The organism is Janthinobacterium sp. ROICE36 (assembly GCF_002869965.1).
Lineage (GTDB): Bacteria > Pseudomonadota > Gammaproteobacteria > Burkholderiales > Burkholderiaceae_D > Janthinobacterium.
The window spans coordinates 1-40,824 of record NZ_PEBS01000052.1 but is presented as its reverse complement, the minus strand read 5'-3'; the positions used below and the strand labels follow the sequence as shown (position 1 = coordinate 40,824).

Here is a 40,824-nt window from a genome sequence, read left to right as displayed (position 1 = left end):
CGCAAAACTTCTGCGTTATTCGCTCCTGCCTCGACACGCTACGGAAACAAGGCCATGGCATGCTCGCCGTCTTGCAACGCGCCTTCGCTGGAAACCCGATTCAGCCAGCCCCCGGCTGAACAGTTACAAAATTACTTCGCCGTCGCCGCCGTCAGCTGCACCAGCTTGCGCTCGACAAACGCCTGCAGCTGGGGCGACAGGGTTTGCAAGCCCTTGGCCCGTTCGAAGGCCTGACGCGCCTGGGCCGGGTGGTTGTCGGCTTGCAAGGCTATCCCCAGGCCCATCCACCAGACGCTGTTGTCGGGCGCCGTCTGCAGGGCCGACTGATAATATTGCGACGCTTCGCGATAGCGCTGCTCGCGTTGCAACACGCCCGCCAGGAAGGCATGGTATTCGCCGTTGTCGCTGGCGTACGGCAGGCTGCGCAAGAGCGTATCGAGGGCGGCCGTGCCGCCATTCGTCTTGTCCAGCTGCAAACGGGCCAGCATCATCGCCTGCGCCGGCTGTTTCGGGTCCAGCGCCAGGCTCAGCTGCAACTGGCGTGCCGCCTCGTCGGGGCGCTGCGCTTCGAGCAACAGGCGCACCAGGGTTTCGCGCGCGCCCTGGTGGCGCGGGTCCAGCTGCAGGGTCTGCTGCAAGGCCAGCATGGCGTCGGAGACGCGGCCATCCTGCAACTGGGCCAGCGCGCGCCGGTATTCATTCTCCACACGCTGCTGCGCAGTAACTTGTTTTCCGTCAAGGATGCGCTCACTGGCGGCGGGCGCGGCCGTCTTCACGACGGGTACGGCGGCAAGCCTGGCCGGTTTTTCCGTGATGCGGCGCAATTCGGCGGGCCAAGCCCTGGCGGGCGCGGGGGCGGCTTCCTCGGTCTGGAACACGGGCTCGGGGGCCGCCGCAGCGGGCATCACTGGCGCGGCTGCCACAACAGGCGCAGGGGCCGGGGTTGCGGCCAAAGCCGGCGCACTGGCCACGCTGACCAGCACGGGCGGGCGCTTCCAGTACACCCAGCCCAAGGCGATGGCAACGGCCAGCATGCCGGCCGCGCCACCGAAGAGCAGTGCACGCGCGACGCCCCGCTCGCGTTCTGGCACGCAGCGGATACCGGCCGCGTCGCCGCGTCCATCGGGAGTGCCGCGCGCATCGAGGTCTTGCAACATCTTGTTAATCAGGCTCATCTACAGGCTCATCTTCGTCATCGGTTCAATAAGATCCAGCTCACGGCGCAGGCGGCAGCCAGCACGCCGGCGCCGGCCAGCCACGGCCATCGCAAAAAGCGCGGCTTGCTGGCCAGGGTATCGCTGGCGGCCAGCGCCACGTGGCGCCCGCTGACCTGCTGTCGCCCTTCACCATACGCCACCATCAGCGCCTTGTGCGCCATGATGTTGATCAGGCGCGGGATACCGCCGGAAGCCTTGTACAGCTTGCCCACGCCGCCACGACTGAACAGGCGCGCGCCATCGAAACCGGCCACGCGCAGGCGGTGCGCCACATAGAAATCCACATCATCGCGCGACAAGGGTCCCAGGTGGTAGTGAAAAGTGATGCGCTGCGCCAGTTGGCGGATTTCCGGCAGGGCCAGCTTGACGTCCAGTTCGGGCTGACCGAACAGCACGATTTGCAACAGCTTGCGCTTTTCCGTTTCCAGGTTCGTCAGCAGGCGCAGCGCTTCCAGGCTGTCGACGGGAATCGCCTGTGCTTCATCCAGGCACAGCAGCACGCGCTTGCCCTGCGCCGCCAGGTTGAGCAAGCGCAAGTTGAGCGACTTGAGTAGCTGATGCTGGTCAGCATCCTTCTCCAGCAGCACGTCAAGGTCGTCCGCCAACGCCAGGATCAGCGAACGGGGCGGCAGATTCGGATTCGGGATGTAGGCCGTGACGAAGTCCGGCCCCAGCGATTGCATGAACTTGCGGCAAAGAAAAGTCTTGCCGGTGCCCACTTCGCCAGTGATCTTGATGAAGCCCTCGCCATTGCGCGCCGCCACCAGCAAGGTGTTGAGCGCATTTTGCGACTGCGGGCCGTTGAAGAAGAAACTGGTATCGGGCGTGAGGCCGAACGGCGCCTCGCGCAAGCCGAAATGGGCCTGGTACATTTAGCGCCGCTCCGATGGACGGCGCGGGTCGAGCGCCTCGATGCGCTTGCCCGAATCGAGCAAGTCCTCGTTCCAGCTATTGGCGCCATCGACGATGGTCGGCTTGATCAGCACCACCAGTTCGCGCTTCTGGATCACCTGCCCCGTATTGCGGAACAGTGCACCCAGCACGGGAATGTCGCCCGCGCCCGGCACTTGCGAACGGTCGGCGGTGGTGGCCTGGCGCATCAGGCCGCCGATGGCGACGATGCGGCCATCCTGGCTGCGCACCATGCTGTCCATTTCCGAGGTGCTGGAAGCGGCCAGCGGCAATTTCAGCGAACCGGCACTGCCCAGGTCGATTTCCTTGCTGATGGTCGACACCTGGCTGACGGACGGGTGCACGTGCAGGATGATGTTGCCGTCTGCATCGATCTGCGGCGTCACGTCCAGCACCACGCCGGAAAAGAACGGTTGCAAGGTCACGTTGGGGCTGGTCGTCGCGCCGCTAGCCGTCGTATTCGTGGTGGTCGACACGCCCGTCACGTAAAACTCGTCCGTGCCTATCTTCAGCACGGCCTTCTGGTTGTTCATGGTGGCAATACGCGGACTCGACAGTACGTGCACGGAGCCCTGCGATTCCAGGAAGGAAATCATGGCGGCAAAATTGGTCGTCTGGAAAGCCAGGCCGAACATGGAGCCGGCCGCATTTGCCGCCGAACTGAGGCCGAAGCCGCTGCTGGCCGTCAAGCCGCTGCCATTCGTCATGTTGGGCGGCTGGCCGCCATTGAATGGCAGTGGCGCCAGGCTGCCGCCCGGCTGGATGAAGCCGGTCGAGATGCGGTTCGTGTGGCCGCTCTTGATGGAGGCGAACGAAGCCCAGTTGATGCCCGTCTGCGTGTTGTTGTTGAGCTCGACTTCAAGGATCTTCGCTTCCAGGATCACCTGGCGGTCGACGGACAGCTGCGTGGCCTTCAAATACATGTCGACATTGCGCAACTCTTCCGGCATGGCGCGGATGACGATCACCCCCGACTGCGGGCTGAGCACCACTTGCCGTCCCCCTTCGGTACTGCCGACGATGGCTTCCAGCGCCGCTCTCAGTTCCGGCCAGAAATCCGCCGTGGACGAGGTCGTCAAGTTGCTGCTATCCAGGGTACGGCCGCCCTGGCCGCCATTTGTTTGCTGTGTCTGCTCGTTATTGTTGCCCTGATTGCCATTGCCGCTATTGCCAGAGCCGCCAGAATTGGTCGCGCCCACCGAACCGACCGACGTCGACGAGACGCGCAGGTTGGAACTGCCCCGGCGCGCACCGGTCAGGTAATTCACGTGGAACAAGCGCGTCTGCATGGTCAGGGGCTTGATATATATCTGCGTTCCCTCGACCTTGTAATCGTAGCCGTACAGTTCGCGCACGGCGTCGAGCGCCTGGAACAGGGTCACATCCTTCAGATTGGCGGAAATCGTGCCGCCGATGTCAGGGTGGACCAGCATGTTGTAGCGCGTGCCGGCCACGATGGAGGTGAAGAACTGGCGCGCCGGCACATTGTTGAAGGCCACGTTGAAGCGCTCGTCGAGCGCGGCGCGGGCCTTCGGCAGTTGCTGGGCCAGGGCCGCCACGGGTGGCAGCAGCGCCGCGTCCACGGCGTCGGACTGGGCCGCTGGCGTCGTGGTGGCTGCCGCGCCCTTGACGGCATCGCTGATCGCATTGTAGGTGTCGCGCTTGACGGGCGCGACATTGCAGCCGCCCAGGCCCAGGCTGACGCTGATAACAGCCGCCATCGTACTGATCTTGAACATGCTCGCCTTGTGTTGATTGAGTTGCTTGGCCACTTCTTCTACTCCTGCTTGCGGTCGGTCTTGCTGCTGGGATACAGCTTGAAGGTTTCCAGTGATTTTCCACGCCGCAGCAGCACGGTCGTGTCATGGATTTCCATCACCACGGCATTGCCCACCTTGCTGCCGACCCTGACCACCTGGCCATCGATGACGGCCAGCCGGCGTCCGCCCGGCCGGGTGGAAATGAGCACTGATTGCAGCTGCGGCCGGGCCGCCACAACGGGCGCGGCGTTGGCGGGCGCCCACAGGGCTGCCGGCGGACGGGTCGGATCATCGAGCGCCTGCGCCTGCGCGCCCGGCCATGCCAGGCTCAGCGCTAAACCCAGCGCCAAACCCAGCGCCGGCAGCACGCGGCTGGTGCTCACTTTTGTCACAGTGCGATCCATGTATCGTCCATGCTGAGGGTATGTAAGGTCAGGGTCAGGGTGGCGCCAGGGTAGCTGGCAGATTCGAGGTGGGCGGCGCCCCAGAAGACGCGCGTCGGCATCGCTTGCAGCGCCTGCATGTATTGCACCAGGTCGGCATAACTGCCTTGCAGCACCACTTCCACGCCATGCTGGTGCAGCAGAGGTGCCGGGGCCGGTGCCTTGGCTGCCGCATCGCCGTTCCCGCTATCGGCCTGGCGCACGCCCACGGCGCTGGCGGGCAAGGTTTTCAGCGATACCACGCGCAGTCCCGCATGTCGGCGCAGCAAATGTTCAAGCAAGGTGAGCATGCGCTCGGGCGCCACCAGGCCATGCTGCTTTTCGCGCAGCGCCTGCGCCAGGGCCGCAGTTTCCGCCTGCAAGGCCAGCAGGCGCGTGCGCTCTTCCTGGTCGGGATCGGTGGCATGGGCGAGCATGGTCAGCACGATTTCCTGGTTGGTGGCGTTCAAGAGGCTTTGCTTTTGCGCAATGCTCGCTTCCAGCGCAGCGCGTTTCGCCAGCAAGGGATTGAAGCTCATGAAATAAAACACGAACAGGATCGCTGCCGCCCCGGCGCCAAACACCATCAGCCGCTCGCGCAGGCTGAGGGCGTCGAAGGCGGTGGCCCATTTTTTCAGCAAGGGCAGCATCAGCGTGTTCCTCCGGCAACAGATTTTGGCGGCTGGGCGGCGCGGTCGGCCGACTGCAGGCTGAATGCCACATAGGGCAAGCTGGTCGCCTCGGCCACGGCCGGCGGCTCGGGCTGGCCAATGTCGAGGCTGGCAAAGGCCTTGCCTTTCAGTACTTCCTGCTGGCCCAGGCGCGTGATATAAGCGGGCAGCAACGACGCTTGCAAGGCGCGGCCCTGCAAGCCGAAGTCATTGCCGGCGCCGGCGATGTCCACGCCCGTCAGCCATACGCCCTCGACCCTGGCTTGCGCCAACGCGCGGAAGTAGCCGGCATAGCCGAGGGTATTGCCCAGCTTGCCGCTTTCCAGCACGTTTGACGCATCCTGCAGCAACTGGCGCTGCCCCTCGACGGCTGCCAGTTCCTGCGCCAGGGCCGGATCTTTCTTGCGTGGCGGAAAATCGCGCAAGGTCTGGTCGCGCTTTGCCTCGCCTTGCGCCAGCGCCGCCTTGACGCCCGCTTCGCGCTGTTCCAGGCCGGCCATTGCACGCTGGGCCAGCACGCCAAGCGCCAGCAGGACCAGCGCCAGGCCGCCCAGGGCCAGCCCGGCCGTGCGCGCCGACATATGGTGTTTTTTTAGTTCAAACTGGGGATTGAACAGATTGATCTGCTGGCTCATGCGCCCTTCCCTTCGTGCTTGCCCGGGCCCGGGCCAAGCTCGCGCAAGGCCGCGCCGATGGCCAGGAAGTAGCGCGCCTGCATGGCCGGGTCGCGCAGTTCGGCGGCCTGCGAAAAGTCCAGCACCGTGGCCAGGTCCAGTTGCTCGACCGGCATGTAGAGATTGTCGGCAAGATAGGCGTGCAAGCCCTCGCTGGCGCCCGTCATCAGCATCAGACGGGCCAGCGAAATGAAATGGAACTGGCGGTCGAAATGATCGAACGAGCGCTGCAATTCCAGGGTAACGCGGTCGTAGTACTGGCTGGCGTCGGGCGACTGCAATTGCGTCAAGCTCACGTCGATGCGGCGTGCCTGGTACAGCTCGCCATTGAAACTCATGGTCAGCAAGCCGCCATCGCCATCGAAAAACAGCACGGCGATGCCGCGTCCCGGCGTTTCCAGCAAGGTGGCGATATTGCGCTGCGCCATTTCCGGGATATCGATCACGGACAGGCCGATCTTGCATTCGGCGTACAGCGCCTGGCGGCGCGACACGGCGCTGTTGCGCGCGGCGACGGCAAACACGCTGCTGCCGCGCTGGGTGCCGTTCGGGTCGCCGGGGATGTCGAACACGTCGATGGTGGCTTCGGCCAGGGGGAAGTCCAGCATGTCCTTCAAGCGCCAGCCCACGGCCGTCTTGAGTTCCTCGCGCGGCACGGCTGGCGCTTCCAGCGACAGCAGCTGGTATTCGCCGCCGGCCAGCACGGTGGTGCAGTGGCGCGCTGTCGCTTGTTGATCCTTGCCCAGTTTTTCCAGCACTTCGGCCGGTGCCGGCCGCGCAGCCGCCTGGTAGCTGGCGCCCAGCACGCGCGGCATGCCATCGGCGGGACGCTCGACAACGACAGCGCAGACGCCTTCGCGGCCAAACGCCGTGGCCAGCCAGCCGTCGTACTTCTTTGCTCTTGCGAATAAACCCATGCGAACTATCCAGTGTAAGTGCCTGCCCGAGCTTGTCGCGCAGATAATGCATCCAGTCAATTTTAATTCATGAAACCAATTTTATTCTGTAAAAACAATAAATTAGCGATCTTTTTTGCACGCAGTTGACCTTACTGCGACAGCACGGCTTGCAGGCGGCGCTGGACGTAATCGGCGTTATTGCCCGCGTTCGGACAGCGCGGCTCGACAGAGGCCGGCTGGTTGCAAGCGGTAGCCGTGATGGTCTGGCTGGTCAGGGTGCCTGGTCCGGTCGCCGTGCTGCATTGCACGCTGACGGAAAAAGAGGACAACGATGTGCCAGCCGGCAAGGCAAACGAGGTAGAGGAATCGCACTTTCCATCGATCAATTGCCGGTATACGCCCCACTCGATGCCGGCGCGCGCGGCTTGCTCGGCGCGCACGCCCTGCACGTCCAGTGCCGACTCGACCTGCTGCAGGGTAAACACATGCACCATCGCGGCACCCAGTCCCGCCAGCACCACCAGCAGGAAGATCGCCGTGACCAGGCTGAAACCGCGCATGCGGCGCGAGGGAAATATGCTCATGGCGCTCATGGTGTCATGGTGTGTTAGTGACCTGTACCTGCTGCGCCAGACGCAGCGTTCCCGTATTGCTGTTTTCCGCGCCAAGGCTCAGCACGATGCCGAGCAAGCCGCGCGGCACATTTTTCAGCAACGCATAAGTAAAGCAGCCTTCGGGAGCCGTCTTTTCGCCAGCCGGGACGCCAGTCCGATCGAGCGTGTTTTTCAGGATTTTTTGCGCCAGCAAAGCACGCACAGGGGCAGTTGCCAAGGGCGCTGCCGCCGCATCGAGCGGCTGCGCCGCCTGGATGGTGTAGCCGGAATAACGCGTCAGGGTGCCGGCCTGCGGATCGCAAACATAGCTGACAGGCGTCGTCACCACCTGAAAACGGTGCGAGGGCGAAGGAAATTTCTGCGGCGACTGCGCGAGGAAGGGATTGCTCTTCAGGGTCACCACCGTGGCGCTGACAGAAGCGACCTGCGCCAGATTGCAGACGCTGGCGTTGACGGCGCAGCCGTAGGCATCCGGCAAGTTTTCGCCCATATTGTAGACGGCGATATAGTCGCCAGCGGTGATCGCCGGCGCGTTCCCCACGACGGTGAATTGATTGGCGTCCGCAGCAGGACCGACGGGATTGAAAGCCAGCACGGGCCCCAGGCCTGGCGCGTCGTCCTCGGACAGATAGCGGCCGCCGGATTTCGTCAGCAGCAGTTCCAGGTATTTCCCATCCGTGCTGACGCGCACGCTATTCGGCAGCGCAAGGCGCACGTCGCGCGCGATGCGCCGCACGGCCGTATCGGCCATGTCGGCCAGGTCGGCGCGGGCATTCGCATCGACATACCCTTGCACGGGCAGGCGGATGAACATGGCCACCATGCCGCCGATGATGCCGGTAATGACGATCACGATGATCATCTCCACCAGGGTAAAGCCGCGCGCACGGCACCGGGGAAAGTAAGTCGTCATGGGATGCTGTTCGGCGCGTAGCGCGTGCGGTAGCCGTCAAGCACGACCTGCTGATTGTCGCCATATGCAACGCTGACGCGGATATGCAGCACATTGGGTGCCGCGATGTTGTTGAGCACAACGGCATTCATGCTCACCGTCGCCGCATATTGGTTGGCAAGCGCTGAAAACGGATTGCCGGCCACATCCGTGGTGTAACTTATGGCGCTGCCATCCTTGGCCACGTAATCATTCACATTATCGTACGGCCGCTGCGTGGCGCCTCCCTGTATGCCAAACGCTTCCCCGGTGGCGCAAGCGGCCTCGCCAGTGGCCGTCTCGGCTGCCGGGTCGTCTACTGCGCAATACGTGAAGCGCGCACCCTCGATTTCGTCCAGCATGCCTTCGGCAATGGCCAGCGCCTGCTTGCGCAGCTGCGGATCGACGCTGTTGCGCGTCGTCAAGCTCATCACGCCAAGGATGCCCACCACCGCCACGCCCACGATGACGATGAAGAGCGCCAGTTCGATCAGGGTCACGCCAGCCTGGGCGCGCCTGGCGGCATGGCGGCTAGCGGTACACATAGCCGGTCTCCGGTGATACCTTGATCTGGTATTGCTGCCCGCCGCCCGTGACGGCCAGCACCAGTAGCGTGGAAAAATCGCCATACGCCGCGTAATATGGACGCCCCAGCGGGTCAAAGTAAAAACCGCTGGCGCCACCCGACAGCTTGACGGACGAGGGCCATCCCTCGCACAGCCAGTTGCGCCATCCGCCGCAGGCGGCCAGGGTTTCCTTGCTGCCGCTGTTGCTGCCGGCAGGCGGCACGCTGCGGCTGGCAGCTGTATCGCAGGCGGAGGTAAAGCAAAGGGCCACGCTGTTGGCATCGATGTGCACAAACACGGCACGATTTTGCGCCACCGCCAGTTTTTGCCCATAGCGCACGATACTGGCCACCTGATCGCTGGCAGTACGCGCGTCAAACGTATCGCGCTGGAAAAATCGGTTGACGGCAAAGGTGGCCAGCAGGCCCGCGATCACCATCACCGCCACCAGCTCGATCAGGGTGAAACCGCGCGCAGCCGTGCGCCGCAGGGAGCCTGGCGGGCCTGCAGGGCGATGCGAAAAGACGGTCGGTGGCTGCTGCAATGGATGGCCCGTAAAAAAGCCCAACGGGCTGACGCCTGGGGTTGGGCTGGTGGTGCGCAAGGAAGGCCGGATGTGGCCGGGCGTTCCTTGCAGAGTGCTCAAAGATTAGTTACACGTGGTAGATGATGCCAGATCGACAGTATTTGCAGGGGCAGTACCTGTAGCGGCGGTGTAGGTAACAGAGCATCCCGAACGCGATGCCACTGCATCAGGGGTCACGACAAAACCGGTCGTAGATATCACATAGTCCGGCTTGGCAATGCCTGCGGCGATTCCAATCCCGGCGGCATCCGCCGTAGGATAACCATTTGCTCCGGTAACCGCGTTTCCTTCCATCGTTACAGTCTTGGTCGGGTCCGCATTGACCAGCCACTGCGCATGGTACAGGGCCGCTCCGGCCTTGATAGCGCCAGCGGCCGCATGCATCTTGGCCACGCGCGCATCGGTCGACATGTCGATGAATTTAGGAATCGCCGTCGCTGCCAGGATGCCGAGGATCACGATGACGACGATCAGTTCAATCAGGGTAAAACCCGCCTGGGCGCCGCTTTTCATACTACGTAAAGACTTATTCATACCTGCTCTCCAAAATCAAATAAAAACTTCCAAACCAACACCATGAAACTGTCGCTGCAGCGGACCAGGAAACGCCTCACTTTGCTACCGGGTCCGACGATTTCCACACCACGATATCGGGTTCCCGGGCGAGCTTGTCAAGATCGGCGTTTGCACCTGGCAAGATTACCTTAAATTTCGCTGCCTCAAACCCTGAATTGGGAAAAATATTGCCTTTGCTAAACAAATAGATGATTCTTTGTTCTTTTTTGTCGTATAACCAATTCCCTGTAGGTAATTTTGCAAGGTCCGGCTGCGCAAACTCGCCCAGGTAATTGGCCGGCTTATCCTCCAGCCAGTCGAACGGGTTTTGCCGCGCCAGCAGCGGCAGCTTGTCGCGCCGGTCCGCCAGGTAAAGGTGCAACACCTGCACCCGCAAGCTGGTGCGCAAGACACCGAGCATCTGCGCCACGGCCACCTGCTGCGCCTGCTGCTGGTAATAGCTGACCCTGTTCAAGAACACTGCCATCAGGATGGCGAACACGCTCGCCACGACCGCCAGCTCGAACAGGCTGAAACCGCGCTGGCGGGCAGGCAGTGCCATCAGTGCAGGGCCGCCCGGCCCAGGTCCCAGATCGGCAGGAAGATGCCCAGCGCCAGCACCAGCACCATGGCGCCGAGAAAGACGATCAAAATCGGTTCGATCTGCGCCGACAGGGTTTTCAGCTCATAATCGACTTCGCGCTCGTACATGTCGGCGATCTCGTCCATCAGGTCGTCGAGGGAACCGGATTCCTCGCCCACGGCGATCATCTGCAGCACCACCGGCGTAAACACGCCGGCCGCCACCGAGGTGCGCAAGATGCTTTCGCCCCGCTCGACGCCGTCGCGCATCTGCTCCACGCGCGTGCTCAGGTAAGTGTTATCGACCGTTTGCGACACCACCGTCAGCGCCTGCACGATGGGCACGCCACTCGTGCTCGACAGGGCAAAGCTGCGCGCAAAGCGGGCCATCGTGCCCTTCAGGATGATCTTGCCGGCGATCGGCAGGCCCAGCTTGGCGCGGTCCCACTTGTATAACCCTTCTTTCGTGCGCAGCCAGGCGCGCCAGCCGAAGAAGCCGCCCGCGCCCAGCAGCAGCAAAATGGGCCAGTAAGCCACCGTAAAGCGCGAGGTGCCGATCAGGATGCGCGTCATCAGCGGCAGTTCCGCATGAAAACTCGCGAACACCTTCTCGAACTGGGGGATGACGAAGATATTCACCACCACCATGGCGGCGAGCATGGCGAAGACGACGAAGGTCGGGTAGCGCGTCGCCGTTTTCACGCGCGCGCGCATGTCGCGGTCGAATTCCAGGTGGTCGAACAGGCGCAAAAACACTTCGTCGAGGCGCCCCGTCATTTCGCCCACGCGCACCATCGACAGATAAAACGGCGTGAAGATCGTGGGATGGCGCGCCATGGCGGCCGACAGTTCGCGCCCCGCATCGAGCGACTCGCGCACATCCTTGATGATGCGCCCGAACGCGGGACTGATGGCAGATTCCTGCAAGCCGGCCAGGCCGCGCATGATGGGCACGCCCGCTTTCAGCAGGGTGTACAGCTGGCGGCTGAACAGTTGCACATCCATGGGCGTGACTTTTTTCTCGGTCAGCTTGTCCCACCAGCTCAGCTTGCTGGTGCCGGCGCCCGTCACCGTCTGTTTGGTGGCGCTGATATCGACGGGCGTACTGCCGCCCGCCATCAATTGATCAGCCACGGCGCCGCTGTCGGCCCCTTCCATCACGCCGGTCAGCAGCTCGCCGCCGGCACTGCGCGCCTTGTAAGCAAAAAATGGCACCTCAATCCTCGCTCTGGTTGCTGATGCGCATCGCTTCCATCACCGTCGTGCGGCCCTGGACTACCAGTTGCACGGCGTGGCGGCGCAAGGTTTCGCCCGCCATCTGCGCCATCGCCACCTTCATGAAGTGGGAAGGATCGGCATGGTTGGCGGCGTCGGCCACGGCGCGCGTGATTTCCAGCAATTCGTACACGCCCGTGCGGCCCCGGTAACCCATGCCATTGCAATGCGAGCAGCCCTTGCCGTGGAAATACTGGTTGCGCTCGACCAGCTCGCCCAGTTCCAGGCGCAGCCATTCGTATTCGTTGGGCGTGGGCTGGTACGGCGTGCTGCAGCTTTCGCAAATCACGCGCACCAGGCGCTGCGCCAGCACGGCTTGCAGCGAGCTGCCCACCATGTAACGGGGCACGCCCATGTCCATCAGGCGCAGCGGCGTGCTGATGGCGTCGTTGGTGTGCAGGGTCGACAGCACCAAGTGACCCGTCATGGCGGCGCGCAAGCCGATCTGCGCCGTTTCCTGGTCGCGCATCTCGCCGACGAGCACGATATCGGGATCTTGCCGCAGGGCCGAGCGCAGCACGCGGGCAAAATTGAGCTCGATCTTGTCGTTCACTTGCACCTGGTTAATGCCGGGCAAGCGATATTCGACAGGGTCTTCCACAGTGATGAGCTTTTTTTCCACGGAATTGAGCTCGGACAAGGCGCAGTACAAGGTCGTCGTCTTGCCGCTACCGGTCGGCCCCGTCACCAGCACCAGGCCGTTCGGACGGTTCACGATGGCGCGGAACTGCGCCACCAGCGCAGGCGGCATGCCGATGGCGTCCAGGCGCAGGGTCGTGCCGCCCTGGTTCAAGAGCCGCATCACCACCGATTCGCCGTATTGCGTCGGCATGGTGGAGATACGCACGTCGATGCGCTGGTTTTTCACGCGGATGGCGAAGCGGCCATCCTGCGGCAAGCGTTTTTCGGAAATATCGAGGTCCGACATCAGCTTCAGGCGCAGCGCCAGCGAACTGGCGATCTTGCTGTCCGCTTCCGTCTGCAGGTGCAGCACGCCGTCGATGCGGAAGCGGATTTGCAGCCGCCCTTCCTGCGGTTCGATGTGGATGTCCGAGGCGCGCACTTGCGTGGCGTCCTCGAACACCGATTGCAGCAGCTTGACGATGGGCGCTTCTTCCAGGCCCGGATTGGCGGCCAGGGCGCCGAAGTCGACGGACACATCGCCCAGGTCCTGCTCCAGCTCGCGTGTCAGGGTGGAAATATCTTCCGTGCGGCGGTAGATGCGGTCGATCGCCTGCAGCACTTCCGTTTCGTTGACCACGGCCAATTCGATGTGGCGCTTGACCAGGCGCGAAATTTCATCGTAGGCGAACAGGTCCGTCGGATCGGACATGCCGACCAGCAAACCCTCGCGCCGGTCTTCCATCACCAGCGCGCGAAAGCGCCGCGCCTGGGTTTCCGGCAGCAACCGCACCAGTTCGGGATTGATGTTGAAAAACTTCAGATTGATGTAGGGAATGTCGAGCTGGCGTGCCAGCGCACCCGAAATTTGCTCTTCCGTGACAAAGCCGTGCTCGACAAAAACGCGGCCCAGCTTGCGCCCCGAACGCTTCTGTTCCGTCAATGCCTGGCCCAACTGTTGTTCCGTCAGCAACTCCTGCTGCACCAAAATTTCACCGAGCCGGACTTTCTCTGGCCTTGCCATGCTTGCTCCTCGACAAATTCTTCAGACGATGCACGCCAGCGGCGCGCGCAGGTATTTTATTCCAGAACCTGTTGTTTCTTAAAGAAAATACATTACGCGGCTTGATTTTCGCGCATTTGCGCACGCTAGAAGGAAACACTTGCCGCCCGCCCTCGCCCATGGCAATAATGGCGGTCGTACGCCCTCTTGCCTGCCGACCCTTGCCCCTATGAACGACTGCGCCATCGAGTTTCACAACGTGCATCTGCAACTGGCGGGCAGCGCCGTGCTGCGCGGCGTCGACCTGCAAGTACGCGCGGGGGAACTGTTCGGCCTGGTCGGCGTGAATGGCGCGGGCAAGACCAGCCTGCTGAAATGCCTGCTGGACTTTTGCACGCCCGAGCGGGGCGACATTGCCATTTTCGGCCAGCCGCACCGGCACGGCGCGGCGCGCCAGCCCTTGTCCTTTCTGCCGGAACGTTTCCAGGCGCCCTACTACCTGACGGGCGACGACTTCCTGCGCTACCTGTCGCGCCTGCACCATGTGCGTCCCGATGCGCAAGCGCTGCGGCAAGCCCTGGACGCGCTGGACCTGGCGCCGCACGCCTTGCGGCGCCCCGCGCGCGACTATTCGAAAGGCATGATGCAGAAACTGGGGCTGGCCGCCTGCTTGCTGTCTGGCAAGCCGCAACTGGTGCTGGACGAGCCGATGAGCGGACTCGACCCGAAGGCGCGCGCGCAGTTCAAGCAAGTGCTGCAGCAAGCGCGCGCGCAGGGCCGCGGCGCCCTGCTCACTTCGCATGCGCTGGCCGACGTGGAAGAATTGTGCGACCGCATGGCCATCCTGCATGGGGGCCGCATCGTGTTTGCGGGCACACCCGCCGAATGCCGCGCGCGCCATGGCGGTGTGGCAGGCGCCAGCCTGGAGCAAGCCTTCCTTAATTGCATCGCGGCATGAACGCCGACACGCACGCCACGCTTCAGGCGCCGTCCGAGCGGCCTTACGCACCGTCCCCGCACGGCATGTATCTGCGCCATTTCGGCTTGCGCACGGCACCGTTCGGCATCACGCCGGACCCGGCCTTCTTCTATTCCGGCAATACACGGGGCGAGCTGCTGGCCGCGCTGCTATATGCCGTCACGCAAGGCGAAGGCATCATCAAGCTGACGGGCGAAGTGGGCAGCGGCAAGACCATGCTGTGCCGCATGCTGGCCGAACGCCTGCCGTCCCATGTCGACGTGGTGTACCTGCTCAATCCCCACCTGGAACCGGACGAAGTCTTGCACGCCATCGCCGCCGAACTGGGCCTGGAACTGGACGGCTGCCGCGCCGATGCCGTGCTGCGCGCCCTGCACGGCGAGCTGATCGCCCGGCATGCGGCCGGGCGCCAGGTGGTGTTGCTGGCAGAAGAGGCGCAAGCCATGCCGGGTGCCACGCTGGAAGCGCTGCGCCTGCTGACAAATTTGGAAACATCCAGCCACAAGCTACTGCAAATCGTCCTGTTTGGCCAGCCGGAATTGCAGCAGACGCTGGACTTGCCCCAGTTCCGCCAGCTAAAGGAACGCATCACCCACAGTGTTACCGTGCCGTGCCTGCCGCAGGCCTTGTTGAACGATTATCTGGCGTGCCGCCTGGCCGCTGCCGGCCGCACGGCGCCCCTCGTTTTTACCCCGAACGCGCTGCGCCTGCTGGCGCGTGCCGCGCACGGCATCGTGCGCAGGATTAACATCCTGGCCGACAAAGCCTTGCTGGCAGCATTTGCGGATGATGCGCAGCAAGTGAGCGCGCGCCATATGCACCTGGCCATAGCCGACAGCCCTTTTTACCGCGCGCCATGGCACGCGGGCAAACTGCTGGCGGGTGCCTTGAGCGCACTGATGCTGCTGCTGGCCGCTGCGCTGCTGTGGCAATGGCTGGCAAGCAGCCAAAGCCAGACAGCGGTGGGGATGGCGCCGCCCTCCAGCCACCCACCCAGCACTATCGCGCAGGCCGAGGCCCGGGCCGCAGCGCCGTCAACGCTGCTCGACAGCAAGCTGGCCGAATCGCGCGACTGGCTGGCACAACAAGGGCCGCAGCAACTGGTGCTGCAGATCGCCAGCCTGCCTGCCAGCGAGACAGCTGCGGCAGAAACCTTTTTGCAGCAGGCGCAGCAAGTTGTCGGCCTGCGCGATATCCATGTCTTTCGCCTGCCTGGTACAGCCCCAGCAAGTACGCCAGCCGGTGCGTCGCCAGGCAAGCCGTCCGGCAGGCAGCAGGCGACACCACCGCCGGCGCCCGCCAGCGCCGCCGCGCGCCTGACCATCGTCTACGGCAGCTTTGCCGACCGGGCCAGCGCCGAAGCCGTTTGGGCCAGGATAGCCCCCGTGTCGCCGCAGAATATATTGCTGAGCAACATGGAGAGTATCCGCATGGAAATGAAAGCCACCCCCCCGGTACAAGCAGGGCGTAGGGCTCCCTGACTTTATTTCTGCATATTGCCTCCCAATCCTGCACAGCCGATTGCTTTTAGGCGATCATGCTGGTTAAAATTGCAAAAGCACAACACGACTCCAAGGGCGAACTTTTCATGATTCAACACCCTATTCCTGTGCTGGCCTCCTGGGTCGCCCTGGCCTGCAGCGCCATGCTGGCCGGCTGCGCCGCGCATCAAACGCCGCTGTCGCCTGGCCACATCAATGCCCCGCCCCGCCCTGCCGGCGTCATTCCCGAACCGGTGCAGCAAAGCAGCGCGCTGGCCGCGCCCCTGGCCGCGCCCAAAGTGGAAACCTACAGCGTCACCGTGCACAAGGTGCCCGTGCAATCGCTGCTGTTTGCGCTGGCGCGCGATGCAGGCATGAATATCGACATCCACCCGCAGATCGAGGGTAGCGTCACCCTGAATGCGCTGAACCAGACCCTGCCGCAACTGCTGGCGCGCATCGGCAGGCAAGTCGACATGCGCTACGAAATCGATGGCAAGAACCTGACGGTGCTACCCGACGCGCCCGTCTGGCGCAATTACAAGGTCGATTACGTCAACATGGCACGCAGCACCAACAGCAGCGTGAATATCGCCACGCAAATCTCCACGGCGGGCGGCGGGTCGAACAACGCCAGCAATCCGGTCGGCAGTACGCAGGGCAGCGGCGGCAGTGGCAATAACAATTCGACCACCCTGGTAGTGAATCGTTCGGAAAATAATTTCTGGTACAGCCTGGAAAAGAATATCCGCGACCTGCTGCGCGAGAGCACGCTCAACGACGTGCTGGTGGACCCACTGGCGCAGCTGAACCAGCAGTTGACAAACATGCCCGGCCAGCAAGGCCAGCAGGGACAGCAGCAGAACCAGGCTGGCAACTTCCCTGCCGCCGGCGCCACTGGCCAGTACGGCGCCCAGCCGCCGATGCAGTATGGCAGCGCGAATGGCAATCCGAACAGCGGTCAAAATGCGCCTGGCCAGCAAGGCACTGGCCAGAACGCGAATCCTGGCCAAGCGCTGGACGCGAACGGCATGCCGCTGCTGAAGCTGGCCAACAAGGGCAGCCCCTCGTCCGTGGTCGTCAACGTGGAAGGCGGCCTGATCGCCGTGCGGGCCACGGGGCGCCAGCACGAGAAAATCGCCGAATTCCTCGACGCGGTATTGCATAGCGCCAAGCGGCAAGTGCTGATCGAGGCGACCATCATCGAGGTACGCCTGAGCAATGAATACCAGCAAGGCATCAACTGGTCGCGCCTGACGGGCAGCCTGAGCCTGACGCAGAAGCAAGTCGGCACTCCTGCGCTCAGCAGCGGCGTCACGCCAGGCATCACGCCTGGCATCTTCGTGCTCGATTATCTGAAGGACAGTTTCAGGACCACCATCCAGCTGCTCGAATCATTCGGCAAGGTGAAAGTGCTGTCCAGCCCGAAGATCAGCGTGCTCAACAATCAAACGGCCATGCTGAAGGTGGTCGACAACAATGTCTTCTTTACCATCAAGGTGACGCCCGCCGTGATCAGCTCGACGGGCACCATCACCACGCCAGCCACCTATGAGTCAAAACTGGAAACGGTGCCGGTCGGCTTCGTCATGAGCGTCACGCCGCAGATTTCCGACAGCGATGAAGTCACCCTGAACGTGCGGCCCACCATCACGCGCATCGTCGGCTACGTGCAAGACCCGAATCCGGCCCTGACCTCGGCCAGCGTGCAAAGCCGCGTGCCCGTGATCCAGGCGCGCGAGCTGGAATCGATCATGAAAGTCAGCAATGGCCAGATCGCCGTGATGGGCGGCCTGATGCAGGACTCCATCGACAACGCCAGGGATGGCGTGCCGGGCCTGTCCAGCCTGCCGTTGGTGGGCAATCTATTTACCTATCGCAATGAAGCAAGCAGCAAGACGGAACTGGTGATCTTCTTGCGTCCTGTGGTGGTCAAGGATGCCAGCGTCAACGGCGATTATCGTGATTATCGCTACCTGCTGCCCGGCCAGGCGCCGCTCAACAGCCAGCCGTACACGGATGGCCCGCCAGCGACCGCCGCCCAGCCGCAGGCACGCCTGCAGGGAGACTTCCCATGAGCTTGCTGATGCAGGCGCTCAAGAAGGCCGAGCGAGCCAAACAGAACAGCCTTTCCGACGAGGAACTGGAAAAGCCGTCCGAGGCCTACGACCAGGTGCTGGAACTGGCACCGGCCGATGCCCTGCCGCTGCGTCCCACGGCTGCCGCGCCGCCCGTGCAGCCGGCCACCACCTTGAGCCTGGAACCGCTGCCGGACGCAGCCGCGCCGCAGCCGACGCCCAGGAGCGCCCAACCGGGCTCACCGCCAAACCAGCAGCCAGGCCCACCTCCCGAGCCGCCGCGCGCGCGCCCCGAACCGCCACCCGCCCGGCCACGCGCCAGCCGCAGCAATACGCCGCCGAAAGGCCCCGCAGGCCCGATCAGCGTCGACCCGGCCACCGTGCGCCTGGCCGTCCTGCTGGCGATTCTGCTGCTGGTGGCCGGTTCCATGGCGTATTGGTACTGGCGCGCCAGCACCAGCCCCGGCGCGGGCGCCAAGCTGCCCGGCGTGCCCATGCCTTTGACGGATGCTCCCGGCACGCTCGGGGTTGCCGGGCCCATCGTGGTGATGCCAGGCGCGGCCACGGCCCCTGAACAGCCTCTGCCGCAAGCCTTGCCGCCGGAATTAGCGCAGGCGCCGCGCCAGCAAGCCGACGCCGCAGAGCAGCAAGCCATGATACAGGCGGCGGCCCAGGCCGCCGTGGCGGCGCAGCTGGCGCACATGGCGCCGCCCGCGCCCGCCAGCCTGCCGCCCGTGGCCGCGCCCGAGAATAGCCAGATCCAGGTACAACGCAGCGTTGCCGCGCCGCAAATCGACCCCGGCGTGCAACAAGCTTACCAGGCATTCAAAGGCGGCCAGCTGGGCCTTGCTCGCCAACAATATGAAGCGGTGTTGCGGCAAGATGCGAACAACCGCGACGCGCTGCTGGGCCTGGCGGCCGTGACCCTGCGCGAGCACCAGGGGGCGCAGGCGGCAGCCTTGTACGTGCGTTTGCTGGAAATCAATCCCGACGATGGCGAGGCGCTGGCCGGGCTGATCGGCCTGCGCCAGGGCGACGTGGTGCTCAGTGAAGCCAAGCTGAAAGCCATCCTGGCCCGCAGCCCCGACAGCGCCCCCGTGCTGTTTGCACTAGGCAATGTGTATGCCAAGCAACGCCGCTGGAACGAAGCGCAGCAGCAATTTTTCCGCGCCTACGGCGCCGCGCCCGGCAATCCCGATTATGCCTTCAACCTGGCCGTGGGCCTGGACCGGCTGAACCAGCCCAGGCTGGCCGCCACGTATTACCAGCGCGCATTGACCCTGGCGCAAACCACGCCCGCCGCCTTCGACCAGGCTGTGGTGCAAACGCGCTTGCGCGAACTGGCCGACCCGGCCATCATCACACCCCGTCAGGAATAAGCACTACATGGCAGAACAGGCAAAACTTCCTCTGGGCAAAGTGCTGATCCAGAAAGGCGTGATCAGCGAGGACCAGCTGCGCATCGCCCTGATCGAGCAGCGGCGCAGCAGCGAACCGCTGGGCAAGCTGCTCATCACCTTGGGCTTCGTCACGGAAGCAACCGTGCGCGAGGCGCTCAGCGAAAACCTGAAACAGGTCAGTGCGGACCTGGCTAGCCTGGTGGTCGACGCCATCGCCTTGAAACTGATCCCGAAGGACGTGGCCAAGCGCTACCGCGTGTTTCCCATCGTCTACGAGCGGCAAGCGGACAATTTGATACTGGCCATGGCCGACACCAGCAACATCGTGGCGCTCGACCAGATCAGCGCCATGCTGGTCAAGGGCATCACGATTTCCACCGTGCTGGTCAACGAATCGGACATTTCGCGCGCCATCGACCAGTACTATGGCTTCGAGCTGTCGATCGACGGCATCCTGCACGAAATCGAAACGGGCGAAGTCAGCTATCAAAGCATGGCTTCGCCGTCGGACGAATACAGCCAGCCCATGGTGCGCCTGATCGATGCGCTGCTGGCCGATGCCGTGCAGAATGGTGCCTCGGACATCCATTTCGAACCGGAACAGTCGTTCCTGCGCATCCGCTACCGCATCGACGGCATCCTGCGGCAAATCCGCAGCCTGCACAAATCGTACTGGCCCGCCATGGCGGTGCGCCTGAAAGTGATGTCGCACATGAATATCGCCGAGGCGCGTGCGCCGCAGGATGGACGCATCAGCATCAAGTTTTCCGGGCGGCAAATCGACTTCCGCGCCTCGGCGCAGCCCACCACGCATGGCGAAAACGTCGTGCTGCGCGTGCTGGACCGGCAAAAAGGCATCGTCCCGCTGGACGCCCTGGGCCTGGCCGAGGCGGAATTGAACTTGCTCAAATTGATGATCGCGCGTCCCGACGGCGTGATCCTCGTGACGGGCCCGACGGGCAGCGGCAAGACCACCACCCTGTATTCAATACTCAACCATATCAATACGGAAAGCGTCAACATCATGACGCTGGAGGACCCGGTCGAGTATCCGATGAACATGATACGCCAGACCTCCGTCAACGAATCGGTCAAGCTGGGCTTTGCCGACGGCATCCGCTCGATGATGCGGCAAGACCCGGACATCATCCTGGTGGGCGAGATCCGCGACCGCGAAACGGCGGAAATGGCGTTTGCCGCCGCCATGACGGGCCACCAGGTGTATTCCACCCTGCATACGAGCTCGGCCATCGGTTCCGTGTCGCGCCTGCTCGACATCGGCATCCTGCCCGACATCATGGCCGGCAACATCATCGGCATCGTGGCGCAGCGCCTGGTGCGCCGTTTATGTCCGCATTGCAAGGAAACGGTCATCGCCGACGACGTCGAGCGCCGTCTGCTGGGCCTGGCAAAGGACGATGCACCCGTATCCATCTGCCGCGCCATCGGCTGCGAGCGCTGCGCGCACCAGGGCTACAAGGGCCGGCTGGCCATCATGGAAATCCTCAAGATGACGGCCGAACTCGATGAATTGACGGCGCGCCGCGCCAGCAGCCGCGAATTGAAGAACGCGGCGCGCGCGGCTGGCTTCAAAGGTCTCGTCGACGACGGCATGCGCCGCGTCATGGAAGGCCTGACGACCCTGGAAGAAGTGGGCCGCGTGGTCGACCTGACGGAAAGGCTGGCCTGATGGCGCAATATGTCTACCGCGCCATGGATGCGGCCGGCGGCTTGATTCCCGGCAGCATGGAGGCGGCCAATGTGCCGGACCTGGAAGCGCGCTTGCACCGCATGCAGCTCGATTTGATCGATTGCAAGATCACGGGCCAGTATCTGGTACTGCTGGGCAAGCGCATCATCCACCGCCGCGACCTCATCAATTTCTGTTTCCACATGGAACAATTGACGGGCGCAGGCGTGCCCATCCTGGAAGGCTTGAATGACTTGCGCGAAAGCACGGATCACCCGCGCCTGCGCGAAGTCGTCACGGATCTCATTGAAAGCATCGAGGGCGGCCTGCCCCTGTCAGGTGCGCTGGCCCAGCATGGCGACATCTTCGACGCCACGTTTACCAGCCTGATCCTGGCGGGAGAACAGAGCGGCAGGATCGCCGAGGTATTCAAGAACCTGTCGGAAAGCTTGAAGTGGCAGGACGAACTGGCCTCGCAGACGCGCAAGATCGTCATGTACCCCGTCATCGTGGCCGTGGTGGTGGCGGCCGTGACGTTTTTCCTGATGATTTATCTCGTGCCCCAGCTGACGGCCTTCATACGCAACATGGGCGGCGAGCTGCCGCTGCATACGCGCGTTTTGATAGCCGTGTCGAATGTTTTCATCGCTTACTGGTATCTGCTGCTGGCCTTGCCAGTGCTGCTGTTTTTCGGCCTGCGCGCGCTCGTGCGCCGCAGCGAGGCCGCCCGTTATGCCTGGGATGGTTTGAAACTGCGGCTGTGGCTGGTCGGCCCCGTGCTGCACAAGATCATCCTGGCCCGCTTCGCCACGTTTTTCGCCCTGATGTATGCTTCCGGCATCACGATACTGGAATGCATCCGCCTGTCCGAAGGCATTGCCGGCAACCAGGTGGTGGCGGCCGGCCTGCGCCGCGCCGCCCAGCTGATCAGCGAGGGTTACGGCGTCACTGCCGCATTCCAGCACACGGGCATCTTTCCGCCGCTGGTGATCCGCATGCTGAAGGTGGGCGAGGCGACGGGTTCGCTGGACACCGCCTTGCGCAATGTCAGTTACTTTTACAACCGCGAAGTGAAGGAATTGATCGAAAAAGTGCAGGCCATGATCGAACCGGCCATGACGGTCATCCTGGGCCTGCTGCTGGGCTGGATCATGCTGTCAGTGCTGGGACCGATTTACGATACCATCAGCACACTCAAAACCTGAGGCCGCCGTGTTCCGCAAACAATTACTCTACATTACCAGCGACACCCTGTGCGCCTACGACTGGAACCAAGGCGTGCTGGGCCAGGGCCAGACCTTCCCCGCCAGCGCAGCCGGGCTGGACGACTTCGCCGCATGGCTGGAAGAACCGCAGGCACAGCGGCTCGACGTGCCCGCCTACCTGCTGACGGACCTGATCGAGGAAGATTTCCAGCGCCAGCTGCTGCCCCACGTGCGCGGCAAGGCGGGGCGCGCCTTGCTGGCGCGGCGCAAGCAGCAATTGCACCGCGACACGCCCTACCGGGGCAGCACCCTGCTGGGCCGCGAAGACACGGGCCGCCACGACGACCAGGTGCTGTTCTTTGCGCTGACCAACCCCAGCTTGCTGCAGCCGTGGACGGAAGCGCTCGATCACTTGCGCGTGCCCGTGGCCGGCATCTATTCGACCAGCCTGCTGAGTATTGCCCTGGTGAAAAAGCTGGCGGTCGCGCACGAACACTTGCTGCTGGTGACGCAGCAATCGGGCGGCTTGCGGCAAAGTTATTACGAAAAGGGCCAGCTGCGCTTTTCGCGCCAGACCCTGGCCATCGCGCTCGACGGCGTGGCCGTGAATATTGCGCTGGAAACGGAAAAGACGCGGCAATTTCTCACCAGCACGCGCATGCTGGCGCGCGGCGACGTCTTGAATACCGTCATCCTGGCGCCGGCCGCGCAAATCGCCAAGCTGGAACTGCTATGCGACAACGGCGTGGAAGTGGCTTACCACTTCATCGACCTGCAACTGGCCGGCGAACGGGTGGGTTTGCGCCAGACGCCGGCGCTGGCCGACGAATTGCTGCTGACCTTGCTGGGCAAGCATCCGCCCCCCAGTCACTATCCGCCCGGTGCGCTGGCCCGTTATTACCACTTCCAGCGCGCGCGCAACACGCTGTATGGCGCCAGTGCGCTGATCGGCGGATCGGCCGCGCTGTGGTGCGCGATTCACTTGCTCGGCGGCATAGCCGACGACGCCAGCACGCAGGGCCTGGCGCAGGAAACGGCGTCCTACCAGGAACGCTACCGCATCGTCATGTCGACGCAGCCGCCTGCGCCGGCCAAGACGCAGAACATGAAAGTGGCCGTGACCCTGGGCCAGATGATCGCCAGTCATGCGCCGGAACCGGGCCGCCTGCTGGGCATGCTGAGCGCCGCGCTGGACCAGGCGCCGCAGGTTGCGCTCAGCCAGCTGCACTGGCATGCAGGCCAGGCGCCCGCGCGCGCGGCCGGCAGCCAGCCGGCGCAGCAGCCGGGCAGCAGCTCCCAGGCCGGCATTCCTGTCGCACCGCCGCAGGCGCTGCGCCTGGAAGCGGACGTGGCCGTGCCGAACAATGACTACCGCGCCGCGCTGGCCGCCATCACGGCCTTCGCGCAAACCCTGGCGCGCCAGCCTGGCTTGCAGGTGACAATCGAGGAAACACCGCTGGACTTGCGCCCCAGCGTGGCCCTGTCCGGCAAGAGCGCCGCTACGTCGCCGGACAGCCAGGCCCGCTTTACCCTCTTGCTCGCGTGGCAGCCATGAGCGGCCCCGTCAAGCAAGCGCCCCTGCCCGGCATGCAGCGCGCCGGCACGCCCGCGCGCACCCTGCCCGCCTGGCTGGGAGAACTGCAACTGGTGCGCAACGCCCTGCTGTGCTTTGCGCTGACCCTGCTGGCCAGCGTGGTGCTGCTCAGCCTGAGCGCCGCCTATCGCGCACGCGAAGCGCAGCAGCTGGACATGGCGCGCCGCACGCGCACGGCGGCCAGCATCCTGTTCAACCACGCGGAAGCGGAGAAGCAGGAAATCCGCGCCTACGAACCGCAATTTTTGGCCCTGCGCCAGCGCGGCCTGATCGGCGAGGAAAACCGCCTGGCCTGGATCGACGCCATCCGCCGCAGCCAGGAACAGCGAAAATTATTGCCAATCAGCTATGACATCAGCCCGCAGCAAGGACTGCAAGTGCCATTGCCCATGGTGATGGGGCAATATCATCTGCGCGGCAGCCGCATGCGCCTGCAGATGGATTTGCTGCACGAGATGGATTTGCTGAACCTGTTGGACGATTTACGCCAGGCCGGCTATTTCGCCGTGCAGGAATGCACGCTCAAGCGCCAGGCAACGGCCGGGGCCGGTACAGGCAACGCAATCGCCACGGGCGCCATGGCGCCCGCCCTGGGCGCCGAATGCGAGCTGCTGTGGCTGACCCTGGGCAGCATGGCCGTGCCCGAACTGGGGCAGCCATGAAGTGCACCCTCGTCCTGTGCGCACTGCTGGCTGGCAGCGCGCTCGCGGCCCAAGGACAGACACAGTCACCGCAGCTGGGACGATTGTTCCTGTCGCCCGAGCAACGTGCCCAGATCGATGCGCAGCGCTACGGGCCGCCGCCGGCCGATACCGCCCTGGCGCCGCCCGCGCCACCGCCGCCACCCGCCCCGCCCGTGGAATTGAATGGCGTGGTACTGCGCAGCAGCGGCCGCTCCACCGTCTGGCTGAACCAGGAAGCGCAGAACGAGCCGCACAACCGCCTTGCCCGTGGCAAGCCCGGCACCTTGACCCTGCGCCTGTCGAACGGCCAGGTGGTGCTGCTGAAACCCGGCCAGCGCTACGACCCGGCCAGCGGCACGGTCACCGAGGCGCAGGAGACGCAGCCATGACGCCGAAGCAAGCGCATCGCCAGCGCGGCGCCGCCCTGCTGTTGCTGCTGGCCGTGCTGAGCCTGGGCGCGGCCAGCCTGTTGATCAGCACCTTCGGCCACAACACGCGCGAGGCCCAGCGCCAGCAGCGCACCCTGGCCACCCTGGCGCAGGCGCGCGAAGCCTTGCTGGGCTTTGCCGCCACGCAAGGCCGCCTGCCCCGTCCGGCCGCCTCCGCCCTCGACGGGTGCGAGCGGGCCGCTGACTGCGCCGACGACGCCGAGTGCAGCGGCTTTTTGCCGTGGGTCGCGCTGGGCGTGGCGGGCGTCGACGCCTGGGGCAAGCTGCTGCGCTACAGCGTCACGCCGGAAATGGCGCGCGCGCCCATCGTCTCGTTTTCCGCCATCGCCAACCGTGTCGTCCTCACGCGCAACAGCCACGGCGACTTCGTCTACGTAGCGGGACAGGAACAATGCGACGTCAGCGCCCAGTGCCTGCCCGTCGTGCTGTTCTCGCAAGGCAAGAATCATCACGGCACGGCCGCCAGCGGCGTGCGGCAGCTCAACACGTCGCGCGGCAATATCGATGCAGCGGCCAACAACAGCGCCAGCCGCAGCTTCATCGCCCGCCCCGCCAGCGACTATGCCGCGCTGCCCGGCGGCGCCTTTGACGACATGCTGAGCTGGATTACCTTGCCCACCCTGTACCAACGCATGCGCGCCGCGCGCAACCTGCCATGAGCGCCCGCCCTCTGCCGTACCGCCGCCAGCGCGGTTTTTCCCTGATCGAGATCGCCATCGTGCTCGTCATCGTCGGCCTGATGATAGGCGGCCTGGTCACGCCCTTGACGGTGCAACTGGAGCAGCGCAAGGTGGCCGAGACGCAAAAGGCGCTGGACGAGGCGAAAGAGGCGCTGACGGGTTACGCGCTGCGCTATGGCTACCTGCCGTGTCCCGCCATCTCCGCCGGCAATGGCCTGGAAGACCGGCGCGGCGTCCGCTGCAATGGAGAAAAACGCGCCGGTTTCCTGCCCTGGGCCACGCTGGGGCTGCGCCAGGGCGACAGCTGGAACAATCTGTTCCGCTACAGCGTGACGCCGGCCTTCAGCGACAGCGGCCAGCTCTTCAACCTGTCCACGCCGCGCGACATCAGCATCGTCACGCGCAATGGCGGCGCACTGTTGCAGGCGACGGCGCTGAACGATATCCCCGCCATGATCATGTCCCACGGCAAGAACGGCTTTGGCGCCACCAGCGTGCAGGGCCAGCGCCAGGCTGCGCCTTTTGGCAACAATGTCGACGAGCGCAACAACGCATCGAATGCCACCATCGTCATCAGCCGCGCCGCCAGCGGCCCGCAGCAGCCCGGCGGCGAGTTCGACGACCTCGTCGCCTGGCTGTCGCCGAACATCCTGTTCAACCGCATGGTGGTGGCGCAAAGGCTGCCACGCTGATGCCGATGCCCATGTCCATGCTCCGGCCCGCCTTCACCATCGCCCGCTACACGCTGCTCGAAGCGCTGCGCAGCCGCCTGCTGTGGCTATTCGTGCTGGCCGCCGGCGCTGCCGCCGGCCTGGCCGGCTTCCTGCAGCAACTGGCGCTGACGGAAAGCGGCGCCGTACAGACGGCGCTGCTGGCCGCCACCCTGCGCCTGGCCAGCGTCTTCCTGCTGGCCACGTTCATCATCACCAGCATGGCGCGCGAAGCGGCCGACCGGGGCCTGGAATTGCTGCTGGCCCTGCCCATGCCGCGCGCCGCCTACCTGCTGGGAAAACTGCTGGGCTACGCAGCGCTGGCGGCCCTGCCCGCCTTGCTGTTCGGCCTGTTGATGGCGCTGTTCGCCGCACCCGTGCACAGCGCGCTGTGGGCGCTGTCGTTGCTGGGAGAACTGTGGATCGTCGCCGCCTTCAGCCTGCTGTGCGCGGCCAGCCTGCAACAAGCCCTGCCCGCGCTGGCCGCCACGGGCGGCTTCTATGTGCTGGCGCGCATGCTGGGCAGCCTGCAATTGCTGGCGCACGCTCCCCACGCGGGCGATTCCCTGCTGCAACGGACCACGGCCGGCGCCATCGACGTGTTGGCCCTGCTCTTGCCCAGCCTCGACGCCTTTACGCGCACGGATTGGCTGCTGTACGCGAGCGGCGACTGGCCAGCCCTGGGCCGCGTGGCGGCGCAAACGGCCATCTATGTCGGCTTGCTGGCCAGCTGCGCGCTGTGCGACTTTTACCGCCGCAACATCTGATGGACAGCGCCCAACGCCCCTGGTCGAGCGTGCCGCGCCCCCTGTGCTGGCTGCTGGCCGCCTGCCTGCTGCTGCAGCTGGGCTGGCGCCTGGCGCAACAGCACGCTCCCGCCCAGGCGCAGCCCCTGCCTGCGCCACCTCCGGCGGCCGTGGCGCGCCTGGCCAGCCTGGGCGAGCCGCTGGCGATGTCGAAGGCCATGCTGCTGTACCTGCAATCGTTCGAGGACCAGCCCGGCGTCAGCTTGCCGTGGCGACAGCTCGACTATGACCGCCTGGCAAGCTGGCTGGACACGGCGCAAACGCTCGATCCGCGCAGCCGGTACGCGCTGATGGCCGCCAGCGAGGTGTACGCGGGCGTGGCCGATCCGCAGCGCGCGCGGCGCATGCTGGCGTTTGTCGCCGCAAGCTTTGCGGCCGACCCGGACCGTCGCTGGCCCGCCATGGCGCAGGCAGTGCTGGTGGCCAGGCACCAGTTGCACGACCTGCCGCTGGCCCTGTCGTATGCGCGCGAGTTGCGCCAGTTGGCGACGGGGCCGCAAGTGCCAGCCTGGGTGCGCGAAATGGAAGCGTTCATCCTGGAAGACATGGACCAGCTCGACAGCGCCCACCTGGTGATCGGCGGCCTGATCGCCAGCGGCCAGATCACCGACCCGCACGAGCTGGCTTTCCTGGCGCACCGTCTCGAGGAACTTGCCAAGAAGAAAGCAAAGCCAGCGCCATGAGCCGCCGCCGGAAATCCCATGCGCGTCCGGCAGCATTTGCAGTAAACTGCCATTCCAAGCTCTAGCAATTTTTTCCAAGGAAATCCCCATGCCCCCACGTCGCCAGCACGGCTTTACGCTCGTAGAAATCGCCATCGTCCTGGTCATCATCGGCCTGCTGCTCGGTGGCGTGCTCAAGGGGCAAGGCTTGATCGACAGCGCCAAGGTGAAAAACATCATCCAGCAATCGAATGCGCTGACGGCCGCCGTCAACGCCTACCAGGACAAATTCCGCGCCCTGCCCGGCGACGATAGCCAGGGCACCACCCACGTACCCAACTCGGCCGGCAATGGCAATGGCGATGGCCAGATCGGCGACGGCCAGCCGCGCGAATTCACCCTGGCGCCGCAACACCTGGCGCTGGGCGGCTTCATCACGGGCTCCTACAACGGCACCTCGCAATTCATGACCAGCGCCCAGGGCGGCGCCGTCTACCTGTACAACGATGAGGTGGGCGGCCGCGCCGGCAATGGCATCCGTTTCGACAACTTGCCCGAGAGCTACGCCGAGCAGATCGACAGCAAACTCGACGATGGCGTGGCCAGCACGGGCAGCGTGCGGGCGAACATGGCATATGGCAATGCCGGTGCTATCATCCCCCGCACCGCCGTCTTTTTCTGAGCCGCCAGTCACTATCAAAGGAATACCATGTCACTGCACCGCACACTCATCGTCTCCCTGGCCGCCGCCAGCGCCTTGCTGGCGGGCAGTGCGCAAGCCCAATACGTGGGACCGACGGCCGGCCCGACCGCGCCCAGCAGCGTGGCTGCCATCTTGAAAAATCCCGTCGACGACCAGGCCGTCGTGCTGCGCGGCCATTTGCTGCGCAAAGTAGGCAAGGAGAAATACACCTTCTCCGACGGCACGGCGGAAATCCGCGTGGACATCGATGACAAGGTCTTCATGAACCGCAAGATCGACGCCAGGACCCAGGTGGAAATCCGTGGCGAAGTGGAAAAAGACTTCATGGAAAGCCCAGAAATCGATGTCGATGTGCTGACCGTCGTCCCGTAAGCTTCCTTGCCATCCCGCCGCCATGGCGGGATGCGCACCTCGCCCGCCTGCCATCGGCGCAGCGCGGCGCTGCATTTGTAGTCCTTGCACAAGCGTTTTTCTACTCCAGAAACTAGGCTTGTCAGAGCAATCAATTTCGTCTAGCATCTTTTCATTCAAGGTCAGCCAGCGCCAGCGTGAGCCTGCCTGTCGACTCATCCATTCTGGGAGCTTTCCGGGTGCAAGGTTTGCCTTCGATACGCTCACGAATTTCATGGCTGGTGCTCGCCTGGGTCATGCCGACGGCGCTGGTGTTTCTCCTGCTCGTGGCGCACAGCTACACGCGCGAGCGTGACCATGTCGTCAGCGAAACGGCGCAGGCGGCACGGGCAGTCGCCGCCACCGTCGAACGCGACCTGAGCGGCGCCCGGATGGCCGCGCGCATCCTCGCTGCCTCGCCGGCCATGCAAGCGGACGACATCGGCGCCCTGCGCATGCTGGCCGACAGCCTGTTGCAGCCGGACCTGGCCGTCAGTGCCTTCATCGTCTCCGACGCCAAGGGACGCCAGCGGATCAATACGGCCCTGCCCGCCAACTTTGCGCTGCCCCCCTTGCCGCAAAAATGGGCCGCCAGCACGGAGCGCGCGCGCGCGTACGGCAAGCCGCAGCTGACCAGCCTGCTCATGGCGCCGGACGAGGTGCCGCGGCTGGCCCTGAACTTGCCCTTGCCTCGCGACAAGGGGGCCGCCCATGTATTGACGGCGCTATCCCCGCCCGACTACCTGCCCGTGCTGCTGCGCGAGCTGCACCTGCCGGCCTATCTGGGCGCAGCCATCATCAATGCCGACGGCATCAACGTGGCGCGCACCCTGGCGCCACAGCGCTATGTGGGCCAACGCAGCTCGGCGCCCCTGCTGGAACAGATACGCCAGGCGCGCGAAGGCGTGCTGCGCCATGCCACCCTGGAAGGCCTGGATGTGTATACGGGCTTTCGCCGCGCCCCCGACAGCAGCTGGACAGTGGCCGTCACCATGCGCACCAGCACGGTGGCCGAAGCCCTGTTGGGTTCGGTCGTCACGGGCTCGCTCATCCTGGCCCTGCTGCTGGGTGCCGGCTTTGCCCTGGCCTGGCGCGTGGGCGGCCGCCTGGCCAGCACCTTGCAGGAACTGACCTCGCAGATCCACGCGCTGGCGCAGGGCAAACCCTTGCTTTTGAACAAGCACACGGACCGCGAATCGGCCGACATGGCCAGCGCCCTGGGCGCGCTGGAACAGGACCTGCGGCGCCACCGCACACAGCTTGAAAGCCTGGTGACCGAACGCACGCTGGCACTGGAAAAATCCACGCGCCTGCTGGAAACCGTGTATGCGACGGCGCCCATCGGCATGCTGTTCGTGGGCCTGGACTTGTGCATCGTCATGATCAACCACTACCTGGCCGCCATCAACGGGACCAGCGTGACGCAGCATCTGGGCCGTCCCGTGGGTGCCATGCTGTTCGACGACGCCGTGCGCGCGGACGTGGAGCGCTGCGTGCGCCAGGTGATCGAGACGGGCATGCCCATCGTCGACAGGGAGTTGAAAGGCCATAGCGGGCAGCAGCGTGAACAGCTGAGCCACTGGATCGTCTCTTATCACCCGATTTTCGGATCCGAACAGCAATTGCTGGGCGTATCGGGCCTGTGGCTGGACGTTAGCGAGCGCCACCGTAGCGAAGCGGAATTTCGCCGCTCGAAACATCTGTTTGGCACCATCATCGAAAACATCCCGGCCATGGTCTTCGTCAAGCGCGCCGACAAACTGAGCTTTGAAATGGTCAACCGCCACGCGGAACTGACCCTGGGACGCTCGCGCGAGCAATTGCTGGGCAAGACCGACCACGACTTCTTCCCGCCACAGCAGGCGTCCGCCTTCGTCAGCGCCGACCGCAAGCTGCTGGCCACGGGGCAAATGGTGGAAATCGAACAGGAAGCGGTCAACACGGCCGACGGCACCACGCGCCACTTCACCACGCGCAAGGTGGTCTTGCGCGACGATGCGGGGCGCGCCAGCCACGTGCTGGGGGTGTCGATCGATATCACGGAACGCAAACGCGCCACCGAGGTGCTGCGCGCCACTACCTGGCGCCTGGAACAAAGTGAGCGCTTCATCCGCACCGTCACCGACAACCTGCCCGGCATGGTGTCGTACTGGGACGCCGACTTGCGTTGCCGCTTTGCAAATAATTTCTATAATGAATGGTTTGGCCGCAGCAGCGCCTAACTGGCCGGCATCCACATGCGCGACTTGCTGGGGCAAAAATTGTTCGACGTGCATGCGCCCCACGTCGAAGGCGTGCTGGCGGGCCGGCCGCAAAGCTTTGAGCGCGACCTGCTCGATCCCGCCGGCCAGGTGTGCCATACGTGGACCAACTACATCCCCGATGTCGACGACAGTGGCGGCGTGCGCGGCTTCTTCGTGCTGGCCTCGGACGTGTCTGAACTCAAGCGCACGCAATTGCGCCTGCACGAACTGAACGAGCAAATGGTGCGCGCGCGCGACAAGGCCGAGGCGGCCAGCACGGCGAAGAGCGAATTTGTCGCCAACATGAGCCATGAAATCCGCACGCCGATGAATGCCATCATCGGCCTGGCGCGCCTGCTGGAAGAGTCGCCGCTGGAGCGGCGCGAGCGCAGCTATGTGGGCAAGATCCAGATGGCCACGCAGTCGCTGCTCAATATCGTCAATGACGTGCTCGATTTCTCCAAGATCGAGGCGGGACAACTGGTGCTGGAACAGCGCCGTTTCCAGCTCGAACGCCTGCTGGACAGCGTAGCCGTGTTGCTGGCCAGCAGCGCCTGGGCGCGCGGCGTGGAGCCCGTGTTCGTGCTCGACCCCAGCGTGCCGGACGAACTGATCGGCGACGCCCTGCGGGTGGAACAGATCCTCATCAACCTGGTGCGCAACGCCGTCAAGTTCACCAAGCAGGGCGAAGTGGTGCTGTCCATCCGCGACGTGTCCAGGGATGCGGCCAGCGTCACGCTGGAGTTTTCCGTGCGCGACACGGGCATCGGCATAGCCGCGGCCGAGCAGGAACACATCTTCGACGCGTTTTCCCAGGGCGACAGCGGCACCAGCCGCAAATACGGCGGCACGGGACTGGGGCTGGCCATCTGCCGGCGCATGGTGGAATTGATGGGGGGCACCCTCAGCGTGACAAGCGTGCTGGGCGAAGGCTCCGACTTCCGCTTCAGTTGCCGCTTCGACAAGGTGGCGCCACCGCCCGAGCCGCCCGCCAAGGGTGCGCCCAGAATCCTGTCGCTGCTGATCATCGACGACAATGCCAGCGTGCGCGCCATGCTGGAAGACTGGTGCGCGGCGCAGGGCTGGCACAGCCGCAGCGCCGACAGCGGCGCGGCCGGCCTGGCCCTGCTGCTCACCCACGCCAGCGGCGGCCCGGCAGCGGACCTGGTACTGCTCGACGCCGCCATGCCCGGCATGGATGGCATTTCCATGCTTACCGAGGCGCGCGCCGATGCGCTCCTCGCGCTGCCGCCCGTGATCATGCTGGTGGCCGACCAGGATAGGGAAAACCTCGAACGCCTGGCCGACAGCCTGACGCTGGCCGGCATCGTTTCGAAACCGGCCACGCCAGCGCGCCTGCTGGCGGCCGTGACGGCCGTGCGCGAAGGGCGCAGCATCCCTTCCGCGCCGCCCGTGTCCACGCCCCTGTCGGGCTTGCTGGAAGGCATGCGCGTGCTACTGGTGGAAGACAATGAAATCAACCAGGAAGTGGCGCAGTACATTTTGCTGCACGCGGGCGCGCGCGTGGCCATGGCCGCCAACGGCCGGCTGGCCGTCGACTTGCTCACCAGCACGCCAGACGCCTGGGACGCGGTGCTGATGGATTTGCAAATGCCCGTCATGAATGGCTATGACGCCACCCTGGCCATCCGCGCCCTGGGCTTGCGGGACCTGCCCATCATCGCCATGACGGCCAATGCCATGGACGAGGACCGCCTGCGCGCCATCGCCAGCGGCATGAATGCGCATGTGGCCAAACCCATCGATGTCGACGACATGATCCAGACCCTGACCCGGCTGGTGCCCGCGCCCCGGGGCGACGGCGACAGCGCCGTCCGGGCTGGCCATGTCGTCGCGCCCATGCCGGAGGTGCCGGCTGCGGTGCCCGGCATCGACCTGGCTGCGGCGCTGCAACGCTTCGGCGGCGATTACGGCGCCTTCCTGGCCCTGCTCAAGCGCTTTGAAAATTCGCAAGGCGACGCCGTCGAGGAAACCCGGCGCTTGCTGGCCGCTGGCCAGACGCAGCAGGCGGCGCAGCTGCTGCACCGCGTCTGCGGCGTGGCGGCCAACCTGGGCGCCACGCATATCGCCAGCCTGGCCGGGGAAGCGGAAAAAGCGCTGAAAACGGGGCAATCGCACGCCATAGCCATCTTGCTGGGTCGCCTCGAACAAGCGATGGCCGAAGTCATCGAAGCGGCGCGCACCCTGCCCTCGCCCTTGCGGCGCAGCCAGCCGACCGAGGCCGCGCCCGGCAGCGCACCGGTCGACCTGCGCGCAGGCCTGGCCCAGCTGCTCGTCTTGATCCGCAACAATAACCTGAAGGTGCTGGCGCAATTTCACGCCCTGCACCCCACCCTGCAACAGTCAGACCGGGAAGCGGCCCTGGCGATGGCAAACGCGATCGAGACATTGCATTTTTCCGTAGCGGAAAAACTCGTGCTCGATCAGCTGAAACGAGAGGAAAACAAGTGAGCTGGACCAACCTTGCCATGAACGGGCGCATCCTCATCGTCGATGACGCCATGGAAAACATTCAGATTCTGCACCAGTTGCTGCGCGAGGAACACGAGGTGCTGTTCGCCCTGAGCGGCGAGAAAGCGCTGGAAATTGCACATAATCAACTGCCCGACCTGATCCTGCTCGACGCCGTCATGCCCGGCATGGATGGCTATGCCATGTGCAATGCGCTGCGCGAATCGGCCATCCTCTGTGCCATTCCCGTCATCTTCGTCACGGCCCTGAACCAGCCCGAAGATGAGACGCGGGCGCTGGAAGCGGGCGCCGTCGACTTCATCACGAAGCCGTTCAACGCGGCTGTCGTACGGGCCCGCGTGCGCAGCCAGCTGACCATCAAGCGGCAAGCCGACGCCATGCGCGAACTGTCGCTAACGGACTCGCTGACGGGCGTGGCCAACCGGCGCAGCTTCAACGACACGCTGGACAGCGAATGGCGGCGCTGCGCGCGCGACGGCGTGCCGATGGCCCTCATCATGGCCGACATCGACCATTTCAAGGATTACAACGATACGTATGGCCACCAGGCGGGCGACCTGTGCCTGCAGCAGGTGAGCGCCGCCCTGCGCCGCTGCGCCGTGCGCCCGCCCGACCTGCTGGCGCGCTACGGCGGCGAGGAATTCATCATCCTGCTGCCGCAGGAAACGCGCGAAGGGGCCGAAGTGGTGGCCCGGCGCATTCTGGACGAAGTGCGCGCCCTGCACATCGCGCACGCCAGGTCCAGCGTCGGCCCGCACGTCACCGTCAGCCTGGGCATGGCCAGCGTCATGCCCACCGAAGGCATGGACCCCAGCGTCCTGATCCGCGCCGCCGATGCCCTGCTGTACCGCGCCAAGCATACGGGACGAGACAGGTATTGCGCGTCGTAGGGGGAGTGAGCGGACGCACTCAATAATCCGTCGAACGCGACAGCGTATCCCAGTGCGCCAACAAGAGGGGGCGGAAAGTGCTAAATCAAGCGTCGAGGAAAGCCCATTTCCGGTCCAAGCAATTTCCCGCTGTGTCATCAACGGGAACGCTGAGGCAAAAACGCCTCCGCTGGGCCTTATGTCGGCGCATGCACCGGGGCAGGCTGTCGCGATGCGATCTCGTCCAGTTTAATCTCGCCAAAGCGTTTGACAAAAGCGGCTTCTGCATCAGCCATGGTAGCCACCATAACGGCATTGACGTTCTTCTCCACCAGACAGTCCGAATGGCGGCTGCGATTGCCTATAGCGAAAAGCTTGGGGCGGCCGAGGGCCTCATAGATAGCTAGCAGCGTGATCTCGTGTAACGGACGCGCCAGTTGCCACCCGCCGCCATGTCCCTTGCCGGAGCGAACCAAGTTCGCATCGCGCAGCCCTGCCATGGTGCGCCGAAACACGGCCGGGTTGGTGCCCATGCTGCGCGCCAGCACCTCGGAAGTGAGCGGCTCGTCGACTTGGTCCATGTGCAGGAGGACGTGCAGTACGTCAGAGAGTCGCGTGTCTCTGTTCATCGTGTGACCTTTCATTTGACTATGCTTGCTCTGCTACGGTGGACGTTGACATGAAATGCCTCGACACGTATCATTAAAAGATACATGACTTGCCACGCGTCATCTAGGTCTTGCTTCTTCATCGCTTCAGGCCTTGCTATCCAGCACCGCAGAAACAAGAGATTATAAAATAGGAGATTATAGTGCGATACGACACGATCATCATCGGGGGCAGTTTCGCTGGGCTGTCGGCCGCCCTCTATCTTGGGCGCGCGAGCCGTTCAGTGTGCGTTCTTGACACGCGCGCGCCCCGCAACCGCTTCGCCAGCGCTTCACACGGTGTGTTTGCCCAGGATGGCAGCGATCCCATGACCATGCTCGCGACCATGCGCGCCCAGGTGGCAGCCTACCCGACAGTACGTTTCGTCGACGAGGCGGCCGTGGGCGCGGTGCATGAAAACAACGCTTTCAGCGTCACGTTGACGAAAGGTGAGGTCGTGTCGGGCACCACGCTGCTACTTGCATTCGGGATTACAGACATCCTGCCCGATCTTCCAGGCGTGGCCGAGCGCTGGGGTAAATCCGTGATTCACTGCCCCTATTGCCATGGCTATGAATTCAACGGGAAACGGCTTGGCGTGCTAAACCTTTCGCCTATGTCGGTTCATCAGGCTTCTTTGATTCCTGAATGGGGGCCGACGACTTTCTTTCTCAATGGAGGCGCGATTGAGCAGGACGCGGCTGCGGATCTCGTGCGGCGGGGTGTCACGATCGAACCCGCGCCCATTGAACGTCTGGTGGGTGAGGATGCGGCGCCGTTTGCAATCAGGCTCAGCAACGGCAATGAGCAACCGCTGGACGCGCTCTTCATCGGCCCACCGTATCGCTTTAGCAGCGACATCGCCGAACAGCTCGGCTGTGCAATCAAAGCTGGGCAGTTGGGACCCTGTGTCACCGTGGACGAGATGAAAGCAACAAATGTCGCCGGCGTCTTCGCCGCTGGCGACATCACACGCTCGGGCCACACCGTTACTTTTGCGTGCGCCGACGGGGTCATGGCCGCACTGGCCATCCATCGCTCGTTAATTTTTTGAGGGAACATATAATGACCGACAAACCTTCGCCCTATGCTAACTCGGGCGCTATCGCGTCCTATACGGATGATGCTCCTCGCAAAGTGCCAGGACTGGTAGATCTCCATCGCATGACGATGTTGCTTCTTGCCGAACAAGCTCCCAATGCAGCACATATTCTTGTCGTCGGCGCCGGAGGCGGAATGGAAACCAAAGCATTGGCCGAAGCGCAAGCGGGTTGGCGTTTTACCGGTGTGGATCCTTCACCGGCTATGCTGAACCTGGCGCGCCAGACGGTTATGCCATTCGCGGACCGGATCGATCTGTTGGACGGGACCGTTGATCAGGCGCCGGCCTGCCCCTTCGACGGCGCAGTATGCCTGCTCACACTCCACCACATCGACCGAAGCGAGCGGCTGAATACCTTGCGTGAAATCCGCCACCGTCTGAAACCTGGCGCTAGCATCGTGATTGCTGGTCACTCGGCCCCCGGCCCTGACCCTAGCCGGTGGATGAAGCTCTCTGTTGCGTTCGGCGATCGAGCCGGCTTCGATTGGACGAGGGCCACAGACACAGGCAGGATGATGACTGAACGCCTGTCGCTACTCGCTCCCCCCGAGGAAGAAGCGCTGTTGCGTGAGGCCGGTTTTGTAGATGTCGCTTTGTTCTATGCCGCCTTTTCCTTTCGTGGCTGGGTGGGGATCGCTGGTCACCAGAAACCTGATTAAGAGCGTTCCGCACCGACCAAGGGCCTAGGGGGATGCGCACATCCTGCTCATCGACCAGGCCGGCAGTCTTCTGCCGCGCATCAAAATCACCGAACTGCTGGTGGATGTGGATGAACGGACCGGCTTCACCCGCCACTTCGTGCCCCTCAAAAGCAGTGCGCAGGCTCAGGACAAGACCTTGCTACTGTCGGCGATCCTGGCTAACGCTATCAACCTCGGTCTGACCAAGATGGCGGAATCAACCCGTCAACGCAACATTTAGCTGCTGAACAGTCAGAATAAAAGATACTAACCATTCGAACTCGTACCAGGATAACAACGCATCAAAAACTCCGCCACGCACACGGGTTTCGTGTCGCCCTCGCGCTCCATGGTGACGGCCCAGTGTACTTGTGCCCCTTCCGGCAGGTCGTCGACGGAAAGAATGTCGAGCCGCGCGCGCAAACGGCTGCCGACGGGCACAGGCGCGGGAAAGCGTACCTTGTTCAAGCCGTAGTTGATGGCCATGCGGATGCCGGCCATGTGCAAGGCGCCCGCAAGCATGGCCGGCAGCAACGACAAGGTCAGGAAACCGTGCGCCACGGTGCAACCGTACGGCGACTCGCGCGCGCAGCGCTCCACATCGACGTGTATCCATTGATGGTCGTCCGTGGCGTCGGCGAAGGTATCGATGCGCTGCTGGGTGATGGTGAGCCAGTCGGAAACGGCCACGTGCTGTCCCGCCAGCGCTTGAAAACCGGCGATGCCGGCGATATCACGCATGGCGCTGCTCCACTGGTTCCACCGGACGGCGGCCGAACATGCCCATGCCTTCGACGGTGGTCACCACCTCGCCATGCTGGTTGCGCACGCTCCACACGGAAATGACGATGCCACGGTCCGGTTTCGACGTCGATGGCCGCACTTCCTTGACCTCATAGGTCAGGTGCAGGGTATCGCCCGCGCGCACGGGTTTGAGCCAGCGGATGCTGTCCAGACCGGGCGAACCCATGCTGGACGAATGCTTGAGCAGATTATCCACCACCAGGCGCATCATCATGCCGCAGGTATGCCAGCCGCTGGCGATGACGCCCTTGAAGATGGTTTTTTCTGCGGCCGCATGGTCGACGTGGAAGGGCTGCGGGTCGAAATCCGTGGCGAAGGCGATGATTTCCGCCTCCGTCACGTGGCGCTGGCCCAGGTCGATTTCCAGTCCTTGCGTAAAATCTTCGAAATACCAGTGCTTGGGTTTGATTCCGGTCAATGCGGTCATGCGGTCTCCGTCGGCAAAAAGCCCGGCTGGGCGATAAAGCGCTCGATATGGTGCTCCACATCGCCCAGAGTCAGGGCGATCATGGAGAGGCGCTTGAAATGATGGGCGGCAGGCAATTCATCGGTGACGCCCATGCCGCCATGCAATTGCACGGCTTGCTGGCCGACAAAGGTGGCGGCCAGTCCCACTCTCGCCTTGGCGGCCGACACCGTGCGACGGCGCTCCGCCACGTCGTCGCTATCGACCTTGGCGGCGGCCAGCATGGCCATCGAACGCGCCTGCTCCAGGTGAATGAACATGTCGGCCATGCGGTGCTGCAAGGCCTGGAATTTGCCGATCGGCGCGCCGAACTGCTGGCGCGTCTTCAGGTACTCGAGGGTGGCGGCAAAGATCGCATCCATGGCGCCCACAGCTTCCGCGCACAACAAGGCGGCGCCATAGTCGAGCGCTGCATCGAGCACGGGCCAGCCCTGCCCCGCCTGACCAATCAGGGCGTCATGCCCCAGCACCACTTGCACCAGGGTGACGGTGGCGGCGCGCTGGCCATCGATGGTGCGGTAGTCGCGCACGCTCACGCCCGGCGCGTCGGCGGGCACGAGGAACAGCGAAATGCCATCCGTCTCATCCTGACTGCCGCCGCTGCGCGCCGAGACGATGAGGGCGCCCGCCTGCGCGCCATGGATGACGACGGTTTTCTCGCCATCGAGCACGAAACCGTCGCCGCTGGCGGTGGCCGTGGTGGCGATAGCGTGCATATCGTGGCGCGACTGCCGCTCGCCCAGCGCGCAGGCCAGCGTCAGGCTGCCGCTGGCAACCTGTTCCAGCACGCCATCGTGGCCGCCGGCCAGCGTCAGAAAGCGCGCCCCCAGCACGGTGGCCAGATACGGTTCGACCACCAGGCCACGGCCCAGTTCTTGCATCACCAGCAGCATGTCGACGGCCGTGCCGTCGAAGCCGCCCGCGCCGGCCGGCAGCGGCAAGGCCGTCATGCCCAGCTCGGCCAGGGTGGCCCAGGCAGCGCTAGAGACGCCCGTGGCCGAGTGGACGATCTGCTTGCGCGTTTCAAATGGGTAATCTTTGTCGACCCAGCGCCTGAGCGCGTCGGCAAATTGCTGCTGTTCCTGATTAAAATGGAAGTCCATATCGTCTCCTTCTGGCTTACAAGCCCAGGATCATCTGCGTGATGATGTTTTTCTGGATTTCATTCGAGCCGCCATAGATCGATGTCTTGCGGTAATTGAAGTAGTACGCGGCCAGCGGCGCGGCCAGGTCTTCGCCGCCTCCGCTGTGTGGCGCGCTGCCGTCGAGAAATGCCGGATCGAAGGGCAAGGCTTGCGGGCCGATGGCTTCGACCATCAGTTCCGTCAGCTGCTGCTGCAGCTCCGAGCCGCGCACCTTCAGCATCGAGGCCTGCGGTCCCGGCCCCTTGCCTTCTTCACTGATGACACGCAAGACCGTCATTTCCAGCGCCATCAATTCGATTTCCAGGTGGGCCACCTTGGCGGCAAAGGCGGGATCGTGCAGCAGCGGCGCGCCGCGCTTGGTTTGCTGCATGGCCAGCTGCTTGAGGAAAGTCAGCTCGCGCTTCGAGCGGCCCACGGCGGCGATGCCCGTGCGCTCGTGCCCCAGCAGATACTTGGCGTAAGTCCAGCCCTTGTTTTCCTGGCCCACCAGGTTGCTGACGGGCACGCGCACATTGTCAAAAAAGACTTCATTCACTTCGTGTTCTTCATCGAGCATGATGATGGGGCGCACGGTGATACCCGGCGTTTTCATGTCGATCAGCAAGAAGGTGATGCCTTCCTGCTTGCGCACCGTGCTATCCGTGCGCACCAGGCAAAAGATCATGTCCGCGTGCTGGCCCAGGGTGGTCCAGGTTTTCTGGCCATTCACGATGTAATGCTCGCCGTCGCGCTGGGCCGTGGTTTTCAGGGAAGCAAGGTCGGAACCGGCGCCCGGCTCCGAATAGCCCTGGCACCACCAGTCGTCGCAGTTCAGGATGCGCGGCAAGTAATAGGCTTTTTGTTCGGCGTTGGCGAAGGCCATGATGACGGGCGCCACCATGTTGATGCCGAACGGCAAAATCGGCGGCGTGGCGGCGCGCGCGCACTCGTCTTCCCAGATATGGCGCTGCACGGCCGTCCAGCCCGTGCCGCCATGTTCGACGGGCCAGGCCGGTGCGGCCCAGCCTTGCTGCGCGACTATCTTATGCCAGCGCACGTAATCATCACGCTTCAGACGCAGATGCTGGCGCACCTTGCGCTGCAAGTCCGCCGGCAGATGGGTGTCGAGGAAGGCGCGCAGCGTGTCGCGGAACGCCGTCTCCTCGGCCGTGTAATGCAGGTCCATGTCTGTCTCCTTGTTCTTATCGGTTGCCGTGATGACTGCACGCAAGGAAGCTCAGCGCACAAAAAAGCACGACCGTTCTCAATGATTGTACAACAGAATGGGAGCAGCGCCAGGCCTTTTACAAAGGCGGCGCTGCCTGGAATGGAACGGAATTGGCCGGTTGCCGTCGTTGGCAGCGTCCCTACCCCAGGCCGGCTGCTGCGTCGATCATCAAGCGCTCGCAGCGCGTCCGAGGTCCATGCCGAGCTTGTCCACAAAGCGTTCCATGGTTTCCTCGCCTAAATGGGGGTGTACTGAATTCTGTGTAAACGGTTTTTCGTTTAAGTCTGCGGTACCCGGTCTTCAAACTGGATGGCGAAGCGGTTCAGTGCCGCTTTCCAGTCCCGTATTGGCATCGTCCACTTCTTGCTA

Annotated in this window: 40 protein-coding genes and 1 pseudogene; 21 read left to right on the top strand and 20 right to left on the bottom strand. The window is 64.0% G+C overall.

Features of this window, described 5'->3' with window-relative positions:
* Positions 1-131: 131 nt before the first annotated feature.
* The 15 genes from CSZ94_RS19620 to CSZ94_RS19550 form a co-directional block, all read right to left on the bottom strand.
* Complete coding sequence (locus CSZ94_RS19620; protein WP_102123062.1) at positions 132-1,175, bottom strand: tetratricopeptide repeat protein; 1,044 nt, start codon at positions 1,173-1,175, stop codon at positions 132-134.
* A gap of 17 nt (positions 1,176-1,192) precedes the next feature.
* Positions 1,193-2,089: an ExeA family protein gene (locus CSZ94_RS19615; RefSeq protein WP_102123061.1), complete on the bottom strand. Its 897-nt coding sequence runs from the start codon at positions 2,087-2,089 to the stop codon at positions 1,193-1,195.
* Positions 2,090-3,868 carry a pilus (MSHA type) biogenesis protein MshL gene (gene mshL / locus CSZ94_RS19610; RefSeq protein WP_102123067.1) on the bottom strand — a complete coding sequence of 593 codons (1,779 nt, stop codon included), beginning with the start codon at positions 3,866-3,868 and terminating at the stop codon, positions 2,090-2,092. It lies immediately after the preceding gene.
* Between the two features lie 38 nt (positions 3,869-3,906).
* Positions 3,907-4,281 carry an MSHA biogenesis protein MshK gene (locus CSZ94_RS19605; protein ID WP_258001101.1) on the bottom strand — a complete coding sequence of 125 codons (375 nt, stop codon included), beginning with the start codon at positions 4,279-4,281 and terminating at the stop codon, positions 3,907-3,909.
* Positions 4,278-4,961, bottom strand: a complete 684-nt coding sequence (gene gspM, locus CSZ94_RS19600; RefSeq protein ID WP_102123059.1) for a type II secretion system protein GspM — start codon at positions 4,959-4,961, stop codon at positions 4,278-4,280. The genes CSZ94_RS19605 and gspM overlap by 4 nt, the downstream gene beginning before the upstream one ends.
* Positions 4,961-5,617, bottom strand: coding sequence for an MSHA biogenesis protein MshA (locus CSZ94_RS19595; RefSeq protein ID WP_102123058.1), 657 nt, complete (start codon positions 5,615-5,617; stop codon positions 4,961-4,963). Before CSZ94_RS19595 ends, gspM begins: the two co-directional genes overlap by 1 nt.
* Complete coding sequence (locus CSZ94_RS19590) at positions 5,614-6,573, bottom strand: agglutinin biogenesis protein MshI (RefSeq protein WP_102123057.1); 960 nt, start codon at positions 6,571-6,573, stop codon at positions 5,614-5,616. Before CSZ94_RS19590 ends, CSZ94_RS19595 begins: the two co-directional genes overlap by 4 nt.
* A gap of 131 nt (positions 6,574-6,704) precedes the next feature.
* Positions 6,705-7,139, bottom strand: a complete 435-nt coding sequence (locus CSZ94_RS19585; RefSeq protein WP_102123056.1) for an agglutinin biogenesis protein MshP — start codon at positions 7,137-7,139, stop codon at positions 6,705-6,707.
* 13 nt (positions 7,140-7,152) lie between these two features.
* The gene (locus tag CSZ94_RS19580; protein WP_102123055.1) at positions 7,153-8,082 is read right to left on the bottom strand and encodes a PulJ/GspJ family protein; all 930 of its coding nucleotides are present in this window, start codon (positions 8,080-8,082) and stop codon (positions 7,153-7,155) included.
* Positions 8,079-8,645 (bottom strand): type IV pilus modification PilV family protein, encoded by a 567-nt coding sequence (locus CSZ94_RS19575; RefSeq protein WP_102123054.1) that lies wholly within the window; start codon positions 8,643-8,645, stop codon positions 8,079-8,081. Before CSZ94_RS19575 ends, CSZ94_RS19580 begins: the two co-directional genes overlap by 4 nt.
* Entirely contained in the window at positions 8,632-9,270 is a 639-nt protein-coding gene (locus CSZ94_RS19570) for a pilus assembly FimT family protein (RefSeq protein WP_258001100.1), read from the bottom strand. The genes CSZ94_RS19575 and CSZ94_RS19570 overlap by 14 nt, the downstream gene beginning before the upstream one ends.
* Positions 9,271-9,315: 45 nt before the next feature.
* Complete coding sequence (locus CSZ94_RS29205) at positions 9,316-9,786, bottom strand: type II secretion system protein (RefSeq protein WP_102123053.1); 471 nt, start codon at positions 9,784-9,786, stop codon at positions 9,316-9,318.
* 76 nt (positions 9,787-9,862) lie between these two features.
* On the bottom strand, positions 9,863-10,369 hold the full coding sequence (locus CSZ94_RS19560; RefSeq protein WP_102123052.1) for a type II secretion system protein: 507 nt from the start codon (positions 10,367-10,369) through the stop codon (positions 9,863-9,865).
* Positions 10,369-11,604: a type II secretion system F family protein gene (locus tag CSZ94_RS19555; protein WP_102123051.1), complete on the bottom strand. Its 1,236-nt coding sequence runs from the start codon at positions 11,602-11,604 to the stop codon at positions 10,369-10,371. Before CSZ94_RS19555 ends, CSZ94_RS19560 begins: the two co-directional genes overlap by 1 nt.
* A 1-nt stretch (position 11,605) precedes the next feature.
* Positions 11,606-13,309 carry a GspE/PulE family protein gene (locus tag CSZ94_RS19550; protein ID WP_102123050.1) on the bottom strand — a complete coding sequence of 568 codons (1,704 nt, stop codon included), beginning with the start codon at positions 13,307-13,309 and terminating at the stop codon, positions 11,606-11,608.
* Between the two features lie 139 nt (positions 13,310-13,448).
* Here CSZ94_RS19550 and CSZ94_RS19545 point away from each other — a divergent pair, with 139 nt between their 5' ends.
* The 18 genes from CSZ94_RS19545 (at position 13,449) to CSZ94_RS19460 (ending at position 34,424) form a co-directional block, all read left to right on the top strand.
* Positions 13,449-14,246, top strand: coding sequence for an ABC transporter ATP-binding protein (locus CSZ94_RS19545; protein ID WP_258001099.1), 798 nt, complete (start codon positions 13,449-13,451; stop codon positions 14,244-14,246).
* Positions 14,243-15,748, top strand: a complete 1,506-nt coding sequence (locus CSZ94_RS19540) for an ExeA family protein (protein WP_258001098.1) — start codon at positions 14,243-14,245, stop codon at positions 15,746-15,748. The genes CSZ94_RS19545 and CSZ94_RS19540 overlap by 4 nt, the downstream gene beginning before the upstream one ends.
* 107 nt (positions 15,749-15,855) lie before the next feature.
* Complete coding sequence (locus CSZ94_RS19535; RefSeq protein WP_102123048.1) at positions 15,856-17,826, top strand: pilus (MSHA type) biogenesis protein MshL; 1,971 nt, start codon at positions 15,856-15,858, stop codon at positions 17,824-17,826.
* On the top strand, positions 17,823-19,205 hold the full coding sequence (locus tag CSZ94_RS19530) for a tetratricopeptide repeat protein (RefSeq protein WP_102123047.1): 1,383 nt from the start codon (positions 17,823-17,825) through the stop codon (positions 19,203-19,205). The genes CSZ94_RS19535 and CSZ94_RS19530 overlap by 4 nt, the downstream gene beginning before the upstream one ends.
* 7 nt (positions 19,206-19,212) lie before the next feature.
* Positions 19,213-20,916, top strand: coding sequence for a GspE/PulE family protein (locus tag CSZ94_RS19525; RefSeq protein WP_102123046.1), 1,704 nt, complete (start codon positions 19,213-19,215; stop codon positions 20,914-20,916).
* Positions 20,916-22,121: a type II secretion system F family protein gene (locus tag CSZ94_RS19520; protein ID WP_102123045.1), complete on the top strand. Its 1,206-nt coding sequence runs from the start codon at positions 20,916-20,918 to the stop codon at positions 22,119-22,121. The genes CSZ94_RS19525 and CSZ94_RS19520 overlap by 1 nt, the downstream gene beginning before the upstream one ends.
* 7 nt (positions 22,122-22,128) lie before the next feature.
* Positions 22,129-23,676 (top strand): hypothetical protein, encoded by a 1,548-nt coding sequence (locus tag CSZ94_RS19515; RefSeq protein WP_102123044.1) that lies wholly within the window; start codon positions 22,129-22,131, stop codon positions 23,674-23,676.
* Positions 23,673-24,377 (top strand): hypothetical protein, encoded by a 705-nt coding sequence (locus CSZ94_RS19510; RefSeq protein ID WP_258001097.1) that lies wholly within the window; start codon positions 23,673-23,675, stop codon positions 24,375-24,377. The genes CSZ94_RS19515 and CSZ94_RS19510 overlap by 4 nt, the downstream gene beginning before the upstream one ends.
* Positions 24,374-24,787 carry a hypothetical protein gene (locus CSZ94_RS19505; protein ID WP_102123043.1) on the top strand — a complete coding sequence of 138 codons (414 nt, stop codon included), beginning with the start codon at positions 24,374-24,376 and terminating at the stop codon, positions 24,785-24,787. Before CSZ94_RS19510 ends, CSZ94_RS19505 begins: the two co-directional genes overlap by 4 nt.
* Positions 24,784-25,506 (top strand): hypothetical protein, encoded by a 723-nt coding sequence (locus CSZ94_RS19500; protein ID WP_102123042.1) that lies wholly within the window; start codon positions 24,784-24,786, stop codon positions 25,504-25,506. Before CSZ94_RS19505 ends, CSZ94_RS19500 begins: the two co-directional genes overlap by 4 nt.
* A complete protein-coding gene (locus CSZ94_RS19495) occupies positions 25,503-26,219 on the top strand; it encodes a type II secretion system protein (RefSeq protein ID WP_102123041.1) in 717 nt (238 codons plus the stop codon). The genes CSZ94_RS19500 and CSZ94_RS19495 overlap by 4 nt, the downstream gene beginning before the upstream one ends.
* A gap of 11 nt (positions 26,220-26,230) precedes the next feature.
* On the top strand, positions 26,231-27,004 hold the full coding sequence (locus CSZ94_RS19490; protein ID WP_258001096.1) for an ABC transporter permease subunit: 774 nt from the start codon (positions 26,231-26,233) through the stop codon (positions 27,002-27,004).
* Positions 27,004-27,726, top strand: coding sequence for a hypothetical protein (locus CSZ94_RS19485; RefSeq protein WP_102123040.1), 723 nt, complete (start codon positions 27,004-27,006; stop codon positions 27,724-27,726). The genes CSZ94_RS19490 and CSZ94_RS19485 overlap by 1 nt, the downstream gene beginning before the upstream one ends.
* A gap of 88 nt (positions 27,727-27,814) precedes the next feature.
* On the top strand, positions 27,815-28,387 hold the full coding sequence (locus tag CSZ94_RS19480; protein WP_102123039.1) for a prepilin-type N-terminal cleavage/methylation domain-containing protein: 573 nt from the start codon (positions 27,815-27,817) through the stop codon (positions 28,385-28,387).
* Positions 28,388-28,414: 27 nt separating this feature from the next.
* Positions 28,415-28,780: a YgiW/YdeI family stress tolerance OB fold protein gene (locus tag CSZ94_RS19475; RefSeq protein WP_102123038.1), complete on the top strand. Its 366-nt coding sequence runs from the start codon at positions 28,415-28,417 to the stop codon at positions 28,778-28,780.
* A 260-nt stretch (positions 28,781-29,040) separates the two neighbouring features.
* Complete coding sequence (locus CSZ94_RS19470; protein ID WP_146009854.1) at positions 29,041-31,020, top strand: PAS domain-containing protein; 1,980 nt, start codon at positions 29,041-29,043, stop codon at positions 31,018-31,020.
* A gap of 15 nt (positions 31,021-31,035) precedes the next feature.
* Positions 31,036-33,513, top strand: a complete 2,478-nt coding sequence (locus CSZ94_RS19465) for a response regulator (protein ID WP_102123036.1) — start codon at positions 31,036-31,038, stop codon at positions 33,511-33,513.
* Entirely contained in the window at positions 33,510-34,424 is a 915-nt protein-coding gene (locus CSZ94_RS19460) for a diguanylate cyclase domain-containing protein (RefSeq protein ID WP_102123035.1), read from the top strand. Before CSZ94_RS19465 ends, CSZ94_RS19460 begins: the two co-directional genes overlap by 4 nt.
* Positions 34,425-34,600: 176 nt before the next feature.
* On the opposite strand, the gene CSZ94_RS19455 is transcribed toward CSZ94_RS19460, so the two are convergent.
* Positions 34,601-35,047, bottom strand: coding sequence for an Rrf2 family transcriptional regulator (locus CSZ94_RS19455; protein WP_258001095.1), 447 nt, complete (start codon positions 35,045-35,047; stop codon positions 34,601-34,603).
* A 167-nt stretch (positions 35,048-35,214) separates the two neighbouring features.
* Here CSZ94_RS19455 and CSZ94_RS19450 point away from each other — a divergent pair, with 167 nt between their 5' ends.
* The 3 genes and pseudogenes from CSZ94_RS19450 to CSZ94_RS19440 form a co-directional block, all read left to right on the top strand.
* Entirely contained in the window at positions 35,215-36,105 is an 891-nt protein-coding gene (locus tag CSZ94_RS19450) for an NAD(P)/FAD-dependent oxidoreductase (protein ID WP_102123033.1), read from the top strand.
* Positions 36,106-36,116: 11 nt separating this feature from the next.
* Positions 36,117-36,812, top strand: coding sequence for a class I SAM-dependent methyltransferase (locus tag CSZ94_RS19445; RefSeq protein ID WP_102123032.1), 696 nt, complete (start codon positions 36,117-36,119; stop codon positions 36,810-36,812).
* Positions 36,813-36,858: 46 nt separating this feature from the next.
* Positions 36,859-37,053 (top strand): annotated as a pseudogene (locus CSZ94_RS19440) (Tn3 family transposase); the annotation flags it as partial.
* A gap of 47 nt (positions 37,054-37,100) precedes the next feature.
* Here CSZ94_RS19440 and CSZ94_RS19435 read toward each other — a convergent pair.
* The 4 genes from CSZ94_RS19435 to CSZ94_RS19420 are packed head-to-tail and all read right to left on the bottom strand — an operon-like array spanning position 37,101 to position 40,413.
* Entirely contained in the window at positions 37,101-37,574 is a 474-nt protein-coding gene (locus tag CSZ94_RS19435; RefSeq protein ID WP_102123031.1) for a MaoC family dehydratase, read from the bottom strand.
* Positions 37,567-38,064: a MaoC family dehydratase gene (locus CSZ94_RS19430; protein WP_102123030.1), complete on the bottom strand. Its 498-nt coding sequence runs from the start codon at positions 38,062-38,064 to the stop codon at positions 37,567-37,569. Before CSZ94_RS19430 ends, CSZ94_RS19435 begins: the two co-directional genes overlap by 8 nt.
* A complete protein-coding gene (locus tag CSZ94_RS19425; RefSeq protein ID WP_102123029.1) occupies positions 38,061-39,206 on the bottom strand; it encodes an acyl-CoA dehydrogenase family protein in 1,146 nt (381 codons plus the stop codon). The genes CSZ94_RS19430 and CSZ94_RS19425 overlap by 4 nt, the downstream gene beginning before the upstream one ends.
* 16 nt (positions 39,207-39,222) lie before the next feature.
* On the bottom strand, positions 39,223-40,413 hold the full coding sequence (locus tag CSZ94_RS19420; protein WP_102123028.1) for an acyl-CoA dehydrogenase family protein: 1,191 nt from the start codon (positions 40,411-40,413) through the stop codon (positions 39,223-39,225).
* Positions 40,414-40,824: the final 411 nt, after the last annotated feature.

Excerpts from the sequence above, each read along its gene's own strand:
- mshL (WP_102123067.1), bottom strand. The coding sequence starts at position 3,868 with ATGTTCAAGATCAGTACGATGGCGGCTGTTATCAGCGTCAGCCTGGGC.
- CSZ94_RS19420 (WP_102123028.1), bottom strand. The coding sequence starts at position 40,413 with ATGGACCTGCATTACACGGCCGAGGAGACGGCGTTCCGCGACACGCTG.
- CSZ94_RS19435 (WP_102123031.1), bottom strand. The coding sequence starts at position 37,574 with ATGCGTGATATCGCCGGCATCGCCGGTTTTCAAGCGCTGGCGGGACAG.
- CSZ94_RS19425 (WP_102123029.1), bottom strand. The coding sequence starts at position 39,206 with ATGGACTTCCATTTTAATCAGGAACAGCAGCAATTTGCCGACGCGCTC.
- CSZ94_RS19585 (WP_102123056.1), bottom strand. The coding sequence starts at position 7,139 with ATGAGCATATTTCCCTCGCGCCGCATGCGCGGTTTCAGCCTGGTCACG.
- CSZ94_RS19465 (WP_102123036.1), top strand. The coding sequence starts at position 31,036 with ATGCGCGACTTGCTGGGGCAAAAATTGTTCGACGTGCATGCGCCCCAC.
- CSZ94_RS19530 (WP_102123047.1), top strand. The coding sequence starts at position 17,823 with ATGAGCTTGCTGATGCAGGCGCTCAAGAAGGCCGAGCGAGCCAAACAG.
- CSZ94_RS19485 (WP_102123040.1), top strand. The coding sequence starts at position 27,004 with ATGGACAGCGCCCAACGCCCCTGGTCGAGCGTGCCGCGCCCCCTGTGC.
- CSZ94_RS19495 (WP_102123041.1), top strand. The coding sequence starts at position 25,503 with ATGAGCGCCCGCCCTCTGCCGTACCGCCGCCAGCGCGGTTTTTCCCTG.
- CSZ94_RS19445 (WP_102123032.1), top strand. The coding sequence starts at position 36,117 with ATGACCGACAAACCTTCGCCCTATGCTAACTCGGGCGCTATCGCGTCC.
- CSZ94_RS19595 (WP_102123058.1), bottom strand. The coding sequence starts at position 5,617 with ATGAGCCAGCAGATCAATCTGTTCAATCCCCAGTTTGAACTAAAAAAA.
- CSZ94_RS19615 (WP_102123061.1), bottom strand. The coding sequence starts at position 2,089 with ATGTACCAGGCCCATTTCGGCTTGCGCGAGGCGCCGTTCGGCCTCACG.
- CSZ94_RS19455 (WP_258001095.1), bottom strand. The coding sequence starts at position 35,047 with ATGAAAGGTCACACGATGAACAGAGACACGCGACTCTCTGACGTACTG.
- CSZ94_RS19480 (WP_102123039.1), top strand. The coding sequence starts at position 27,815 with ATGCCCCCACGTCGCCAGCACGGCTTTACGCTCGTAGAAATCGCCATC.
- CSZ94_RS19550 (WP_102123050.1), bottom strand. The coding sequence starts at position 13,309 with ATGGCAAGGCCAGAGAAAGTCCGGCTCGGTGAAATTTTGGTGCAGCAG.
- CSZ94_RS19430 (WP_102123030.1), bottom strand. The coding sequence starts at position 38,064 with ATGACCGCATTGACCGGAATCAAACCCAAGCACTGGTATTTCGAAGAT.
- CSZ94_RS19500 (WP_102123042.1), top strand. The coding sequence starts at position 24,784 with ATGACGCCGAAGCAAGCGCATCGCCAGCGCGGCGCCGCCCTGCTGTTG.
- gspM (WP_102123059.1), bottom strand. The coding sequence starts at position 4,961 with ATGCTGCCCTTGCTGAAAAAATGGGCCACCGCCTTCGACGCCCTCAGC.
- CSZ94_RS19575 (WP_102123054.1), bottom strand. The coding sequence starts at position 8,645 with ATGTGTACCGCTAGCCGCCATGCCGCCAGGCGCGCCCAGGCTGGCGTG.
- CSZ94_RS19590 (WP_102123057.1), bottom strand. The coding sequence starts at position 6,573 with ATGGGTTTATTCGCAAGAGCAAAGAAGTACGACGGCTGGCTGGCCACG.
- CSZ94_RS19540 (WP_258001098.1), top strand. The coding sequence starts at position 14,243 with ATGAACGCCGACACGCACGCCACGCTTCAGGCGCCGTCCGAGCGGCCT.
- CSZ94_RS19535 (WP_102123048.1), top strand. The coding sequence starts at position 15,856 with ATGATTCAACACCCTATTCCTGTGCTGGCCTCCTGGGTCGCCCTGGCC.
- CSZ94_RS19490 (WP_258001096.1), top strand. The coding sequence starts at position 26,231 with ATGTCCATGCTCCGGCCCGCCTTCACCATCGCCCGCTACACGCTGCTC.
- CSZ94_RS29205 (WP_102123053.1), bottom strand. The coding sequence starts at position 9,786 with ATGAATAAGTCTTTACGTAGTATGAAAAGCGGCGCCCAGGCGGGTTTT.
- CSZ94_RS19475 (WP_102123038.1), top strand. The coding sequence starts at position 28,415 with ATGTCACTGCACCGCACACTCATCGTCTCCCTGGCCGCCGCCAGCGCC.
- CSZ94_RS19520 (WP_102123045.1), top strand. The coding sequence starts at position 20,916 with ATGGCGCAATATGTCTACCGCGCCATGGATGCGGCCGGCGGCTTGATT.
- CSZ94_RS19505 (WP_102123043.1), top strand. The coding sequence starts at position 24,374 with ATGAAGTGCACCCTCGTCCTGTGCGCACTGCTGGCTGGCAGCGCGCTC.
- CSZ94_RS19620 (WP_102123062.1), bottom strand. The coding sequence starts at position 1,175 with ATGAGCCTGATTAACAAGATGTTGCAAGACCTCGATGCGCGCGGCACT.
- CSZ94_RS19510 (WP_258001097.1), top strand. The coding sequence starts at position 23,673 with ATGAGCGGCCCCGTCAAGCAAGCGCCCCTGCCCGGCATGCAGCGCGCC.
- CSZ94_RS19560 (WP_102123052.1), bottom strand. The coding sequence starts at position 10,369 with ATGGCACTGCCTGCCCGCCAGCGCGGTTTCAGCCTGTTCGAGCTGGCG.
- CSZ94_RS19525 (WP_102123046.1), top strand. The coding sequence starts at position 19,213 with ATGGCAGAACAGGCAAAACTTCCTCTGGGCAAAGTGCTGATCCAGAAA.
- CSZ94_RS19580 (WP_102123055.1), bottom strand. The coding sequence starts at position 8,082 with ATGACGACTTACTTTCCCCGGTGCCGTGCGCGCGGCTTTACCCTGGTG.